The 54,587-nt window shown below is 42.3% G+C and carries 41 protein-coding genes and 2 tRNA genes; 21 read left to right on the top strand and 22 right to left on the bottom strand.

Going from position 1 to position 54,587, the window contains the following annotated elements; all coding sequences use genetic code 11:
* Positions 1-25 precede the first annotated feature (25 nt).
* Positions 26-445 (top strand): BlaI/MecI/CopY family transcriptional regulator, encoded by a 420-nt coding sequence (locus tag VF06_RS29150; RefSeq protein ID WP_099073228.1) that lies wholly within the window; start codon positions 26-28, stop codon positions 443-445.
* Positions 445-1,284: a M56 family metallopeptidase gene (locus VF06_RS29145; protein WP_099070303.1), complete on the top strand. Its 840-nt coding sequence runs from the start codon at positions 445-447 to the stop codon at positions 1,282-1,284. Before VF06_RS29150 ends, VF06_RS29145 begins: the two co-directional genes overlap by 1 nt.
* 57 nt (positions 1,285-1,341) lie before the next feature.
* Here the strand turns inward: VF06_RS29145 and VF06_RS29140 are convergent, their stop codons facing one another.
* The 3 genes from VF06_RS29140 to VF06_RS29125 form a co-directional block, all read right to left on the bottom strand.
* Positions 1,342-1,929: a Uma2 family endonuclease gene (locus VF06_RS29140; protein ID WP_099070304.1), complete on the bottom strand. Its 588-nt coding sequence runs from the start codon at positions 1,927-1,929 to the stop codon at positions 1,342-1,344.
* A 1,222-nt stretch (positions 1,930-3,151) separates the two neighbouring features.
* On the bottom strand, positions 3,152-5,605 hold the full coding sequence (locus VF06_RS29130) for an ATP-binding protein (RefSeq protein WP_099070306.1): 2,454 nt from the start codon (positions 5,603-5,605) through the stop codon (positions 3,152-3,154).
* A gap of 2 nt (positions 5,606-5,607) precedes the next feature.
* Positions 5,608-6,666 (bottom strand): ATP-binding protein, encoded by a 1,059-nt coding sequence (locus tag VF06_RS29125; RefSeq protein ID WP_099070307.1) that lies wholly within the window; start codon positions 6,664-6,666, stop codon positions 5,608-5,610.
* 537 nt (positions 6,667-7,203) lie between these two features.
* Between VF06_RS29125 and VF06_RS43005 the strand changes: the two genes are divergently transcribed.
* Positions 7,204-10,149, top strand: coding sequence for a lamin tail domain-containing protein (locus VF06_RS43005; protein ID WP_099070308.1), 2,946 nt, complete (start codon positions 7,204-7,206; stop codon positions 10,147-10,149).
* Here the strand turns inward: VF06_RS43005 and VF06_RS41410 are convergent.
* Positions 10,099-10,299 carry a hypothetical protein gene (locus VF06_RS41410; RefSeq protein WP_180267755.1) on the bottom strand — a complete coding sequence of 67 codons (201 nt, stop codon included), beginning with the start codon at positions 10,297-10,299 and terminating at the stop codon, positions 10,099-10,101. The two genes, VF06_RS43005 and VF06_RS41410, sit on opposite strands and share 51 nt — an antisense overlap.
* Before the next feature lie 37 nt (positions 10,300-10,336).
* Positions 10,337-10,597 carry a MoaD/ThiS family protein gene (locus VF06_RS29115; protein ID WP_099070309.1) on the bottom strand — a complete coding sequence of 87 codons (261 nt, stop codon included), beginning with the start codon at positions 10,595-10,597 and terminating at the stop codon, positions 10,337-10,339.
* A gap of 143 nt (positions 10,598-10,740) precedes the next feature.
* Here VF06_RS29115 and VF06_RS29110 point away from each other — a divergent pair, with 143 nt between their 5' ends.
* A complete protein-coding gene (locus VF06_RS29110) occupies positions 10,741-13,104 on the top strand; it encodes a bifunctional serine/threonine-protein kinase/ABC transporter substrate-binding protein (RefSeq protein WP_099070310.1) in 2,364 nt (787 codons plus the stop codon).
* Between the two features lie 65 nt (positions 13,105-13,169).
* Here VF06_RS29110 and ebsA read toward each other — a convergent pair whose 3' ends face one another.
* On the bottom strand, positions 13,170-13,544 hold the full coding sequence (ebsA, locus tag VF06_RS29105; RefSeq protein ID WP_099070311.1) for a type IV pilus biogenesis protein EbsA: 375 nt from the start codon (positions 13,542-13,544) through the stop codon (positions 13,170-13,172).
* 561 nt (positions 13,545-14,105) lie between these two features.
* Here ebsA and VF06_RS29100 point away from each other — a divergent pair.
* A complete protein-coding gene (locus VF06_RS29100) occupies positions 14,106-15,512 on the top strand; it encodes a glycosyltransferase family 2 protein (RefSeq protein WP_099070327.1) in 1,407 nt (468 codons plus the stop codon).
* Positions 15,513-15,646: 134 nt separating this feature from the next.
* Here VF06_RS29100 and dnaX read toward each other — a convergent pair whose 3' ends face one another.
* Entirely contained in the window at positions 15,647-18,601 is a 2,955-nt protein-coding gene (dnaX, locus tag VF06_RS29095; RefSeq protein WP_099070312.1) for a DNA polymerase III subunit gamma/tau, read from the bottom strand.
* A 23-nt stretch (positions 18,602-18,624) separates the two neighbouring features.
* Positions 18,625-18,771 (bottom strand): hypothetical protein, encoded by a 147-nt coding sequence (locus VF06_RS41405; RefSeq protein WP_180267424.1) that lies wholly within the window; start codon positions 18,769-18,771, stop codon positions 18,625-18,627.
* 384 nt (positions 18,772-19,155) lie between these two features.
* On the opposite strand from VF06_RS41405, the gene VF06_RS29090 reads away from it, so the two are divergent.
* Both VF06_RS29090 and VF06_RS29085 read left to right on the top strand, forming a co-directional pair.
* On the top strand, positions 19,156-19,842 hold the full coding sequence (locus tag VF06_RS29090) for a hypothetical protein (protein WP_099070328.1): 687 nt from the start codon (positions 19,156-19,158) through the stop codon (positions 19,840-19,842).
* Positions 19,843-20,198: 356 nt separating this feature from the next.
* Positions 20,199-24,068, top strand: a complete 3,870-nt coding sequence (locus VF06_RS29085) for a CHAT domain-containing protein (protein ID WP_099070313.1) — start codon at positions 20,199-20,201, stop codon at positions 24,066-24,068.
* Positions 24,069-24,340: 272 nt separating this feature from the next.
* Here VF06_RS29085 and VF06_RS29080 read toward each other — a convergent pair whose 3' ends face one another.
* The 6 genes from VF06_RS29080 to psbZ form a co-directional block, all read right to left on the bottom strand.
* A complete protein-coding gene (locus VF06_RS29080) occupies positions 24,341-25,903 on the bottom strand; it encodes an alkaline phosphatase D family protein (protein WP_423752224.1) in 1,563 nt (520 codons plus the stop codon).
* Between the two features lie 299 nt (positions 25,904-26,202).
* Positions 26,203-27,468 (bottom strand): glutamate-5-semialdehyde dehydrogenase, encoded by a 1,266-nt coding sequence (locus VF06_RS29075; protein ID WP_099070315.1) that lies wholly within the window; start codon positions 27,466-27,468, stop codon positions 26,203-26,205.
* 4 nt (positions 27,469-27,472) lie between these two features.
* Positions 27,473-27,880 (bottom strand): hypothetical protein, encoded by a 408-nt coding sequence (locus VF06_RS29070; protein ID WP_069072751.1) that lies wholly within the window; start codon positions 27,878-27,880, stop codon positions 27,473-27,475.
* A 645-nt stretch (positions 27,881-28,525) separates the two neighbouring features.
* Positions 28,526-28,597, bottom strand: a tRNA-Gly gene (locus tag VF06_RS29065).
* A gap of 137 nt (positions 28,598-28,734) precedes the next feature.
* The gene (gene ribH, locus VF06_RS29060) at positions 28,735-29,313 is read right to left on the bottom strand and encodes a 6,7-dimethyl-8-ribityllumazine synthase (RefSeq protein WP_099070316.1); all 579 of its coding nucleotides are present in this window, start codon (positions 29,311-29,313) and stop codon (positions 28,735-28,737) included.
* Positions 29,314-29,500: 187 nt separating this feature from the next.
* The gene (psbZ, locus tag VF06_RS29055) at positions 29,501-29,689 is read right to left on the bottom strand and encodes a photosystem II reaction center protein PsbZ (protein WP_073640643.1); all 189 of its coding nucleotides are present in this window, start codon (positions 29,687-29,689) and stop codon (positions 29,501-29,503) included.
* A 222-nt stretch (positions 29,690-29,911) separates the two neighbouring features.
* On the opposite strand from psbZ, the gene VF06_RS29050 reads away from it, so the two are divergent.
* Complete coding sequence (locus tag VF06_RS29050; RefSeq protein ID WP_099070329.1) at positions 29,912-32,617, top strand: CBS domain-containing protein; 2,706 nt, start codon at positions 29,912-29,914, stop codon at positions 32,615-32,617.
* Between the two features lie 449 nt (positions 32,618-33,066).
* Here VF06_RS29050 and VF06_RS29045 read toward each other — a convergent pair whose 3' ends face one another.
* Together VF06_RS29045 and pyrE are read right to left on the bottom strand one after the other, a co-directional pair.
* Positions 33,067-33,768 (bottom strand): Uma2 family endonuclease, encoded by a 702-nt coding sequence (locus tag VF06_RS29045; protein ID WP_099070317.1) that lies wholly within the window; start codon positions 33,766-33,768, stop codon positions 33,067-33,069.
* A gap of 302 nt (positions 33,769-34,070) precedes the next feature.
* Positions 34,071-34,694 (bottom strand): orotate phosphoribosyltransferase, encoded by a 624-nt coding sequence (gene pyrE / locus VF06_RS29040; RefSeq protein WP_099070318.1) that lies wholly within the window; start codon positions 34,692-34,694, stop codon positions 34,071-34,073.
* Positions 34,695-34,795: 101 nt separating this feature from the next.
* Between pyrE and VF06_RS29035 the strand changes: the two genes are divergently transcribed.
* Complete coding sequence (locus VF06_RS29035; RefSeq protein WP_099070319.1) at positions 34,796-35,212, top strand: hypothetical protein; 417 nt, start codon at positions 34,796-34,798, stop codon at positions 35,210-35,212.
* Positions 35,213-35,407: 195 nt separating this feature from the next.
* Here VF06_RS29035 and VF06_RS29030 read toward each other — a convergent pair.
* A tRNA-Ile gene (locus VF06_RS29030) sits at positions 35,408-35,480 on the bottom strand.
* Positions 35,481-35,777: 297 nt separating this feature from the next.
* Between VF06_RS29030 and VF06_RS29025 the strand changes: the two genes are divergently transcribed.
* On the top strand, positions 35,778-36,479 hold the full coding sequence (locus VF06_RS29025) for a hypothetical protein (protein WP_099070320.1): 702 nt from the start codon (positions 35,778-35,780) through the stop codon (positions 36,477-36,479).
* A gap of 5 nt (positions 36,480-36,484) precedes the next feature.
* On the opposite strand, the gene VF06_RS39675 is transcribed toward VF06_RS29025, so the two are convergent.
* Positions 36,485-36,637: a histidine kinase gene (locus VF06_RS39675; RefSeq protein WP_244918174.1), complete on the bottom strand. Its 153-nt coding sequence runs from the start codon at positions 36,635-36,637 to the stop codon at positions 36,485-36,487.
* 9 nt (positions 36,638-36,646) lie between these two features.
* On the opposite strand from VF06_RS39675, the gene VF06_RS29020 reads away from it, so the two are divergent.
* Positions 36,647-38,008: a hemolysin family protein gene (locus VF06_RS29020; RefSeq protein ID WP_180267425.1), complete on the top strand. Its 1,362-nt coding sequence runs from the start codon at positions 36,647-36,649 to the stop codon at positions 38,006-38,008.
* A gap of 124 nt (positions 38,009-38,132) precedes the next feature.
* Here VF06_RS29020 and queC read toward each other — a convergent pair whose 3' ends face one another.
* A complete protein-coding gene (queC, locus tag VF06_RS29015; RefSeq protein WP_099070321.1) occupies positions 38,133-38,810 on the bottom strand; it encodes a 7-cyano-7-deazaguanine synthase QueC in 678 nt (225 codons plus the stop codon).
* 652 nt (positions 38,811-39,462) lie between these two features.
* Here queC and VF06_RS29010 point away from each other — a divergent pair.
* From VF06_RS29010 to rdgB, 9 genes are all read left to right on the top strand, one after another.
* On the top strand, positions 39,463-40,545 hold the full coding sequence (locus VF06_RS29010; protein ID WP_099070322.1) for a Gfo/Idh/MocA family protein: 1,083 nt from the start codon (positions 39,463-39,465) through the stop codon (positions 40,543-40,545).
* 560 nt (positions 40,546-41,105) lie between these two features.
* Complete coding sequence (locus tag VF06_RS29005; protein WP_099070323.1) at positions 41,106-41,729, top strand: DedA family protein; 624 nt, start codon at positions 41,106-41,108, stop codon at positions 41,727-41,729.
* A gap of 217 nt (positions 41,730-41,946) precedes the next feature.
* Positions 41,947-43,107, top strand: coding sequence for a filament morphology actin-like protein FcmB (gene fcmB, locus VF06_RS29000; RefSeq protein WP_099070324.1), 1,161 nt, complete (start codon positions 41,947-41,949; stop codon positions 43,105-43,107).
* A gap of 5 nt (positions 43,108-43,112) precedes the next feature.
* Entirely contained in the window at positions 43,113-43,607 is a 495-nt protein-coding gene (gene fcmC / locus VF06_RS28995) for a filament morphology membrane protein FcmC (RefSeq protein WP_099070325.1), read from the top strand.
* 460 nt (positions 43,608-44,067) lie between these two features.
* Positions 44,068-45,126 carry a DnaJ domain-containing protein gene (locus VF06_RS28990; RefSeq protein WP_099070939.1) on the top strand — a complete coding sequence of 353 codons (1,059 nt, stop codon included), beginning with the start codon at positions 44,068-44,070 and terminating at the stop codon, positions 45,124-45,126.
* Between the two features lie 107 nt (positions 45,127-45,233).
* Positions 45,234-45,740 carry a DUF4365 domain-containing protein gene (locus VF06_RS28985; protein ID WP_099070938.1) on the top strand — a complete coding sequence of 169 codons (507 nt, stop codon included), beginning with the start codon at positions 45,234-45,236 and terminating at the stop codon, positions 45,738-45,740.
* Positions 45,737-46,288 (top strand): hypothetical protein, encoded by a 552-nt coding sequence (locus tag VF06_RS28980; protein WP_099070937.1) that lies wholly within the window; start codon positions 45,737-45,739, stop codon positions 46,286-46,288. Before VF06_RS28985 ends, VF06_RS28980 begins: the two co-directional genes overlap by 4 nt.
* A 175-nt stretch (positions 46,289-46,463) precedes the next feature.
* A complete protein-coding gene (locus VF06_RS28975; protein WP_099070936.1) occupies positions 46,464-47,900 on the top strand; it encodes a phosphoglucomutase/phosphomannomutase family protein in 1,437 nt (478 codons plus the stop codon).
* A gap of 78 nt (positions 47,901-47,978) precedes the next feature.
* Positions 47,979-48,557 carry an RdgB/HAM1 family non-canonical purine NTP pyrophosphatase gene (gene rdgB / locus VF06_RS28970; protein WP_099070935.1) on the top strand — a complete coding sequence of 193 codons (579 nt, stop codon included), beginning with the start codon at positions 47,979-47,981 and terminating at the stop codon, positions 48,555-48,557.
* 282 nt (positions 48,558-48,839) lie between these two features.
* On the opposite strand, the gene VF06_RS28965 is transcribed toward rdgB, so the two are convergent.
* The 3 genes from VF06_RS28965 to thiD all read right to left on the bottom strand — a co-directional run bounded on the left by VF06_RS28965 (position 48,840) and on the right by thiD (position 51,201).
* Complete coding sequence (locus tag VF06_RS28965; protein WP_012410794.1) at positions 48,840-49,178, bottom strand: P-II family nitrogen regulator; 339 nt, start codon at positions 49,176-49,178, stop codon at positions 48,840-48,842.
* A 341-nt stretch (positions 49,179-49,519) separates the two neighbouring features.
* Positions 49,520-50,104: a hypothetical protein gene (locus VF06_RS28960; RefSeq protein ID WP_099070934.1), complete on the bottom strand. Its 585-nt coding sequence runs from the start codon at positions 50,102-50,104 to the stop codon at positions 49,520-49,522.
* Positions 50,105-50,367: 263 nt separating this feature from the next.
* Positions 50,368-51,201, bottom strand: a complete 834-nt coding sequence (thiD, locus tag VF06_RS28955; RefSeq protein ID WP_099070933.1) for a bifunctional hydroxymethylpyrimidine kinase/phosphomethylpyrimidine kinase — start codon at positions 51,199-51,201, stop codon at positions 50,368-50,370.
* A 1,290-nt stretch (positions 51,202-52,491) separates the two neighbouring features.
* Here thiD and VF06_RS28950 point away from each other — a divergent pair.
* Positions 52,492-54,587, top strand: a 2,096-nt coding sequence (locus VF06_RS28950; protein WP_099084289.1) for a choice-of-anchor D domain-containing protein, incomplete at its 3' end; no start/stop codon positions are given.

Below are 54,587 nucleotides of genomic sequence, written 5' to 3'. Positions count from 1 at the left end.
ACCCCCCACACTCCCCTTCAAAACTATGGCACCTTTACCTGATTACCGCCCGAAACAACTATCTTTAGGCCCCTTAGAAGCAGAAATTTTAAATATCGTCTGGGAACTCGGTTCAGTCACAGTCAAAGATGTTCACGATCGCATTTTGGCCGATCCCAACCGAGAATTAGCTTATACTTCGGTAACAACTGTTCTGCGACGCCTCACTGACAAAGGTTGGCTAGCTTGTGATAAAAAAGGACGGGCATTTTATTGGCGGCCGTTGCTGAGTAAACAACAATCACAGGTAATCAAAGCCCACGAACAGTTACAACGATTTCTGGCGGTGGGTAACCCTGATGTAATTGCAGCCTTCGCCGATAGTCTCGATGAAGCAGCCAGCGAACAAATCGCAGCCATCGCCAAACGCATACAATCTGCACGCCAAGCCAGGGAGGAAAAATGATGCATCTAATGATGATTTTGATTACTTTGGCCGTTGCTTGGTGGTTGAGATCCTCCTGGAGAGAACCCCAAGGTAGTTGGAGTTTGCGGTGGCGGCGATCGCTATTTTTGTTTCTCTTCCCCCCTTTGCTAATTTTTATGACAGCGATCGCTGTTTTGTTCATGGGGCCTCAAGGCAGAATGGGCGGAATGTACGCAGGTTCAATCAGTTATTTCCTGGCATTAATTTATTTAGGAATTTTTGCCATTTTATGCATTAAACTTGCCTTTCAAGGTTGGCAGTCTGTGGAATCTGCCCGGAACTGTCCTAGCGTGAATTTGGGAGAAAAACGAGCCAGACTACTGCAAACAGAAGCGATGTTTGCAGGACAAATTGGTTTTTGGCATCCGGAATTAGTGGTAAGCGTTGGATTATTGGAAACTCTTTCACCAAATCATCTAGAAAGCGTCCTAGCACACGAACAAGGGCATTATCAGTACAGGGATACATTCTGGTTTTTCTGGCTGGGTTGGGTGCGTTCCTGTACTGCCTGGTTGCCAAATACAGAACCTTTATGGCAAGAACTGTTAGTTTTGCGCGAACTCCGCGCCGACAGTTACGCAGCATCGCAGGTAGATCCTTTAGTGTTAGCAGAATCACTGTTGTTGGTAGTTAGTAACAACCCTCTATCATCAGAAATTTGCTGTGCTGCATTGGGTTCTCCTAGTGCAGACCGTTTAGAACAAAGAGTAGAAGCTTTATTAGCACCACCAGAACCAACCCCAGAAGCTCAATTGCATTCCTGGTATGGATTTATGTTAGCTTTTTTACCTTTAGTAACTGTAATCTTTCATAGTTAAGTTAAATCTAAAAAGTTATGAATCCACATGTAGAGACGTTGCAATGCAACGTCTCTATTATTTGCGTCCTGTCAACACTTGTTCGGCATTCAAATCCAGCTGTGGAAAAGTAGAAGAAATAATGCGTTCTTGTCCTCGGAATGCAACGGCATCATAGAACCCTTCTACAAGAGTGCATACTGTTACCATCTCTTGAATGGGGTCAACAATCCAGTATTCAGGAATTTCGAGAACAGCATACTCAGAACGCTTGCTGCGGTAATCTGTGGTTTGTGTAGATTCGCTGACTACTTCTACTACTAATATGGGAGGAGTTTCGTTAAGTTCGATTACAGCTTCGCGATGAGAAAGTGCTTCCCATTGCTGTGTGAGTAATACTACCACATCTGGAATTCGTGAAGTATCCCAACGTCCTCCACGTGGCGAACGAACTCCCACAGAAAACTTTTGTGCTGTCCAATCCTTACCCATTTTGCCAATTTCGTCATCAAAGCTTCGTTCTAAAAACTTCGAGATGCCACCGTGCATGAGCGTGCCAACACTCATTGGGATTAATTCTCCATCTACCAATTCATATTGGGTATCCGTGCCATCTTTATATTTAAGATACTCTGCAAAAGTCAGTTTTTTAGTGGTTGCAGTCATAGCGATTCCTCAGCGATGACTTAATACAGTTATTTTAGGCGACAACCAAGGGTGATGAAGCAATATTGTTGACTGCGAAAAGTAGAATTTTTTTATTTGGAAGTTCCATTAAAAAGGTATTAAGTAGATGGACATAAATAAATATAATATGTTCTGTCATTGCGTTCGCGTAGCGTCTCGTAGAGAGCGAAGCGAAGCAATCGCAAAGTCTCTGGGATTGCTTCGCTTCGCTCGCAATGACATCTTAGATTTAATCATGACTATCTACTTACAACACGAAATTGCGACGGTAAGAGCTTCTGCTTTCCCTGTAAGAGCTTCTGCCTTCCCTGCAAGAGCTTCTGTCATGACATTTCCGTGTTTCGCGCACCCTGCAAGAGCTTCCGCCTTCCCTGCAAGAGCTTCCGCCTTCACGTTTCCGTGTTTCGCGCACCCTGTAAGAGCTTCCGCCTTCACGTTTCCGTGTTTCGCGCACCCTGTAAGAGCTTCTGTCATGTTTGTAGCAATATCAGTTCTGTCTATAGCGATGTCAGTTGCGACAATAACCCTACTATGTATACACAAGTCGAATTACCCCCCTTGTCAAGGCTACGGTGTACACACAAGTCGAAAAAACCCTATCTATAAAAGACAGGACTTACGCAAGTGTCACAAAAAATCAATTTTTTTTGCTTGTAGTAAGGACTTCAGTCCTTATTAGAGGACTAAAGTCCTTACTACAAACTTAAAATAATATGCCAGTTGCGTAAGTCCTAAAAGATTTGAAGAAAGGTAGTGGCGTGTCAAGCCTTAAATGTTGGAATAGATTTGATTGTGGGATGGGTGTCCTCACCCGTCCGGGCGGGCAAGATGCCCACCCCACAAGAGTTTAGTGATGCACTATTTTAGCTGTGTCAGTCCACTACAACACCCTTAGTAGCCTTGACAAGGGGGAGCCACTGCGTTGGGCGGCTCTGCCGACTTGTTCGCGCAGCGTCTCCCTTTGGGAGAAGCAAGTGGCGTTAGGGTTTGTTTGAAAAGTGTTTAACTGTGATTTTAATTACCCCCCTTAATCCCCCCTTGGTAAGGGGGGAAACAATAAAATCTAGTTCCCTCCCCTTTATAAGGGGAGGGTTAGGGTGGGGTAAAAATATTTGATACATCAATCATGACTTTTCAAACATCCTCTTAGGGTTAGGGTGGGGTAAAGAAAGGACTAGTAGTGATTCGATAACTTGTTAAATTACTCTTCTTCTAACACTTGTTCTACATATCTTCGTACCAAAGGCACTTGAAAAGCATCGCCTTCTACAGTCAAGATTTCTTTTCGCGCTAGTTTGCGGACAACACCTTTGTCTTGTGGTGTAGGAATTTCGCCTTGGATTAAACGCCGGAGTAAATTACGGTCATTCTCTGCTAAACTCCTCCATAATTCCCGAAAATACTGAACGCCTACCTCAAGCACTTGCGGAATAATCTCTTCGACATTTTGTGCAGTGGCTTTGACTGTATCTGCATTTCCCTGGTTTCTTCTAATATCGCCGTTTAGCGACTCCACCAACTCGTAACATACCAACTGAACCAGAAAAGGCTGACAGCGAGTCAGTTGAATAATTGCATCTACAGCACTTGGTTCATATATATTGGTGAAGTTCTCCACTGGATGTAAAATCAAATCGCGGGCTTCTGATTCTTGCAGGTAAGTCATTCGCAAAGCACGGGTGTTAATTAAATAGTCACTCCAGTAATCTTCAAGTTCAGATAACTCCTGCGAACCGCTAAAAAGTAAAATCCATTTTTGGTGGTGTTGCAGCAGGTTACGAATAAAATTGAGTGGCGCACGGCTGTTTGTTGCTTTGACTACTTCATCCAAGCGTTCGTATTCATCCAAACACAGAAGAAATCGCTGACTGCGGTTGCTGCGTTCTATTTCTGTTAACCAACTTTGCAGCGCCGGAAATGGATCTTCAGCTAGTTTTTTGGCATCTGGATAAGGCAAGAATACTTTGCGGGGTAATCGCCGTGCAGCTTCGATAATTTGTTGAGCTAAATTTTCAGCCAATCCTTTTAACGTTGTCGCTGATGCTGCACCCTGTAAATCTACCAGCAAAGGTACAATATCTGAGCCAATTCTATAAGGTAGATATTTCAACGCTGAGGTTTTCCCTGTCCTGCGTCCACCATAAAGTAATAATACTGGTGGTTGCTCAGAAAGCGCCAATGTTTCAATTTCTCGAAATATGTCAATTCGCCCTTTGAAACGATTCTTTGCTGTTTCGGGGTCTAGGGAATTACCAGCAATATAAACTTGGCGAATTTCTGTTGATTGCTGTGCTTGTTCCTCTAAAGTGCGCTGCGCCGTCTCTAGTATAGTCAGCCAACTTTGTGCAGCGTTGCCAAAAGAGACAGCAACGCGAGCATCTTTTGTCAAAGCTAGACTTTGCCCCAGTTGGCGTAATGCATTGATGGGAATATTCAGTAACTCATATTTACGATAAGGTGAAGTTGCTTCCTCTGAAGCCCGTACATTCTGACTAATATCCAAAAATTGGGGCAGGACAGCGCCAAGTTCCTTTGGTGGTGGTGAGGGAATCCAGGCTAGTTGGTTGGCAATGTCCAAAATATCGCTCAACCTCTGACAACGATTGAAAATATCTACAACAACACCATAAATTGCCTGTGCTGCTACTTTTTGCTGATTGGTGGATGTAATTAGATAATTAATAGTCTCACGGGCAGCAGCAGGGTTCTTTCGATAAGCCTGTACAATCATCAAATCCATGAAAGGCAGAGGCAAAATAATCAATTCATCAAAGCGAGGGGGCAGATATAGCAAACAATTTACTTGCTTGTCGTTGCGAGACAATAAGAACAAGGTGAGTATCCACAGTAATTCTGGCAACCAGAAGTAAATCCGCAAGATACCGAAAATCCCTGCTACGCCTAACGCGATGCCCAACGCCACTTCTCCCCCCATACCTCCCAGCCCACCGAGTACCGTACCAAAAGCTACGGCTGCCACCACGCTTACCAATACGTGCAACGCCACCTCTGCCACCACACTCAACGCTACGCCCACCGTCACACCTAGCGTCACGCCCAACGCCACGCCTCCCGCCACACCTAACAACGGCACACTCAAGCCCAAGCCTACACTTACTGAGACGTGTGACGCTATGTCGAGCGCTACGCCGAGCGCTAGGTTCAACACTAGAGCCGACCCCACGCTTAAGATCACACCTAACGCCACGTCCAACACTACGCCTGATAAAAATTGAACAGCCAAATACATACTAAAAAACATACTAAAAGCAGCAATTAGGAAATTAACTAGTTCATTTTTTTTACTGCCACCGTCTAGAACGGGAATTATAAAGCAACCCACCAAAAAACCACAGCTTATAAACCAGTTAAATGACTCACCACTCATCAGAGTGTAAACTGGTGCTACCAGCAACACAGCAACCACTGGAACTACAGCAGTTAGCCACCAAACTTGCCCAGCATAGCGACGCAGGCGGGGGTTAGAACGAAACTCAGCTCGTTTATGAAAGGGGTTATCTCTGGGTTTGAGTTCTGGATGAATATCGCGCAGCCAGCGTTTAAAGCTAAAAGGCTTGAAGTAAGCCCAATACAAAAGCCGCACGCATTCAGCCACATAATTCCAAAAGCCTGATGTTGGGGACTTGTTACTCATGGCTACTTTATCCCCAATTTGTCACGCACAAAATCCCAAAGTTCATTCCAGGGCACTACACCCACCAAAACCAAAACTGCTAAAAGCAGCATAACTAAGCCAGTAATCCAGTTGCCGATATCACCTACAGTTACACCAATGAATTGAGGTATCTTCCCTAGACGCACTGGCAAATCCCAAAATAACCAACGCAGCCATAATTGCCATTGCTGTCCCTTTGATGCCGATTTAGCTTTAGTAAGCTGTTGTTTAAACTGCTGTTTTGCCCACTTAATTGGCTTGCCTTGTTGACGTGCTTCCCACAAATAGTAACCAGCCAATTGCAACTTGTAAGGATGACGATCGCCCCATTGCTGCACACAATTCTGTTCGTCTACACTCAAAGCAGCACCATTAATAGAACGACTTGGTAAGCGCGACAGTTCAATCGCCTCATCTGTCGTTAGTTCTTGCAAATAAATAGTGTGACCAAGATTGAAAAAACTAGAGCCGAAGTGATGCTCGTTAGCATAAACATCCAATTGTTTACGGGAAGCCACCACTAACATCAAGGCGTTGCTATCCATCAGCGATCGCAAATTGTCATAAAATCCATTATCGAATTTATCGGGATATTTCAAAAGGCATTCAAAATCATCCAGACATAACACGGGTAGCTTCCCTTGCTGTTTCCATTCCCTAACCGCATCAGAAAAAGCTTGACGATTCAGCGGTCTACTCCTCCAAGGATTTCGCAGTTGTAGTTGCCATCCCTGAACCTGACTGAGTAAACCTTCTGCCACAGCCTCATAAAAACCCATTTCAGTTTGGCAATCTACGCCCCGTAACGCTAAGTAAATTACCACATAGCGACTGGTGTTTTGTAATACTCGCTGCTCCCAAGTGCGAAGGAAATAATACAGCAGTGAAGATTTACCAATGTGCTTGTCACCAACTATATTGATGCTTGTAGGCTGGTCGCCCTTCATCCGAGATGCGATCGCATTTAGTTCATCTTTACGCCCTACAAACAGCCTCAGATCTTCAATCATCCCCGCAGCCAAAAAAGGGTTATCAGCCATTATCTGTAAAGTTTAATTACATAAATTTATCCATTAATGATTACGATAATAAAACAAAAATCTGCCAGAGCAATTTATTGAGTGAATAAAAATAAGCTCTGCGATTATACTTTTAAAAAATAGAAATTACTTCAAAAATAAATTGCGATCGCTTCGCTCAACTTGAATCTTAAATTTGGCAAAACTCTGCGTTCCTTTGCGTTTACTCTGTGTCCCTTTGCGTTGAAAAAGATAGTGTTTTGAAACGCAGAGCGATCGCAAAGGAACGCAGAGGTTTAATCGACGGCAAACAGGTGCTTATAAACCGCATCTACACTGTTGAAGGGCTAGTTCTATCGATTTAAGAATTGGAGAGCGAATGCAAATCAAGATGGTAGATTTTCGTACAACTTGGGTAACCTAACAGCAGGCATCGCCTAAGTGCATTAGAGTTTTTATTCTTCTTTATAAGTGCTTTTTAAATTTTGCCCAGATACAGAGTGCCTTGTCGCAGACATCGTACTCATTCAATTAACATCAGGAGCTAGCAAAGCATAAATGAGTCTACTGTTAAAATGTCTTTTAGCGGTCAATAACAATCACCTCAACCGTTATAAAAAACTACTAACTGGCCTTGTTCTTTTACTGTGCTACCTGAATTTTGGTATCCAATCTGCTCGTGCTGAAGGTAGTCGCACCCTCTATCCCAGTAACGCCCCAGCCGGCAGTAGCAGAGCTAACCTAGAATGGCGTACTGATACTTATGGCGGTCTGGTACTGCGACGAACTTTACTAAAAGTCTATGCCAACCAAGGAGAGTATATTCTTTTGGGTTCCAGTGCAGTTGGAGTAGGTAGCGGTAATATCAGCGTTTACAACCCCAATCGTGTTAGTGACAGTATTGGCAGTGAAACTATTCCCAATACAGCAGATTTTGTGTGTACTTCCCAAGCTGGGCGGGGTGTTATCTCAAGTCGCCAACAAGAGTTAAGTGGCCCCCGTGCGATTTCTGGCCCAGGTAATCCCAACGGCTATATTCCCTGCTTCTACCAAGCTCCATCCACCGGAGTTTATGATATCGTTTTCTACGGGCCTGATGGGGGTGGTTCTTCAACTAATGGCGCTCCTACTGGTGAGATTAATTTGAGTAGTGGCAACAACTTTGGTACTCAACAAGGAACTAGTGTTGCAGTTTGGGATGTAACGGTACGCAGCAGCGACCAAACTTCCACAACTGACAAAGAGGGGCGGTTATTTAGCTATTATCTAGCATTATTTACTGGTAATAACGGTCTATATCTCAACTTTCCTGTTTATCCAATAACCACAGATGGCTTCCGATATAAAGTAGAACTCAGGGGTACAGATCCCAATGGATTTGTTCTCTATGGTAATCAAACTGGGTTTTTTGATAGTGACGGCATATCGCCTCTCTACCACGACATACTGGGAGCAGATAGTCAGCTGGCAAATCCCCAAGGCGGTGTTAGCTTGGCTCGTCCGCAATTCGCTACCTTTTTCAACTCCATCGATGACACCGTGCTTGGATTTGTTGACCGTTACAAACGAGATGGCACTTTAGAGGGGACTGGCATTCCTCTTAGCCCAATTATTCCTACTGTTAATAATTTACAATTTAACGGCACAGTTTCAGGAAATAACAGTTCTTACGGTACAGGCGGTACTTTTAACTTTAATAGCAACATTACAGGTACTTACGAACTGATTATCAGCCGAGACGGCAGCAATTTTGACCCCACCAACACCCAAAATCGCCTTTTGCGAGGAATTATGCCCACAACGGGACAGCAAGCAATTAATTGGGATGGAAAAGATAACAGTGGTAATTTTTTTCCGGTTGGCAGTAATTACAAAGTTAGTGTCAGAACTTACGGAGGTGAATATCACTTTCCCTTATTGGATGCGGAAAACAATTTTACTGGCGGCCCTACCATCACAATGCTGAATGCTACTAATCCCATAGGCAACACTAGAGGATTTTACGACGATCGCGGTTATAAAACCATCGCTGGTACTCAAATCGGTACTTCCGGTCAAGTACTTTGTGGTATTAATCCACCAAACCCAGCCTTTAGCGACCCAATTAACGGTTTTGACACCGCCAGCAATAACAGGAAATTTGGTCAGTCTGGTAACGCTGGTAATGCTGGGACATCATGTAACGGCTCTTTTGGAGATGCCAAAGGGTTGGATTTATGGACTTATTATCCTGGTACAACTCAACCAACTCCATTCAACATTATTGATAAAGTTTCATCTAACAACGTTGGCAAAGTGATAATTAATGAAGTTTTATATAACGAAACTGGCACAAATAGTAACACTAACGATGAATTTATTGAACTTTATAATCCATCTTCATCAGCTGTAGATTTGAGTGGTTTTAAGTTGGCTGATGGACACTTAACTGCTAATGATAATGATACTACTAACGGTTTTACTTATACATTTCCCAACGGCACAACTTTACAACCAGGACAATATGTAGTGATTTGGATTGGTAATAATAACGCCAATCATCAAGCCACAGGAGCAGCTTTTCAAGCTTGGTTAGGACAAACTCCCAAACTCAACAATTTGGGTGATGATATTTGGTTGTACGATAATCAAAATCAAATTATTGACTATATCGCCTATGGCAGTGCTAATGAAATTAATACGCCTCCCGCAAGTGCCCTCAATCTTTGGGACAACACATATCAATCTTCTTTAATTGGAGTTAACACTGGACAATCCATCAGCTTAACTCGCAATGGCTTGGATACCAATATCAGCGCTTGCTGGGAAGCAAGCACCAGCGGTAACGCTAGCACGCGCTGTCCAAATTATCTACCAACTAGAGACACTGATACCATAGGCACTCGCGTTACCAGCGTCGGCGAAAACAATAACGGTGTTACTGTTGCTAATGCCAAGCTTTTGTTAGTGAAACGCATCACCCGCATCAATAATCAAGACATAACCGACATTGTAGATGGTCGCAGCGACGTTGCCACCACTGCTGCCAACTATATACCAGAACCCTACGCCACTGAAGATAACGATACAAAATGGCCTGCTGGTTATTTGCGGGGAGTGATTAATGCTGGCGCTGTGAAGCCAGGAGATGAGTTGGAATATACAATTTACTTCCTTTCCAAGGGCCCCAATGATGCCACTAACGTTAAATTTTGCGACTTAGTTCCCAGCAGTGCTACTTTTATTCCCACAGCCTTTAATAGTAATGCACCGAGTGATGGCGGTTTATCAGCAGCAGATAGAGGTATTGCCCTTGCAGTTAGTTCCAGCAATCCTACAGTTTACCTTAGCAACATAGAAGATGGCGATCGCGGACGTTTCTATCCTGCAAACGAGTCAGTCCCCTCATCCTGCGGTAACAATACCAATGGCGCTGTAGTAGTGAATATCACCCGCACTCCAGATTTACCCAATTTAATCAAAGATGTTTACGGCTTCGTCCGCTTCCGGGCTAAGGTGAAATAAAGTGTTGACTGATGACTGGGCATGGGGCATGGGGCATGGGGCATTGGGCATGGGGCATTGGGCATTGGGCATTGGGCATTGGGCATTGGGTATGGAGACAAGGGGGACAAGGGGGACAAGGTAGCAATTTTTCTCCCCTATCTCCCCCATCTCCCCATCACCCCATCACCCCATCACCCCATCTCCCTCACCCGCCGCTAACTGGGGGAATTAACACCACTTCATCGCCATCTTGTAAGGGCGTATCTGGTTCGACAAATATGAGATTAATCCCAAAGCGGGTAACTTCACGCCATTGGGAGAGTTCGGGGTGTTCGGCTATGAGGCGATCGCATACTGCATTAACCGGAGTACCATGAGGAAATTCCAGTATCAGTTCTGAAACTTGAAAAGCTTCTTGATAAGCGGCGAACAATTTGACGGTAACGGTGATTGCAGATTTAGACATAAAACATGCTTTGGCAGGGCCGGCGAGTATTTTAACGCTTGACAAGCACCCTGAATTTTTGAAATTTATTATACATTACTAAGCAGGTGGGCACAAATCAACATCCGATAACACTGCCACACTCCAGTAATCCCCCTAGCTCTATGAGTTATTGCCTCAATCCCCAGTGTCCAAATCCTGCTGATTTAATGAATACTAACGGTAACATTTTTTGCCGCAATTGTGGAGCAAATTTATTACTACAAAACAAGTACCGAGTAATTAAGTTATTGGGGAGTGGTGGCTTTTCTCGGACTTTTGAAGTAGAAGATAATGGCACAAAAAAAGTCCTGAAGGTTTTGAATTTATCTGTATTTAGCGATTCAGAAAAAAAAACTAAGATAGTTAATTTGTTTAAGCGAGAAGCTGAGGTATTAATTCGCCTCCATAATTCTGGAATTCCTCAAGTTGAGGCGGATGGATATTTTGAATTGAACTTTCCCAATTGTCCAGAGCCATTATATTGCTTAGTAATGGAAAAAATTGAGGGTTTAAATTTACAACAATGGTTAAAAAATCGCGATAATCAACCCATCACACCAGAATTAGCCATCGCTTATTTAAAACAAATACTAGAAATTTTAGAGCAAGTCCACGCTCAAGGGTATTTTCATCGCGATATTAAACCAGCCAACATTATGGTTAAACCAAATGGAAAACTTGTGTTAATTGATTTTGGAGCAGTACGGGATTTAGCACAAACTTATGTCCAGCAAGAAAATGAAAATACCATAATTGGTACAGTGGGTTATTCATCACCAGAGCAAATGAAAGGCACAGTGGTAAAGCAATCAGATTTTTTTGCTTTAGGACGAACTTTTGTACATTTACTCACTGGAAAGCCACCATTAAATTTGCCAGAAGATGAGAAAACAGGAAAGTTAATTTGGCGCAACCAAGTTCCTTTGCACTCCCATTCTTGGAGAAGCTGGTTAGATAAAATGAAATGGCGATCGCTTTTCGATTTGCTCGATGAAATGATGGAGCCATACTGGAAAAATCGTCCAGAAAATACTCAAGTAATTTTCCGACGCTTGAATCATTCAATTACCTTACCACGTATTTCTCCTTGGGTAGCTGGTACGGCTATTTCCTTGGGAATTGGATTACCTGGCAGTTATTGGTATTTCAATGGTGTCAATGGATGTGACAAAATTTGGCTGAGGAGATTTCCTTTAGATGATAGCATCAGTTGTGGCGAAGAAATTCTGTTACCAAATATCAATATGAGAGTAACAGAAAAAGAACGAGGAGTAAAGGCGATCGCTGCTGGTAAATACCAAGATGCTATTATTTGGTTAGAGAAGGCATGGCAAAAAGAACGCGACCCCGAAACTTTGATTTATCTGAATAACAGCCGCTTAGAAGTTGAGAAAATCAAAGCTTATACCATCGCTGTTGTTGCACCTTTGAGTATTAATAATGATAATATCTACTCTAGCCAAGAAATATTGCGTGGTGTTGCTCAAGCGCAAAACGAATTTAATCAAAATTACAAAAGCAAAAACCTTGGTCTAAAAGTTTTGATTGCCAGCGATAATAATCAAATTCAAGATGCTAGAAAAATCGCCGAAAAATTGGGAAAACAGCAGGATATTTTAGCAGTTATTGGCCATTTTAGAAGCGACACAACTTTAGAAGCAATTAAAGTTTATCAACAACAACATCTATTATTAATTTCTGCTACAGCCACCTCAGAATCTTTATCTACATCCTGTCAATCAAATTATCCTAATTGTTTTTTTCGTGTAGTTCCGAGCAATCGCGTGATTGCTGAAACTTTAGCTAACTACCTAAAAAATCAAAATAAACTCAAAGCAGCAATCTTTTTTAATCCCAATAGTGCTTATAGTCAATCTTTGCAAGCACAAATGAAAGGTAGACTTTCGGAATCAGGCGGCAAAGTAGTAGCAGAAATACCTTTGTATGACAATATAGATACTAATCTCAATCGAGTAAAAGAACAAAAAGCAAATGTAATTATTTTATTTACAACTACCGATGGTTTAACTTCTGATTCCGCAGTTCGGGTAATTGAATACGCTATAAAAAATAAATATTTAGTAGTCGGTGGTGATAGTTTAGATAATAATAAACTACTCAAAGCATTGGTAAGCAATCAAGCAGATGCAGTAGTGGCTATACCTTGGCATTCTAGAAATAAATTAAATCGAGATTTCCCTGAAAAAGTGGAGAAAATGTGGCAAAAACCAGGGAATTGGCGCACAGCGTTATCTTACGATGCAACTCGTGTGTTGCTGGCAGCTTTAGAAAAAATACCATCACCCAGTCGTGAAAATATCGAGCAAGTAATAGCTGAAACTAACTTTCAAGCAACTGGCGCTACAGGCTTAATTTCTTTTAAACCAAATGGCGATCGCCAACAAGATAAGATTTATCTAGTGAAAGTTGTACAGAATCCCAATACAGGACAAATTGAATTTTTACCTTTGGATAAATCAAAGTAATTACCAGGAATAAGTTAAGATTCCCGATTTTTTGTAAAAACCGAGAATCCGCTTTTTTACAACCGTCACTCATCTATGCGTAGCAGCTTGCGATAAAATCCCTGGGAAAAATCAGTGGCACGATAACGTTTATAGTTTTCCATAAGTTCAATTAAATAATTAATAAACTCGAAACTCGCCATCATCAGTTCATAACTCAGTTCAGCATTGCCATCAAACTGCACTCGGCAACGTGTTAAATCTGAAGGTAGGGTAGCAACATTCCAGGAAGCGACAAAAGGAACATTTTCACTAGCTTCTATCTTTCGGTGTCCCTCCAAAACTCCTTTTTGATAAAGACTAATGGCAAAAGGTAAAAAATTCCTCTTAGCACCCTGGACGTAAGGTAAATAAACACTGGCTTGTTGTTGAGTTGCTGGCTGGAGTTGGTCGATAGACATTATTCAATATTCCTCAAGTTAATTAGCAACTGGCGATAGACTCTTAAGTAGTATTCCCAAAAAATGTGTATAAGGCACATACTGGGACATTCCCCATACTCAATAAATGAAGTTACTGCTAAGAAATATTAAAATTTCGGTTACAATAAGGCTGCGTTAACTTTTGTCAAAGTTGGGGGCAATACACTAAAAAATCCCTGCTCACAAGTGGTGGATACCGTTATTGCGTGTTTCTTCCCAGAACAAAGTGCTGCTGCCTTGCTATCACTTGGCCTAAACTAGAGTTTCCGTTGCTGAAGCTCTATAGTCTACAAGCTTCCTAGCCAAGGGGCTATCAAAGGAATCAAGCTTGTATCTAAGAGTGGCAAATGTGGTTAATGCAAGGCAATTAAACACAGTAGCAGCGAGAACAATGGTAGTCCCAGAAGCTCTTGGCTTAGGGATGCTGGGTACTATAGTTTGCCCATTTCGATTAATATCGGAAAAAGTAATTAGGGATATTTGTCCGTAAAATTACTAACTGTACACAAATAGTGGTTTTTGAATCAAGCAACCCAACCTATGCCAGCGAATTCCTGGCCCGAAGAAGATTCTTATCAAGAGCTCGATCCACTCAACTCTTTGTTGTCTGACCTCTCAGTAGATGAGGAGTCTGTGTTAGAGACAAAATCTATGTCTCTACCATCCCGGTTTCAAGGTCGTAGAGGTAAAGCAGCTCTGGTCTTGACTATTGTCTGGAGTGGCACGATCGCTCTGCATTTAGTTTCTTGGGCATCTATATTCATATTAGGATTGACCACCATTTTAAGTCTTCATGCTTTGGTGGTAGTGTTTACTAAACCTCGTCGCTCACCAAAAGAAATGCAGGGAGATTATCCCTATGTATCTGTGTTAGTGGCTGCGAAAAATGAGGAAGCGGTAATTGGTAAATTAGTCCAAAATCTTTGTAATCTGGATTATCCAGATGGCAAATACGAAGTATGGATAATTGACGATCGCAGTACTGATAATACGCCCCATTTATTAGCAGAACTACAGCACAAATATGACAAACTAAAAGTACTGACGCGCTCAGCAGACGCTAGTGGCGGAAAATCAGGGGCACTAAATCAAGTACTACCGCTTTCCAAGGGCGAAATCATCGCTGTATTTGATGCTGATGCCCAAGTAACACCAGACTTATTATCACAGGTAATACCTTTATTCCAAAGAGAAAATGTCGGGGCGGTGCAAGTGCGAAAAGCGATCGCCAACGCCAAAGATAATTTTTGGACTAAGGGTCAAATGGCCGAAATGGCACTCGATACCTGGTTTCAACAACAGCGCACAGCCCTTGGTGGAATTGGCGAATTGCGCGGTAATGGTCAATTTGTCAGACGTTCAGCCCTGTTAAGCTGCGGTGGCTGGAATGAAGAAACCATCACCGATGACTTGGATTTAACAATCCGCCTACATTTGGAACAATGGGATATTGAGTGTGTTTCCCATCCAGCAGTGCAAGAAGAAGGAGTGACAAAGGCAATTGCACTCTGGCATCAGCGCAACCGTTGGGCGGAAGGTGGATATCAGCGTTACCTGGATTATTGGGATTTAATTCTCAAAAATCGCATGGGAACCCGCAAAAGCTGGGATTTGCTGATGTTTATGCTGATTATGTATATTTTGCCCACAGCAGCAGTACCAGATTTATTAATGGCGATCGCTCGTCATCGTCCGCCAATATTAACCCCCATCACCAGCTTGTCCATCACCATGTCAACCATCGGCATGTTCACAGGCTTAAGACGAATACGTCAAGAACGGGAATTCTCGTTTTCTACGTACTTTACCTTATTGCTACAAACCATACGCGGCAATTTATACATGCTGCACTGGCTAATAGTCATGAGCAGCACAACCGCCCGTATGTCCATCAGACCAAAGCGCCTGAAATGGGTGAAAACCTTGCATACTGGGACTGGGGACTAGGGAGATGGGGAGATGGGGAGATGGGGAAAAGGTTAAAGGTTAAAGGGAAAAGGAATAAATTTAATCTTTCCCCTTTTCCCCTTACCCCTTTCCCTTTCCCCTGCTCCCTGTTTGCCCAATGCCCCACACCCAATTCATTCATCATCAACTTCCGATTCTTCTGCCCATTCAGGTGTAGCCATCGAATCAGAAAATTCTGGGGAATCATCTGTAAACCGGATAATTTGACCGTTGAAAAATTCTGCTAAACGTTGAGCTGCGATCGCCACTTCATCAGGTTCCCAATTAGGTGGAGGTGTTTGGGTTAGTGGTGGAGGCATGGATTTTACACCATTTCCATTCACGTGTCCATTGCCGTTCCTGGATGCGGACTCGGTTTTTACTGGTGGTGTTGGTGCTGGTTGTGGAGTAACTAGCTGTGGTACTGGTGCTGGAGGCGGAATTTGCCCATTGGAAATGGGAGTAGGTGGTTGCTGAGGGCGAGTAGAATCTTGCCGTGCAGGGGCTTTTTTTCCTGGGTTAGAGTTTAATGAAGTTGCTTTTTCCAGATTTACTTTAACTTCCCGTTGGAAAGTCTGCTGGAAAGCTACAACAATTATGGGTAGATCGGATTTAACTTTTTCAAACCATGCCTGTTTGATGGCAATATAAGCCACTGTGCCATCGAATTCGATGAGTTGACACATTTGACGTAGCAGTTCTCGCCTTGAGATTGGTTGAAAGTTAGCGAGTACCTGTTGCCAAACTTGAGTTAAGTCGTATTGCGGCGTCTCAACAACTTCTGAGGTGGCTGGTTGATTGTTTGTAGGTGCTGGGGTTTCTGGCGTTGGTAATGAAACCGAGTTAGTAGCAGAATTGTGATTTATTTGCCCATTATCTGGGGTAGATGATGTGACAGCCTGATTTGGGACAGTTGGTTGATGATGGTTTCCAGAATTGTGATTTATTTGCCCATTATCTGGGGTAGATGATGTGACAGCCTGATTTGGGACAGCTGGTTGATGATGGTTTACAGAATTGTGATTTATTTGCCCATTATTTGGGGTTGATGATGTGACAGCCTGATTTGGGACAGCTGGTTGATGATGGTTTCCAGAATTGTGATTTGTTTGCCCATTATTTGGGGTAGATGATGTGACAATTGCTGAAGGATACTTGTAAGATACAGCAGGTGCTACATTTGGGGCTTGTGGCTGAATATTCGTTGCACTTGGTAACAATCCTAATAATGTTACCTCCAACCACAAACGCGGCTGGGTACTGTTTTTGATTTGTACTTCAGCTTCTCGCAGGTGTTTTTGTCCTGTCAAAATCGTAGTTGTGTGCCAGTTTTGGGCAAACTCCACCAGCGCTTTCCAAGTTTGCTGAGTACAAGCAACTAAATCGTGGCGATTGGGTGCTGTTTTGGCAATTAGTAAATCGCGGTAAAAAGCAGCGAGATTTTGCAGAACAGTCAACGGTTCTCGACCGCGATCTAAAATGTGGTGCGTATAGTCGAGAACTGCTTCTGGTTTGTCCTGAGCAATGGCATTTAATAGCTTTAATAAGTCTTGTTCGCTTACCGTCCCCACCAAATCCCAAACTTTATCTGGTGTCACTTCACCTGGTAATAAAGCCAATTGGTCGAGCAAACTTTCAGCATCCCGTAACCCCCCTTGAGAAAGTTGGGCTACCAAAGTTACAGCATCCGGTGAAATATTAATGTTTTCTTTAGAGGCGATGTCACTTAAATGCTTAACCATCGCCTCTAGCTGAATACGTCTAAAATCGAACCGCTGACAACGTGAAATAATTGTCGGTAACACCCTTTGCGGGTCTGTTGTTGCTAAAACAAAAACTACGTGTTTTGGTGGTTCTTCAAGTGTTTTTAATAACGCGTTGAATGCCTGATTACTGAGCATGTGGCAATTATGCACCAAAAGTCCATTTGCCACAAAGTTATGATTATCTGCTACTTCAATGTCGTAAACTCGCTCAAACCCAGCGAGGCGAACAGATTCGACTGTTTCCAAACTTGTAATCCATTGATGGGATGGAATATTGTTTAAGGTCTGCGAGCCATTTTCTACTGGTGCTTGCACCCATGTGTATGTAGTAGTATGTTTTTGTTGTACTACTTCTGGTGTAAAACTTTGCTGCGGCTGAATATCCCATTGCTGTGAGCCAAGTGGCAATGAGTTGATTTTCCACCCCAGAGAATCCTTCTGTGTGCAATTGAATTTGTGGACAAAATGTAGGGATATCAAGTTTTTCGCCACATCCGCAGGCACACAAAGGCCGGAGTAATTCCGCTTGTTCAAGAATAGATTGTAGGTCGTATGATTTTTGCCCAAATGTGTTGCCTTTAAACTGATGCCCTCTAACGAATCTTCGGGTGCGTCCATCGATACCAAATTTATAAATGAGGATGCCACATCCACATTCACAGGGGATAGTATCTTTACTCCTTCTTTTACGTCCTTTGCTGGTATCCATCCCTGGTTTGTCCTGATTAAATGATTACCCGTACATCTAATTTCTCGATTAGTTGTCTTGATAACCAGCGTTTGCCGTTCTCCTTGGTCTAACCACCTGACAACTTTCTTAAATTCCCACTTACCTAATGAGTCGTTGTAACTCAGAACCTTCTTGCCTTTAATTTTGGGATCGTCAATTCTGTGAAGTCCCTCATCAGTCAAGACCAGAGAATCTCCGGTTAAGCATTCATCAATGACATAAACCTTATAGCGACACTCCACAGGAGCAAACTGAGCTTTTTCAATCAACTCGCGGATATTATCGACACCAGTGTTGCTAGCCGCGTCAATTTCAATTACATCTAAGGAATAGCCTTTGGTGATTCCCTGACATACATTACAGACACCGCAGGGGTCGGCGGTGGGCTTGTCACTTTTAAGACAATTGAGAGACTTAGCTAGAATTCGGGCACTGGAAGTTTTCCCCGTACCTCTAGGCCCAGTGAATAAATAGGCGGGGGCGATTTTGGATGTACCGATCGCATTTGTGAGAGTAGTGGCGATCGCCTCTTGGCCTACCAATTGAGCAAAACTCTTGGGGCGATACTTGTGGTGCAGGGGTTCGTAAGACATGGAAATATGGACTTCAATGCCTTTTAACGTTGATTAATAGCACCGAGTCGAATTTGGGATTCAATTATTTTAATCTCTGGTACCTGCTTTGTTTGTCGATGTACCCATACCAATTGCACTAAATTTAATCCGTAAACTTTTGCACCAAGAAAAGCAAGCCAAGAGAACATATTTTTTACTATGATTTCACCATCGATGCATCCGAATTATAGCATACCATTTAGTACATTTGTTCTAAATTAGTCATTGGTCATTGGTCATTGCTCAGGGGAAAAGGTTAATGGTTCGACCCTTCTCTACAAGAGGCTTCTCTACGAGAGGCTTCGCCAACGCCAACGACAAAGCTCAGGACAGGCAAGCTCACCAACCGAGAAAAGGGAAAAGGAATAAATTTAATCTTTCCCTTTTCCCCTTACCCCTTTCCCTTTCCCCTTGTCCTCTTAGTATGCCCCATACGCTGTTTGCCCAATCCCGAATTTTCTTGACGAACTAACGCCATAGCGCGATGCGATCGCTACAATCTTAAGGATAAACAACACTCAATGGTGCAACAGATGCTCAAGCGGCTAGTTCAATGGCTCAAAAAGCTTTTTCAGAGCTTATTTGGTAGAAAACAAACTGCCTCAAAAGCTAGGGGGAATGTGCAAAAACAACCAGCACCACCTCTAACTGATACGGATCTGGAATTTCTTTTCAACGAACTGTTGCAAGGAGTAAATCAAGCACGAGGTGAAGCTTGGGCACGCAAGTGGCTACATAATATTGAACATCGCGTTACAACTGAACGCTGGGTCGAGTGGTTGAAACGCTTTGGTGACAGGTTACTAGCATCACCAACACCTAATAATGAAATGGCTGCCCGGTTGGTGCAATTTGGTGATTTAGGCATCGGCGAAATCACAGATGTTGCCCATAATATCGGGATGCAGTTATTAAAACGCAATCAAGGCGAACCAGTTTGGGAATATGAAGGGCCGGACGCTGCGATTACTACTTTGCCATCTCAACCAATCACCCCAGCATCCCAGGAATTAAATGAAGAAGAAAATTTGCCAGAGGGAGAATATCAAACTGTCACCCTAGAAGAACTATTTGTGATGTTGCAGCATGATGAAAATTTACGCCATCAGATTGCCCAGCAGCTGGCTGTTGAAACCGATGACCCACAAGTCCTAGTACAGGCATTAATCAGTCAATTATATTCTGATGGTCAATCGACTACAGAGCAAACAGAAAATTAATCGCTAAGCCCTTTGGGTAGGCAATAGGGAATAGGCAATGGGCAAAGGTAATCAATCCCGTCCTTTCTGGTGTTAGGGATTGCTTTTAAGGCAGGGGGCAAGAAGGTAGTTAAATTTTTGGGATTTTTCCGGCCACCAGTGACAGGGCATTTAGTTTGCTTCTGTGTAGGAGTATTGAAACGATCTCAAATCTCAAATTGCTGGCCTTATAATGCTGTCATCTTGACCTTTTGTGTATTTTTTGCTAGCCTGCCACAGAAACACTGTACGGATATAATGGGTTTTCACGTAATTCATGACTTTTTTAACACAACGATGGCTACAATCTAGAAAAACAAAATCCAAGAGTGTGGCAGATGCTCAGGCGGATATCCCAATCGCTTAAAAGGTTTTTAAAACGCCTCATTGCAACTAAGCAGACTCGTTCTATCAAAGGTGCAAGGGGACACAATCTGGTGGAGATTCTACCAGAACTAACCGATGCGGATTTAGAACAATTGTTTATCCAATTGCTAGAAGGCGTACATCAAGGACGAGGACGCCAATGGGCATTGAGGTATCTGCAACGAATCGAAAATCGTATTCCGCCTGAACGCTGGGTAAATTGGTTGGTGACGTTTGGCGAAAGCTTAGTAGCCTCACCCACACCAAATCCGCAGTTAGCAATACAGATGGTGCAGCTGCGAGAACTTGGTATCGGCAGAATTGGAGATGTTGCCTATGAAATTGGCATACGTTTGATGCAAAACTTACCCACAGAAATAGAAACACAAATAGAGGATGAAGACAATCAGGCAGAAAATCTAGTGGAATTGACTCCAGGCCAAGAACTGATCCGCGACTTAGGGGAACAGTTATGGGAGTATGATGAGCCAGATGTCGCACAAACTACCCCAGGACAAGAACTGATCCGCGACTTAGGGGAACAGTTATGGGAGTATGACGAGCCAGATGTCACAGAAACTACAAACGATGAAGAAATTCTCGTAACTTCGCCAGGACATGACTTAATTCGTAATTTAGGCGAAGAGTTATGGGAGTATGATGAACCGGATACGCAAACAGTCACGCCAGTACCCGAAAATGCCTTTATTGAAGAACAAGCAATTGAGGATTTCGAGGAAGTGATATTGGAGTATCCAGCAGGAGATACCCAAAGCACAATCTCTGAAAATCTTCCTCTCCCGCCAGCGAAAGATTCGATCGCCACATTAACCGAGCTGAGATGGGACTATGAAGAGGAAGAAACTCAAATTCAAACAAAAGCCAATTTGCTTCCTGCAAGGCAAAGGACTGAATTAGCGACAACTGGCTCAGAACAAAACTGGGATAGCAATTTAGCGAATTTAGAGCCAAATGTAGCTAACACTTTAGATGAATTGTGGGTGCGGTTGGATCAAAGTAGCAATTTAGTACAGCAACTCGCTTCTAATTTGGCAGTTCAAACTAGCAATTCTTCCAGTATTATTGAGCGCTATGGCAACGATCCTGTTAACCAAGCTCAAGCTTGGTTTTATCAAGGTCTTAGCCAAGCGAAAACAGGGGATTTGTTAGGTGCGATCGCATCTTATGACCAAGCCATTGAACTACAACCGGAATTTTGGGAATATTGGTTTAATCGTGGTTTAACGCTGTTTCACCTAGAACGTTTTGAAGAAGCGATCGCTGCCTATGAAACAGCCATTCAACTCAAACCCGACTTTTACAAAGCTTGGTATTACCGGGGTGGAACTCTGGGAGAATTGGGATACTTTGAAGAAGCCATCGCTTCCTTTGATAAAGCTTTAGAAATTAGGCCAGACTACCAAGAGGCTTGGTCTAGTAAAGGTTTAGCGCTGCTGAAGTTAGGCTGGCTACGGGAAGCAATTTCTAGTTATGACCAAGCCCTAGATTTGGAACCACAAGACCAAGAAAATTGGTATCACCGAGGCATAGCACTAGCTGTAGGCGAACAATTTGCAGAAGCCATTGCATCTTACGATAAGGCGCTAGAAATTGACCCAGACTATCACGAAGTGTGGATAGACAGGGGTGTAGTGTTGTTTAACTTAGGACGATGGTCAGATGCCATTGCTTCTTGGGACAAAGCACTTTCAGTTCAAGCCGACTTTTATTTAGCTTGGTACAACCGGGGTGTAGCCTTAGATAACTTAGGACGCCGCCAAGAAGCCATCACTTCCTACCGCCGAGCGATCGCCATTAAACCAGACTTCCACTTAGCCTGGTATAATCAAGCAGTGGCATTGTTTTATTTAGAACAATTTACCGAAGCGATCGTTTGTTATGACAACGCTTTGCAAATCAAACAAGATTACTGGGAAGCTTGGATTGGTAGGGGAACCGCCGTCGGTAGTTTAACGGATGCCGATTTATTGCGGAATTTGTCGAGTAGTATCACCGCAACCAACCCCGCCTTACAACAGGTAGGCTACGAAGGTAAATTAGCCACCTACGAAGAAGGATTAAAGCATCTACGTACAGATACTCATCCAGAAGGTTGGGGTAGATTGCATGTAGCCATCGGTAATACTTATTACGACCACGGTAAAAAACAGCCCAATCCCCGTGATTATTGGCGCAAAGCTGCATTTGAGTACCATCAAGCGCTGTTGACTCTCACCTTAGAATATTTTCCCCTGTTGCATTTAGAAGTTTTGCAATCTCTAAGCAAAGTGCTGATGGGTTTGGGACAAACAACACAACTTCAAGAATTACTGCAACGAGGCAGAGATTTATTACAACAATTACTCAATGAAGAAACTCGTTCAGAAGAAAGTAAAAAGCAGTTGGCTTTGAAATTTGTCGGCTTCGAGCAATTGGCAGTGGATTTAGCTGTAGATTACGGTGATGTAGTAGAAGCCTGGGAAATTGCCGAGCAGGGCAAAAATGCTTGTTTAAATTGGTTGCTTTTCAACTGGAATGATAATATTTATTCGCCTTATTATGGTGCAATTCAAGAACTATTTAATCCCACAACAGCAATTATTTACTGGCATATTAGTCCAGTAGCCTTACAAACTTTCATTCTCAAAGACCAAGCGCCATCACCCATTCTACTGTTTACACCAATTCAAGATATCGGGGCGATCGCTTCAGGAGAAGAAACCATTCGTCTCAATGAATTGCCTCTACCCGAAGCAGTGCGACGCTTGATTGAATTTGAAAATTGGCTTGAAGATTGGCATCAACAATACCAACAATATCGCACCACAGCCCAAGATAAAGAAAGTAAAACTCAGCATCCTTGGCGGGTGGATATGGAACAAAAGCTGTTGCAGCTTTATGAAATCTTGAATATTTCCACAATCGCTCAAGAACTGGAAGGCATCACCCAACTGATTTTAATTCCTCACCGCGATTTATATAGATTGCCCATTCATACCCTTTTTCATATTTCTTCTCCATCTGAGGAAAATTTACCAAATATCGAGCCAAATTTCACCGTCACTTATTTGCCTAGTGCCCAAATAGGTTTATCAATTAAAAATCAAGATATCTTGCCTTGGCAAAATCAGCTATTACTCAGTGTCGAATATCCTGAAAGTACAGGTTATCCCGGACTAAAATTTGCCAAATTGGAATCTGAAATTATCAACGAAATATTTGTTAACAACCAGCGAATTCAGGGCGCACAAGCCACCAAAGATATTGTGGAAAATGCATTATTTGATAACTACAATATTTTTCATTTTACTGGTTATGCCACGAATAATTTAAGCGAACCAAAAAAATCAGAATTAGCATTAGCAGGTGAAGATAAACTGACATTAGAAGAAATTTTTCAACACAATCTCGCAAGTTATAACCTTGTGACTCTCTCTGCCTGTGAAAATGCCACCACCAGCATCTTCATTACCACCAGCGAATATGTGAGTTTGGTCAACGGTTTTTTGAATCAGGGCGTTCCTCACGTAGTAAGTACTCTTTGGACTGTAGAATCTTCAGCGAGTGCCTTAGCGATCATAGAATTTTACCGAAGATTACAGCCAGATAAATCAGCAGTTGTAGCCTTAGCTGAAGCAACACTGTGGCTCAAAGAACTAACAGCTGGAGAACTAACAAAATGGTATGAAGATATACTCAACAACTTGCATCCAGAAGAAGTAAGAATTAGAGCTTATTTAGCAACACAATTATATAGAAACAGCAAAATGGCATCAGATAAAAAACTGTATAATCATCCTTACTATTGGGCAGCATTCACAATTACAGGAAAGCCAAATTGAAGAAGAATTCAGAACTCAGAATTCAGAATTCAGAATGAATTAGAGTTACCTTAGGGAATGAATATTAGTTTCAAAGAAAGCCGAATTGTGGTTGCATCAAAATTCAAATATTCTTCCTTGTTAAAACTCTATTGCTTCATCATTGGAGTATTCTGATTCCTGAATTCTGAATTCTGACTCCTGATTCCAGAATTCTGAATTCTGAATTCTGGATTCTGAATTCTGAATTCTGACTCCTGATTCCTGAATTCTGACTCCTGAATTCTGTTTTATTAACTTGAATGCGCTCCTGGTTGTCCGTTTTGGACGACAAAGGAAGCTAGGGTTTTGACGGAGGCATTCAAATCAACAATGCTGGATACAACTCTGTAGTCACTTTGCCAAGTTTGTGGGGTAAGCTGACACCGGACATATCCCCGGAAAGCACCATCAAAGAACTTAGTATGAGGATTATTCGGTAGGGAAGCTTTAACTGGAGCGATGAAGCTGGTGGGAAAGTCAGAGGTAACTGAGGTTCCGACGAACTCAGTGCCTACCGTTGGTGATTTTGGGTTACTAAAATCAAGCTTTAGGTCGTGTACCCAACTAGAATGGATATCCCCAGTAATTACCACTGGATTAGAGGGTCTGCGCTGGTTAAGAAAATTTAAAAGTCGATTACGTGCAGCTACGTAGCCGTCCCACTGGTCTACATTGAACACACCGGGGCCGGGATTACTATTAAAATTGTACTCAGCTAACATGGTTTGTTGAGCGATCGCATTCCAACGCGATCGCGATTTGTCTAAGCCTTTGAATAACCACTGTTCTTGTTCTGAGCCAGTCATCGTCGCATTGGTATCAAAAGCTTGGGGACAACGTGGCTTGAGTCCATCATCACAAGGTTGGTCAGTGCGATACTGTCTGGTGTCTAAAACGTTGAACTCCACTAAATTACCGAAGGTAAACCGCCTATAAAGCAGCAAATTTGCCTTCTTGGGTAGAGAAGATTCACGTAGCGGCATGTGTTCGTAATAAGCCTGGTAAGCATTCGCTCGCCGTTTCCCAAAAGCCTCTTGGGTTTGGTTATCCTCAGGAATTAAATTGGCGTAGTTGTTATCAACTTCATGGTCATCCCAAGTAACAATCCAGGGAAAAGCAGCATGAGCAGCTTGGAGATTCGGGTCTGTTTTATACAACGCGTGGCGATTGCGATAGTCTTCAAGAGTGACGATTTCCGGGCTATTATGCTGCCGCGGCCCCCCTGGTTGTGGCCCATATTCGTAAATATAATCACCGAGATGAACCACAAGGTCGAGGTTTTCCTCAGCCAAATACCGATAAGCTGTATAGTAGCCATTTTGCCAGTCTTGGCAAGACACAAAAGCAAAATTTAGTTTTGAGATATAGCTGTAAGATGCTGCTGCTGTGCGAGTCCGCCCAACGGGGCTAACTTCTCTACCCGCTTGAAATTGATACCAGTACCAACGGTCAGGGTCTAGTCCACGGACATCAACGCGTACTGAGTGTGCTAACTCTGGTGTAGCTAGCACTGTTCCTCTACGCACCACCTTTGTCATCTTTTCATCAAGGGCAACTTGCCACCGTATTGGAACATTTACGAGTGGCATTCCACCTCCATTGAGAGGATCGGGAGCTAGTCTCGTCCAGATTACAACCCCATCCGGTAAAGGATCGCCAGAAGCCACACCAAGACTGAACGGATAGCCAGAAAACCTGGAATTAGCGAGTACCGGATGCCATTGGCTAGCTACTGTCAACCCCGTTAATAATCCTGCACCCAGCAAAAAACTCCGCCGCCTGCACCGATTTGCCAGCAGGGCATTACAATCCATAAAATCCATATCCACCTTTACCCAGATCTAGATACAGTTGGCGAACTTAGTGGAGTCGATGTGCCAAAAATGCATCTCTGCCACTAATTCCTCAACCAAACACAAGAAACCTACCAACCCAGGATCAAGTGGAAATTAAGATTATGTTAAGTTTAAAATTCGATTGGGGCATCGGGCATCGGGCATTGGGCTTTCTAGGGAAAGGGGTAAGGGGGAAAGGTTAAATTTATCCCTTTACCCTTTCCCCTTTGCCCTTTCCCCTTTGCCCTTTACCCTTTACCCTTTCCCCTTTCCCTTTTTCAAAACCTGCCATTCCCCTGAACAATATGCTTAACGGTGGTTAAGGTTTCTAGGCTGATAAATCCCCGACGATGACCTTTTTGGTTAGACATGCCGAGAAATACTGAATCTCCTCGTGAGGGGTTGCGAGAAAAACGTGGCGAAGTGTTGATGTAGGTGGAGGCGCTGTTAACTCCTAAGGCAAACTGCCGACTTTCCTGGTAGGATTCAGTCACGATGCAGTCGGCATGACCGCTGCTGTATTGATTAATCCAAGCGATGGCAGCTTCTAAGCTATCCACCAGTTTAAAAGCTACTGTTCTAGTTAAATAAGGGTTTGCCCATTCGCTTTCCTTGACTAATTGCAACTGGGGAAAGGCTTCTACTAGTTCTGCATCGCCTTTAATTTCAAAGCCTTTTTCAATTAAGCTGTTCCATAGAACTGCTAAGGATGATGGCAAGGCTTGACGATGAATCAGCACTTTTTCAATGGCATTGACTGGATCTGGTTCGCTCTGATGGCTATCAAGAATCATCCAGCGCACCATTTCTAAGCTGGCATTTAGCGACCAGTAGAGATAGGAATTGCCCATTGCTGATTTTAAGACTGGGCAAGTTGACTGTCGTACTACTTGCTGCACCAAGCTAGAACGTCCGTAAGGAATCACTAAATTGACGTACTCGTCTTGGGTGATTAAATCCCGAATTGAAGCGCCATGTTCGGCTGTGATCAATTCTAGGCAACCTAGTGGTAAACCAACTTCGGCGATCGCAGTTTGCAATACTGAAGCAATGGCCGCGTTAGAATGGCTGGCTTCAGTACTGCCTTTGAGAATGATGCTATTGCCTGTTTTAATACAAAAACCGGCTGCGATGGCTCCTAAATCAGGAAATGCTTCATAAATAAACCCAATTACTCCTAATGGCATTAACTGGGAATAGCTTTGGGAATCTTCCAATTGGTAATCAGCATTCCTGACGCGCCTCAGCGGATCTGATAGTTCGCCCAACCGTTGTAAAATATCCACGGTGGTCTCTAGTCTTGTGGGAGTCAGCTTCAGCCAGTCTAATATCAACTCTGGTACTGCCATTTCCCGACTGGCTTCTAAATCCAAGGTATTGGCTTCCAGAATGTCATCAAATGAGCGCTCAAGCGCCCGTGCCATAGCCAATACCGCGCGGCTGCGGTCTGCTCCCTTGGTGATTCCCAATTTTAGGGAAGCTTGGTACGCTCGTTGAGCAATACTAATGGGTTCGGGGCGTTCGTCTAAAACTTCAACAGTCATTGAGTTAACGTCTGTAAGTAAGCCAGACCATTAGTGCTGGCAGGATAGCCAACAGCACCGCCACCATTGCCCAAGCAATAATGCTGGAACTATTTGCCAATCGCAGTGCTAATGGCAGCCATATAATCACTAGCACGAAAATAATGCCAAGTGCTATAGGCAGATAGCTTTCTCCCAAACGAGGATGGACAACATGCCAACTATTTCCCATCCAACGCCAAGCTCGCTTGTAAGGATAGGTGGTAGAAAGCTGTTCTAGGACATGGCCATTATCTTCCACTACAAAGATTTGCTGACAGCGATCGCAACCAAATGCTTCTGTCAACGTAATCGGAATTAACTGACCCCGCCGACGACAGGGACAGGGGTATTCGGTATTGAAGTCTATTTTTTCTGGTTTTTGAGATTGCACAAGCGTTCTAATAACTTGAGCGTGTTTTTCATAAATGCTGGGAATTATTATCCCGTGGTAAATGCCTTGAGGGCTTCTCTCTTTATACTTTATATAAGTTGGCAAGCAAAACAAACGTTGCCATAATCCCATTGTGCTGACACACCTGGTACGATTTTAAGCCTACGTAGCTACCACTCCTAAAACAAATCGTTTGGCAAGGCTACGCTGATAAACAACATCCTAACAATTAACCCTTATTTTCCTTGGGGTTATTGTATATTAGTATGCAGTTATCAAGTTCAGATTGCGATCGCTCCCAATTTTTACTCCTTGCAATTAACAAGGGTTTCCAGAGGGGCAATTGCAAAAACACCAATCATTGTAGGCAGGGGAGCAGGGAGCAGGGGAGAGAAAAAACTATATACCTAGATAAATTGGTTAATTTATTCTTTGAAAGTCCCTTTTTGTTTTCCGCTTTGACAAGTTTACTGACTATGGCTACTCTAGTCCGCCAAATAGCGGTTTGCACTATTACTACACTACCACGGAGATGGTTAAAACTCAACTGCATTGCTCGTCTATCAACCATGTACAATGAAAGGTTGCTAATAACGAGTCAAGACAAACAACTTTGACATTGAGTTTCTTTGATATGTTTTACTAAGCGGGTAACGCGATTCGAACGCGCGACATTCACCTTGGCAAGGTGACGCTCTACCACTGAGCTATACCCGCAATCATTAGTCATTTATTAATATGCCAGATTTATTCTGAATTGTCAAGCCTTGAATTTGAATTATTGGGCATTGTTGATTGTTGACGGTTGAGGGTTGACGGTTAACAGTCATCAGTCAACAGTGCCCCATAAAGCACTAACTTAGTTCTTCTGACTCTACTGTTAAATTAGTGACGCTGGCATTTGGAAAAGACGGTGGCAAAGACTGACTATTACGAGGATATGGTTCTGTTAAGTTAGAACGTAGTTGTCGCATCAAACTAGCCATTTCTAGGGCATTTAAGGCGTAATCCCAACCATGATTGCCTTTAATGCCTGCCCGTTCTAAGGCTTGCTGCATTGTATCTACGGTCAAAATTCCAAAAATCACCGGCACTCCAGTTTGAAAACTAGCAGCGGCAATACCTTTAGAAACTTCCGCAGATACGTAATCGAAATGGGGTGTTTGCCCGCGAATCACTGCCCCCAGACAAATTACAGCATCATAACGGTGGGAAAGTGCTAGTTGGCGAGCTACTAAAGGCACTTCAAAACTTCCCGGTACCCAAACATAGTCTACTTGATTTCCTTGGGGGTTGGGGTCTACACCGTGGCGCTTCAAGCAATCTTGACATCCTTCCAGCAGCTTTCCGGTAACCAGGTCATTGAATCGACCAATCACCACTGCAAAACGCAAAGGTTCTGTTTGAGTAAAAGTTCCCTCAAAAACTGCCATGACTGCCTCTTAATCACTATACTTCTGGCCAATATACATTTCTTATTTAAATCTAGAGGAGCAGGAAAACACAGTCAAAAATCAGGAAGCTAGAAAAAATTTCTGCTTTTTTCCTTAACTTTTGACCTTGGCTTTTCTGCTCCTCTAATTTTTATATTAGGTGTCTGCGCCAGAGCTAAGCCGTTGCCTAGACGACAAAAAAGTTTAATAAACCAACCAAAAGTACCAAAGCAATCCAGACGCCAGAACCAAGCCAGAGAAGCTTTTTAGATTCAACCCAATTTTGGGGAGTGGCGTAAGCAACAGGAACGCCAACAACTAACACAAAAGACAATAAAACTAGGCCAATCAAAGCAAATTGGAATATTATGGTCATTTTTTCTTCTCCCAATACAGCGAAATACTAAAGATAGAATATCCTAAAGGGCGACACCGACACTTTCTTACTTATTTTTAAGCTACCAGAAATTACAACACTTTAGTCATTGGTCATTAGTCATTGGTCATTAGTCATTGGTCATTTGTTATGACTCTTAATGCCCGATGCCTGATACCCGATGCCCCATGCCCGATGCCCAATGCCCCATACCCCTTAACTATGGATTTAATTCTTTGCCACACAACAGCTGATTTTGACGCACTAGGAGCAGCGGTAGGATTAACGCGCTTACTACCGGGAAGCAAGATTGTGCTGACTGGCGGCTCTCACCCTCCGGTACGGGATTTTTTGGCGTTGCATCGGGATGAATATCCGCTGATTGAACGCCGTTCGGTAAATTCAGAAAAAATTCGGTCTTTGACTGTAGTGGATACACAACAGCGCGATCGCCTGGGTAAAGCTGCTGAATGGTTAGATTTACCTAATATCAAAAAAATTATACTTTACGACCATCACTTAGGACAAGAATCAGATATTCCCGCCACGCGATCGCATATTTCTTCGGTGGGGGCTACGACTACTCTGATTGTGGAGCAATTGCAACAACAGCAAATCTCCTTAACTTCTGCTGAAGCTACAGTCATGGCTTTGGGTATTCATGTTGACACTGGGTCGTTGACCTTTGAGCAGTCTACACCAAGGGATGCTTTAGCTTTAGCCTGGTTGATGCAACAAGGTGCTAGTTTATCAGTAATTTCCACATATCGCGATCCAGGATTGTCTTTGCAATTGCAGCAGCTATTAACTAAAGCACTGGAAAATTTAGAATATCTCTGTGTACGCGGATATACAATTGGCTGGGTAACTTTAAACACAGATGCTTTTGTCCCTGGTTTATCGAGTCTGGCTACAGAATTAGTGGAATTAACTGAAATTGATGCTATTTTGTTGGCTAATGAATATCCTTTGGGTGATGGTGATTCAAGGTTAACAGTAATTGGGCGATCGCAAATTCCCAAAACAAATCTCAATCTCTTATTCCAAATTTTCGGCGGTGGCGGTCACTCCCAAGCTGCATCGCTGAACTTAAGAGGAGTAGATTCACAAGCAACACTACAACAAATCCTCAACGGCTTAAAAGCCCAAATTCCTCACCCTCCCACTGCCAGAGACTTGATGTCTTCTCCTGTCCGCACCATTCTGCCTGAAACCACAATTGCCGAAGCCCAGCGTATTCTATTGCGCTATGGACACTCTGGTTTATCCGTAGTCGATAACCAAAAACAATTAGTAGGTATTATTTCGCGGCGCGACCTCGATATTGCCCTACATCATGGATTTAGCCATGCCCCTGTTAAAGGCTACATGACCACGAATCTGAAAACCATTGCACCGGATACCACACTGCCACAAATCGAGGCATTAATGGTAACCTACGACATCGGACGCTTGCCAGTATTAGAAAACGGACAATTAGTTGGTATCGTTACCCGTACTGATGTGTTGCGCGAATTACATGAAGAGGGCGCAGGAACGCAGGAATACGGAAATGTGAATACTGGTTTACGGTTTCCATCAGAGCGTCTTAACCTCTCTGTTTCATCTTTTCTAGCTCCCCAACTGTGGAAATTACTGACTACAGCATCCCAAGAGGCAGAAAAACGGGGTTGGCATCTTTATCTTGTCGGGGGTGCGGTGCGGGACTTGCTATTAGCTAATACAGCAGGTAACTTGATGATTAAGGATATCGACCTTGTAGTTGATGGCTTTCATAAATCAGCAGATGTTGGTGCTGGTGTGGAATTAGCAAAAGCACTGCAACAACTTTACCCAACGGCTCGTTTGGAAATCCACGGGGCTTTTCAAACTGCGGCTTTGTTATGGCACAAAGACCCACAATTAGATTCTTTGTGGGTGGATATTGCCACCGCCAGAACAGAATTTTATCCTTATCCAGCAGCAAATCCAGAAGTGGAAGCGAGTTCGATTCGTCAAGATTTATATCGTCGAGACTTTACTATTAACGCCCTAGCTTTGCGGCTGACTTCTCCCCGTGCTGGTGAATTGCTCGATTTTTTTGGTGGTTTACTAGATTTACAAGCTAAACAAATTCGGGTTTTACACGCCAACAGCTTTATCGAAGACCCTACCCGCATTTATCGCGGTGTCCGCTTTGCTGTGCGCTTCAGCTTTGAAATTGAATCACAAACAGAAGAATTTATCCGCTATGCCATCAACAGTGGCGTTTACGATCGCACTGCTCAAGAGAATAGCAAAACTCCAGCTCTGCAAACTCGACTAAAAACAGAATTAAAACACATCTTAGAAGCCCCTTACTGGAAATCAGCTTTACAGTTACTCGATAACTTGGGGGCATTACAGTGTATCCATCCTACCCTGAAGTTAGATGCATTACTTCTGCGACAATTACGCTTGCTAGAACGTTGTTTACGGCGATTTGACCCCCAACAAAGCTTAATTCACTGGGAAATGCGATTAGAGACAATAATCGCCCACTTAGAACCACAATATCGGGTAAAAGTGGCAAAAAATCTCCAATTACAAGAGGATGGCATTAAACGCCTGCAAAATTTAGCTAAAGCTGAAGCTGAAGTTTTAGAATCTCTACCAGCTTGTCAACGTCCTAGTCAAGTAGTTCAATTTCTACGACAGTATGACTTACCAATGTTAGTTTTAATCGCTTTACAAACCCAGCGAATAATCAGGCAACAGATATGGTATTACTTGACAGTTTTAGCTCATATTAACCCGATTTTAAATGGTAATGATTTAAAAAAATTAGGTTATAAACCAGGTGTGCAATATCGACAAATGTTAGATGATTTACTGGCTGCAACTTTAGATGGAAATATCAAAAATAAAGCAGAAGCAGAGGAGTTTTTAGCCAGGTCTTATCCTAGTTAATAAATATTGTATGAGTGGACTATTATGCAAACTGAAACATCAAAAAAATACTAGAATACCCAAGAATATTTACAACAAGAGGAGACATCATAATTCAAAAATGGTACTTACTAAAACTTTATTAAACTATGACGCCGATAAATTGCACAATCACTCATCAGATTTGTTGAATGTTAACGGTCAAATAAGTAGGTCAACTTAATTAAACATAAAACAATGGTAGTGGCGTGACAAGTCTTAAATGTTGTAATAGATTTTATTGTGGGATGGGTGTCCTCACCCGTCCAGGCGGGCAGGATGCCCACCCCACAAGAGTTTTCTAATGCACTATTTGAGCCTTGACACGCCACTACATTTATTGACATCTACGTATGACGTTTTTTTAGGTTGAGCTACTTATCAACCGTCAACATTACCTCAAAAGACGTATAGGTTAAATGAGTGACATCTTAAATTGTATCTGGGTCGATATTTAATTTTCGTAATTTAGCTGCCAAACGTTCTACTTTCTCTTGGGCTTGAGCCGCAGCTTCTTGAGCTTGTGCAGCAGCTTCTTCAGGTATCGGTACTAACTGTCCATCCGCTGTGAATAAACGTAAGAATTGCTGATGAATGCCTAAATATAAACCTAATTGTTCGCTCCATAAATATCCTTGTTCGTTTGCTTGTAGAGGTTGATATTTTGCATCTACTAAATTAAATCCCGCAAATTCCAATGTATATGGGTCAAACCAAAAATAATTCGGTGTGCGAAAAGTATCTTGATAAATTTCTTTCTTTAAACCTTTGTCGGTTTTCACTGTTGATTCTGACAAAATTTCTAAGATAACATTCGGATATTTGCCATATTCTTCCCACACTACCCAACTTTTCCGGGCTTTACGTTCTGTTCCTAGCACTACAAATAAGTCTGGGCCGCGAAAGTATTCTGATTTTTTTTGGTGTGGACTGTAGTAAATAGTTAGATTTCCCGCTGCATAAAAATCATTTCTGTCTTGCCACAACCATTCAAGGGATTGTAAAAGTAAGATAATTTGTCGTAAATGCAGGTCGCTTTCCAAGGGAGGCTCATCACTCCATAAATCACTGGGAGGAAATATTACATCTTTCGAGATGTCTGCTTGAGATTCTAATTCTTGAGCAATGGTCATAGAATCAATCTGGCATCAATTAGTTCTAAGTTTATTTTAACAGTGTTGTAAATCGGTAAGTAGAACAGTGTAAATAATTAAAAGTTTGTAGTAAGGACTTCAGTCCTTATTACGAACTATTTAGAAAAATTTTGAGGCTGACTAACTTATAGCAATCTCGAATAATTTCAGGACTTACGCAAGTGTCACAAGTAGGACTTACGCAAAAACTCTCTTAAACTCTCATTCCTCCGTAAACTCTGGGTTCTCTGTGGTTAATTTCCCGTTGACTGTGCGTAAGTCCTAAGTAGAATTAATGTTATTTAGGAATTTGCCAATTGTCGGAAGCGTTCTTGAATTTCTTGAATCGAAAATAAAGCCTCAAATTTCAACCCAGCCGATTGGTACAATTCCCCTCCACCTTGGTGTCTGTCTACCAGTGCAATTACTTGATTAACCGTATAACCTGCTGCTTGAAGACGTTCGACAGCTTTGAGAGCAGATTGCCCAGTTGTGACGACATCCTCCAAAATCACTATCTTTGAGCCTTCTGGTAAAGTCGGGCCTTCTATATAAGCTCTCGTTCCATAACCCTTGGCTTCCTTACGAATAATCAGTGCTGGTATCGGTCGATTTTCATAAACAGAAACCACGCTTACTGCGGTGACAAGCGGATCGGCCCCCATTGTTAAACCTGCTACAGCCTGCGTATCTTCAGGTAGTAAGGGAAATAGCAAGCGCCCAACTGCCAAAGCTCCTTGGGGGTGGAGTGTTACCTGCATTTTGTTCACGTAATAAGAACTACGTAGCCCAGAAGCAAGAACGAAATCACCCTCTTGATAAGCCACTTGAGCAAATAAATCTAATAGTTTCTGGCGCAAGTGAGTCAAATCAGGGATGGTTGCCCAAATATTGGAGTCAGTACGAGTTTCAGTAGGATACGTCATTACAAAACATTAAAAGTTGTGCTACACCAAAGGTTGAACTGATAACAGTTCTGAAATTAAGCATAAATTAAGATTCGCCACAAATTTGAGGAGTAAGGAACGTGGGTATCAAATTAAAAACCTTTGGTGGTTTATTAATATTGCTGGCTGCTGGTATTGCTTTTCCCTCTGTTGTAACAGCTCAAACACAAACACCCAAAAGTGAAACCACAAGTGATGTGTTTGAACGGGCATTTTTTCGGCACGATCGCAATTTTTATGAAAATGGTACCCTCAAGCGTCAACTAGACTCATTGTTTGGTGCTGGCGCTAGTTTTGGCGGTTCCTTCCCAGAAAATGAAATTGCTCGTGATGCTCAATTGGTTAATGCTCTATATCACGATGTCCTGACTCAGCAAGCAGGCAACGATCCCTATATTCGCACTCCTGATTTACCAAATCCCTATGATACATCCCTAATCATGTCTCCTCGCTTGAATGCCAACAAGCTCAGAGTCGGAACTGAATTCAGATTTTAAACACGATCGCCCCGTTAGGAGAGGCAGGGTGAGGTAGAGGGAGATAAGGGAGACAAGGGAGATGGGGAGGTAGGGAGCAGGGGAGAAGAGTTTTTCCCTTCTGCACCCTCCCCCTCTGCCGCTCTGCCTCTTGTGTCCAATGCCCAATGCCCAATGCCCAATGCCCAATGCCCTATTTCTTTTTTGATAATTTAGTGCGCCCTGCTGGAATCGAACCAGCCTGAAGACGAATTATGAGTTCGTTGCCTCCCCAATCGGCCAAAGGCGCTTATTTTTTTGGGTTTATGATTGCTATAAAACAATTAGTTAAACCCTTGAGTTAATTTTATCTGCTAATTTTAAAGTTAGGTACATTACCATACGTATTTAATTTTAGCAAACTCCCCTATTTTAGCACAAATTTAGTGTCTGTGAATACTCGACAATAGTTTCCCAGATTTTTATACTACATAATCTAATCATGAAATAGTGCAAACTAATATTGATTAAGTTCCTTTAAGGATTGAGGCATTAGGCTTCATTATTCTTAATAAAACTAGCATTATTGTGCATTAGCTTATCAACAATGAAAATAAATTCTACTGTACTTCTTACTTTGATTTTGTTAATCCTGATGTTGGGAGCAGGTTCTGTGAGCGCGTTTTTGGGGTTTGAACTAGGAAGTTCGGCACTCAAAGGCGTTAGTACACCAGATGGACGCCCTACAACTAAATTTGCCAGCAGTAAAGGAAATAACTCCCAACAGGGAGGAGTGGTGTTATTAAAAGAGGATGAAATTCTAAAAATTGTCAAAGCGCGAATTGAGGGTAAGACCAAGGCTGCAAAATCGGAAAAGCTAGAGGAAGATGATGAAGAAACCAATACCAGCAAGCAGAAGCCAGAGGAAAAACCCAAAGAAGTAGTGGAAGAAAAACCGCAGCCAGGTTTTCCAGTGGTTGCTGAGAGTGAAGGTGTAACTATGTCCGTGCAATCTGCTCGCTACTCTGGTGGTGATTTACTCTTAAAAGTAAAAATGCAGAACAAAGGCAAAGATTCTGTGCGCTTCTTGTATAGTTTTTTAGATGTTACCGATGATAAAGGGCGAACTCTGAGCGCTAGTACAGAAGGTTTACCAACAGAATTACCTGCTAATGGGCCGACATTTTCTGGTACAGTGAGCATTCCCACAGCTTTACTTGATGATGTTAAAAAAATATCACTGGCTTTGACTGATTATCCTGCTCAAGAATTAAAGCTAGAGGCATTGAATATTCCTGTAGAAAGGTAAAAGAGTTATGGGGACTGGGGCATTGGGCATTGGGCATGGGGCATTGGGCATTGGGCAGAGTTAGTTATTATTTCTACCTTGTCTTCCTTGTCTCCCTCTGCCTCCCGTGCCTCCCCATCTCCCCAGTTTCCGAAGTGGATGGCGTGAATTTTACACAAGCTTTGGCAGTGAGTGGTTTTCCTAATTTAATTTGGACGGAGGCAGGGCTGCGATTGTTGTCAGTTTTACTGCTGATTGCCATAAATGCCTTTTTTGTGACGGCAGAATTTTCGATGGTGAGCGTGCGGCGATCGCGTATTCACCAGCTAGTTAAAGCTGGGGATGTTCCAGCAAGAGCTGTGGAGATACTGCAACGCAGTATCGATCGACTGCTATCTACCACCCAGTTGGGTATCACTCTCTCTAGTTTGGCCCTGGGATGGATTGGAGAAAGTACGATTGTCGTCCTGGTAAATTCATGGGTAAAATCCTGGCCTCTGCCCAGTGAAATGACCACCTTCATTGCCCATTCTTTATCGATTCCCATCGCCTTTTTCTTAATTGCTTATTTGCAAATTGTTTTAGGCGAATTATGTCCTAAATCATTGGCGATGCTGTATTCAGAACAGCTAGCCCGGTTTTTGGGGCCTTCGGTAAAAGCGATCGTCCGTTTTTTTGGCCCCTTCATTTGGATTCTCAACCAATCAACTCGTTGGTTGTTAAGAATTTTCGGCATTGAATACACTGGTCAAGGCTGGAGACCACCTGTAACTCCTGAAGAATTGCAAGTGATTATCTCTACAGAATGGGGTTCTACAGGCTTACAACGTAAAGAACGAGAACTGCTCAATAATATTTTTGAGTTTGGGGACGTGATGGCTCAAGCTGTCATGATCCCCCGCACTAGTATTGTAGCGTTGCCAAAAGATGCAACTTTTGAGGCGTTACTCCAGGAAATGGCTGCTACTGGTTACTCCCGCTATCCCTTAATTGGTGAATCTTTAGATGATGTTCGCGGCATTGTTTATTTTAAAGATTTGGCAGAACCTTTAGCTGTAGGCAAGCTAACTTTAGAGACACAAATCCAACCTTGGATGCGTCCCGTTAGGTTTGTTCCAGAACACACGCCCTTGAGCGAACTTTTGCCAATGATGCAGCAAGAAAAACCAGCTATGGTAATGGTGGTCAACGAGTTTGGCGGTACTGTGGGATTGGTGACCATCAAAGATGTCATTGCCGAAATCATTGGTGACACCAGCGAACCTGAAGACAACGATGATTTACTAATTCAGATGTTAGACGAGGATAAATTTCTGGTGCAGGCACAAATCAACCTCGAAGACCTAAATGAAGTTTTACATCTCGATTTACCCTTGACAAGAGAATATCAAACACTGGGAGGCTTTTTGCTGTATCAGTTACAAAAAATTCCCTCTAAAGGTGAAACTTTCCATTATCAAAATCTCGAATTCACTGTGGTGTCAGTGATTGGGCCGCGGCTACATCAAATTCAACTGCAACGCTTAGAAGGGTTAGGAGTTGAGAGTTAGGAGTTGAGAGTTAGGAGTTGAGAATTAGGAGTTGAGAGTTAGGAGTTAAGAGTTAGGAGTTGAGAGTTAAGAGTTTTTTTACTCCTCACTCCTCACTCCTCACTCCTCACTCCTCACTTGTAACTTAAATACTATAAGCGAGTGGATCGACCAGTCCCAATTCGGCAAAGGCCGCTAGCCGCAAACGACAAGAATCACACATACCACAAGCGACATCGCCACCAGCATAGCAAGACCAAGTTAACTCCCAAGGAACTCCTAATTGGTTACCTAGTTCAATGATTTCGGTTTTTTTCAGGTTAATCAGGGGTGTAACGATGTTAATTGCTTCTCCCTCACGTCCTTGTTTAGTTCCCAGGCGAAAAACTTCTTGCATGGCTTGGATATAGTCGGGGCGACAATCAGGATATCCTGAATAATCTAGGGCATTGACTCCGATATAAACGCGTTGGGCAGCGATCGCTTCAGCATAACTCAAAGCAAAGCTTAAAAAGATGGTATTACGAGCCGGAACATAGGTAACAGGGATATTTTGAGCCATTTCATCCAGAGAACGCTCCTGCGGTAAATCAATAGCGTCATCGGTAAGTGCCGAACCACCCCATTGTCGTAAGTCAAAACTAACCACTTGATGTTTCACTACGCCAGCTTTTTGAGCCACAAGCACAGCTGAGTGTAACTCTCGTCGGTGTCGCTGCTGGTAATCAAAAGAAATGGCATAACATTCACAGCCATCCTTTTTAGCTTTGTACAAAATTGTGGAAGAGTCCAATCCCCCAGATAGCAAAACTACAGCTTTCATCTCGGTTGCAAATTTTGGATTTCAAATCGCCAAATCACGCTTCAACAAGATACCAATAAGCAACGCCAAAGATACTCCTGAATTTCCATCAACTGTTTCAACTAATCCCTAGCGGTAATTTTCCATACCATTTTTTGGAAAAAAAGCATAGTCTTACTAGTTTATTATTTTGTAAGCTGTTCCACATAAAAATTGCATATTGACTGGCGATCGCCTTTTGACCTTGACGGTCAATAGTCAACAGTCAAAGGCTACCACGAGTAGTTATGCTTTGTTAGCGTGCATGAGCTTCATTTTAATACTGTCGATTGGATGGTAATTAATTCCACAACTCTAGCCTCAAGGAAAATCCAACCACAAAAAAAGACCCTTAGAATTTTAGAGAATTTATACTTAAGCCTTACCTTATATTCTAAAGTTAATAAAAAGACACATATTTTTTTGTGGAAAATGCAAAATACCAACCAAGCCCGAACTATCTATACAAAACATAGCCGGATTGCGGGAACCGATCGCAAACTTTGAAATTCTTCATAAACATAGCCTCTATGTTACCATCTGGATGGTTTTAGACGGATCGTAACTGGCTTTCTTTGTATAAACGCCAACGGCCGTAGCGTCTCTTAAATTGGTGGTTGAGGAGAGAATAATAGTGCAAAATAGCATGTCACTGGCAGAACCGAATCCATATACACAGCGCAACCAGCCACGACCAATCCGCATAGGTGTGATTGGGGTGGGTAACATGGGACAACACCACGCTCGCGTCTTGAGTTCAATGAAAGACGTTGAATTAGTTGGTGTAGCAGATATTAACGTCGAACGAGGGTTAGAAACTGCCAGCAAGTACAAAGTGCGTTTTTTTGAAGACTATTGTGACTTGCTACCCCTGGTGGAAGCAGTTTGTATTGCTGTTCCCACCAGGCTGCATTATGCCGTGGGTATCAGCTGTTTGTTAGCGGGAATTCATGTTTTGATTGAAAAACCCATCGCAGCTAGTATTTCTGAGGCAGAATCCCTAGTAAATGCTGCTGCTGAGTCTCAATGTATCCTGCAAGTAGGTCACATTGAGCGTTTCAATCCAGCATTTAGGGAGTTGAGCCAAGTCCTGAAAACCGAAGAATTACTGGCATTAGAAGCACACCGTATGAGTCCTTACTCAGATCGAGCAAACGATGTTTCAGTTGTTCTCGATTTAATGATTCATGACATTGACCTACTTTTAGAATTAGCAGCTTCTCCAGTGACTAAATTGACCGCTAGCGGTACTCGTGCCCTAGATTCCGGTTATTTAGATTATGTAACTGCCACCCTGGGCTTTGCTAATGGTATAGTCGCTACTTTGACTGCTAGTAAAGTCACTCACCGTAAAATTCGCAGGATTGTTGCCCACTGCAAAAACTCATTCACTGAGGCAGATTTTCTCAAGAATGAAATTTTGATTCACCGACAAACAAATCCTAACTCTCTTGCCGACCATCGACAAGTACTTTACAGGCAGGATGGCGTGATTGAAAAAGTCTACACCAGCAATATTCAACCCCTGAGTGCAGAATTAGAACATTTTGTCAATTGCGTACACGGTGGCAATCAACCCTCAGTAGGTGGCGAACAAGCTCTTAAAGCTCTAAGATTAGCCAGTTTAATTGAACAGATGGCTCTCGAAGACAGAGTTTGGAATCCCTTAGACTGGCAATCGGAACCAAGAGTACAATCATTGACCCCGACAGTCTAGAACAAAAGGGGCAGAGGAGCAGAGGAGCATAGGAGCAGAGAAGCAGGATAATAACTGTTAGGTTCTCACTCATTACTCATAACTCTTAACTCCTCACTCCTGAGTTAGTATCGGCTAGACGACCGCCTTTTATTAACGGTACTCAGCACTATCAATGCCTAATGTCCAATGAACCAAAACCCCAAAGTATTTTTTGCCAATTTGCCATTAAATTTTTAGATCCTCCATAGTCATGAAAAAAGCGGGCTAAGGGGGATCTAATTATTTAGAAAACAACCTCTATTGGAAAATCAGGAGTGGGGAAATGGAGAGATAGGAGATGAACAGACAAGGGAGATGACAGTTATCAGTTGACTGTTGACTGGAAAATCAGGATTTATTCTCCTTGTCTCCCTTGTCTCCATTGTCTCCCTTGTCTGTTCATCTCCCCTGCTCCCTACCCCATAACGCCACTTGCTCCACTTGGGGAGACCCCAAGACCGCAGTGGCTCCCCCATACCCCATGCCCAATGCCCTATCGAAATAAAAAACTAGTACAGTAATTTTTAGGAATTAGCTTGATGCTTGAATGGATAACCAACACTATCAATTCTTTGGGATATTTGGGAATCGGCCTACTGATGTTTGTGGAGAACCTCTTTCCTCCCATTCCTTCAGAATTAATTATGCCATTGGCTGGATTCACAGCAAGTCCATATCAACCAGGAGGAGCGAAACTTAATATTATTGGGGTGTTTTTTGCAGGACTTTTGGGTTCTGTATTAGGCGCGCTTGTTTGGTACTATCCAGGTAAGTTTTTGGGCGAAAATCGCTTGAAAGCTTGGGCTGACAAATATGGTAAATGGTTGGCTATATCCAGTAAAGATATTACTAAGGCTAAAGGCTGGTTTGACCGACAAGGTAACAGAGCAGTATTCATTGGTCGCCTTGTACCAGGAATCCGTACTTTGATTTCTGTTCCCGCAGGGATCGCTAATATGCACTTGCTACCATTTCTGATTTACAGCACCTTAGGTAGCGCAGCTTGGGTGGGTTTGCTAACATACTCAGGATATATATTAGGTAGTCAGTATGAACTTGTGGATGAATACCTTGCTCCTGTGTCCAAAATTGTGCTTGGGGGTTTGGTTTTAGCATTTGTTTTCTGGATCTTGAAGCGTCGGCAAAGACGCACTAGACGGTAAACAGGGGCGCTTTTGGTTTGAAAGCAGTGAAAGCAGGGGTTACATCTGGCCAAAATTCGCCTACACTATGCCAAATAATACTAGATGTGCAATTGCCAGAATTAATTTTTGGCGTATTTCTAGCTACACTTGACGCAACTTAGAATTTCTGGTTGCTCGCATTTTTGTAAGATGAGCATGACAACTTTTTACATTTAAGTTAGAACTAGGAGCTTTCATGACAGACCAACCTTCCGCCGCCACCCCCATTAATGCCGCTGCTATACCGATGAATAGGCAGCCATTAGCATCGACGACTCCCATCAATACTTCTGGTAATATTCCTCCAAAGGCAGTCGGTGGTTCCGGGAAAACTATTCTCAGTGTTGATTTAGGCAGAACTTCCACAAAGACTTGTGTCAGTCGCGAACCTGGTAGCGTTGTGTTTGTACCTGCCAACGTGAAGCAGATGTCCATAGAACAGGTACGCGGTGGCGTTTTTGAAGCGCGGGCTACCGACCCTTTAATGGATTTGTGGCTGGAATATCAAGGTAATGGGTATGCTGTAGGTCAACTAGCGGCAGATTTTGGAGCGAATTTAGGAGTAGGACAATCCAAGGTAGAGGCTGCACTGATTAAGGTGCTAGCATGTGCCGGCTATTTCAAACTTAAAGACGAAATTTCAGTTGTACTAGGTCTGCCTTTTCTTTCTTTAGAGCAATTTGAGAAAGAAAAAGCGCAGTTAATCAGCCAAGTAGGTGGCCCTCATGTGTTAAACTTCCGGGGTGAATCTGTGTCGCTGAACGTAAATAAGGTTTGGGTGATGCCAGAAGGCTACGGCAGCTTGCTGTGGTGTGAAGCTCAACCAAAGAAAAGCCCTGGTAGCCCTGATTTTACAAAAATATCGGTGGCGATCGTTGATATCGGACATCAAACTGTCGATCTTTTGATGGTAGATAACTTCCGCTTTGCCAGAGGTGCTTCTAAGAGCGAAGACTTCGGGATGAATAAGTTTTATGAACTAGTAGCTGCTGAAATTGAGGGAGCAGATAGTCAATCTCTGGCGCTAATTTCAGCTGTTAACAAACCCAAAGGCGAACGCTTTTACCGTCCCAAAGGCGCTAGCAAGCCTGCCAACCTAGATGATTTTCTGCCGAATCTCATAGAGATGTTTTCGCGGGAAATTTGCAGCCGTGTGCTAGCCTGGTTGCCAGAACGTGTTACTGATGTGATTCTGACTGGCGGAGGCGGTGAGTTTTTCTGGGAAGACGTTCAACGTTTGCTCAAGGAAGCAAAGATTAATGCTCATTTATCTGCACCTTCTCGGCAGGCGAATGCTTTAGGGCAGTATATTTATGGAGAGGCGCAATTGTCTGCCGTTCGCGCTGCTAGGGCTTAAAACTAATGTTCCAATGGTCAAAAAAGGTAGTTAAATCCGTCACGTTCAACCCAGGGCTTGCTGATGAAAGCTTGTTAGCACAAGTGGAAAGTTATTTGGAGAAACAACCCGAAAAAACTTTCAGCGACTTATGTAAAGAAGCCCTGTGGCAATCCTTATGCGTACCGGAATCTGTACGACCTGCTCCAAAAACAGCAGCCACAACACCGATTGAACAACAACCGATTGAACAACAACTCGGTGAGCTGCAACGTCAAGTAGCTGGCCTTGAGGAACGTTTTTTTGCCAAGGGATCTAATCGTTTGGAGGCGTTGGAACACCACGTACTGCAACTTTCTCAACAAGTTGCACAACTGGCACTCATAGTTAATGAGCGATCGCTTATTCAGTCTCCAAGTCAAGTAGAAGTAGTAAATAATACTTCTTATACTGTTCCGGCCCCTCCTCAAGAGGTTGACCCTGTAATCAGTCGCCTTAGTCAGTTTCTCGATGATTTTTAAGAAAAAATCAAGTTTTTGAGCGGTTTTTGCTCTTGTCATCAATCCTTAATAGTTGAGACTATTAAGGATTATTAATATTTATTAATATTTTTTAAAATAGGATTTCTGGCGGTAAGCTCCTTTGCAACTACTTAAGTATGCTAAAAAGCGATCGCGCATAGAGATTTCGTGCTGATTTACATTATTACAGCTGGGGCGATCGCTCTTATTAGGGAACTCCAAGAAACAAATTATTCAATTTTGTAGGGTGGGCATCTTGCCCGCGCTATTTACTGGGCGGGCGAGACGCCCACCCTACAATAGTTAATTGGATATTTTTGTATCTGCAAGTCCCTTAGCAAGCAGATTTTACTCAATACTAACTGTGAGTAATAACCTCAAAATAACTTACATTCCTTACATCATGTATGATTTTCTCAGAACTAGGGACAGTATGTTTAATGAGTAAGAGGGTTTATCTGTGGATAATCTAGAGCAGTGTTATCAGGTTTTAGGTGTTTCATCTGATGCTTCTGTTGATGAGATTAAGCAAGCTTACAAAGATTTAGTTCAAGTTTGGCATCCAGATCGTTATGCTCATAATCCTCGCTTACAAAGAAAAACGGAAGCTGAGTTGAAAGCAATTAATTCAGCATACGAAATAATAATGGAGTCTTTAGCTTCTGGTCATAATGTCAGAAAAACAACTAATGTTTACAAAAAAGAGTCTTCTAGTACACAGGTTTCTGAACCGGAACCAGTGGTAGAAGTTAAAACAAACTTACAATCAAAAGTTAAATCTTGGATAAATAAAAATAAATGGATTTTGATAACTGGTACTGGTGCTAGTATCTTAATATCTCTTCAAATATATGCATACACTAAATATAAAGATTTTCCATTTTCCAATCCGATACTGCTTATTCAGCGAATTTCTAGTAGCTTTTTTCTCGAGAGGAATATATTAGGAGATGAGGAACTTGGTTATAGTTCAATAAAGTTTAGTAGTAATGGAGCTATTTTTAGTTCTTATTATCCCTCTTCATATATTAAAACTTGGGATTTCCATAATGGAAAAAAACTTAAATCTTCGGATCTGAACCTCTGGCCAATTGACACAGGTCAATTAATTAATGTTAAACATCTAAACTGCAAGATAAGCAACTCACCTGTATTAACGTCATATAAAATAAGTCCAGATAGTAAATTACTTGTTAACCTTCTGAAGAGTAGTGATAGTGACGATTTTACTATTGAAGTATGCGACCTAACTAATGGCGAACGTGTTCATACTTTAGATAAAATAGCTAAGTATCTAGAAGTAGAATTCAGTCCTGATAGCAAAATTCTTGCTATTGGCAATAGGAATAATTGGAATAAGACGATTGAGCTATATAATTTGGAAACAGGAAAAATTGACCAGTCTTTTATTGATGTTACGAACGATATTGCATTGATTCAAACTCTTACTTTCACTCCTGATGGTCGATTTTTACTCACTGGAAGTAATAATGGTGTGAGGATTTGGCGGATACGTTAGGTACTCAAATCCAGAAATTCGCTAAAGCTGCGCTTTGAGTTTCAGTAACAGCTTTCTTTTTTATTGGCTTTGGTAGCAAAGCTTTTGGTTGAATAAATTTTAGTTGAATGTACATCACTACCCAGAAAGAGGAATTTAGCTATGCTTACATCAATGCCGTCGCGTCTGCTGCGGGTTATTCATTCCAGATAGCACCCAGACCATTAGATTTAGTAGGGGTTGATGTAACCATTACAGGAATTGCAACACCTGGTTCTAGACGGCGAACTCGGATTGATTTGCAAGTCAAATGCACTTCTCAACAATTACTAGATCGGGACTTTGTTAAATTCCCGCTTTTAATAAAAAATTATGATGAATTAAGAAACGACAATCCCGACGATGACCCCCTATTGTTAGTCGTGGTCTTAATTCCTGATTTACAAGAAGATTGGTTACAACAATCGGAAACTGAACTTTGCTTGAAACGTTGTGCTTATTGGGTGTCTATATGCGGTCAACCACCAACTGAAAATCAAAGCACTGTCACTGTTTATTTACCTCGTCAAAATATTTTCAGTGTTGAAGTTTTGCAAGCCCTAATGCAACGAATTGCTAGAGGAGAACCAATATGATAGTTACCGTGCGCGACCCAGATATTCTCTCTAATTTAGACCCTCAGATATTAACATCTTATCTTCAAGCAAAAGGTTGGTATCAAGAAAATCAGGTTGAGAAGAAAGAATCAGTTTGGATTAAAACAACTGATTCTGGTGAGGAATTTGATATTACTTTGCCTCTCAATCCTGGAATCAGGTCTTATGCGCTACGGATGGCTGAGATTTTGGCAATTCTAGAAACTGTTGAAATTCGCTCTCAGTTAGATATTTTGAGCGATTTGATTACAAAAATCCCAAATACTGAAATTCAGGGGTTGGTGATTAGACTAGCAGAACGAAATCATCCAGGTAATGTCACAATTATTGGCTTTGTTGTCGGCAAGCCTCGTCAAATTAAGCTTTCTCTGAGTGAATCTGAATACAATCAGGCTTGGACTGCTTATCACCAGAGGCTACCAGTTGTTTGTACTGGAGATTTAGTTAAGGAGAATGATGTTTTTGTGCTGAAAAAAACTACAAGTTTCTCTTTATATGATACTTTGACCGAGCAAGCAGCAGTTTAAAGAAGTCGGAAGTACATGAGTGTTGATATTAAATGTCAACCGTTAACAGTCAACAACTAACACGAAAAGATGTACTGCATACCTTATCACTAGTACATGTTAATACTATATGCTTTTTTTACTTTAGATACTGTATAAATGCTAGAATCCTCAGGTAGACAGTTAGGATACCTAGATGGCAGTTGTAGCTAACTCAATCAAGTTTGGTACAGACGGCTGGCGGGGCGTAATTGGAGATGAGTTCACCTTTGAACGCCTAGCCCTAGTCGCGCCAGTCGCTGCAAAAGTACTATATGATACATATTATTCTACGGTGGGTAGCCGGACGATAATTGTCGGTTACGATCGCCGCTTTATGGCGGAAGACTTTGCTCGTGCTGTGGCCGATGCTGTCACCGCTGTCGGATTTGATGTTTTACTCAGTGAAACCTACGCCCCTACCCCAGCTTTTAGTTGGGCCGCAAAACAACTCAATGCCTTAGGGGCACTAGTAATTACAGCCAGTCATAATCCAGGATCATATTTAGGTTTAAAAGTCAAGGGTTATTTTGGTGGGTCGGTGTCGCCAGAAGTTACGAAAGATATAGAAGCACTGTTGTCCGAAGGAGTAGCACCAGCAGCTACTCCAGGTAAGCAAGAAAGCTTCAATCCTTGGCCGAGTTACACCCAAGCACTAGAACAGAAAGTTGATATTGCCAAAATTAGAGAAGCGATCGCCTCTGGTAAACTGACGGTGTTTGCCGATGTCATGCATGGCGCTGCGGCTGGCGGACTGGCAAAACTACTAGGGGATAAGGTAAAAGAAATCAACAGCGAACGCGACCCCTTATTTGGTGGTGGTGCGCCGGAACCTTTGCCAAAATACCTTTCCCAGCTATTTGAAGTTATTAAAACTCACCGAGAAACAAATCAATCGAGTTTATCTGTAGGATTAGTATTTGATGGAGATTGCGATCGCATTGCCGCTGTAGATGGGGAAGCCAACTTCTTGAGTTCTCAAGTATTGATTCCGATATTAATCGACCACTTAACCCTACGGCGCGGCTTTCAAGGCGAAATAGTCAAAACTGTTAGTGGTTCCGACTTAATACCCCTTGTGGCAGCACTACATAACTTGTCAGTATTTGAAACACCAGTTGGTTATAAATACATCGCTGACAGAATGTTAGCAGCAGAAGTTTTATTGGGTGGCGAAGAGTCAGGAGGAATTGGCTATGGTAGCCATATTCCCGAACGCGATGCACTGCTATCAGCATTGTACGTCCTAGAAGCCATCGTAGAATCTGGTTTAGACTTGGGTGAGTATTATCGCCACTTACAGCAACAAACAGGATTTAACTCAGCATACGATCGCATTGATCTACCCTTAGCCAGTATGGAAGTGCGATCGCGTCTTTTGCAACAGCTACAAACCGAACCTTTAAAAGAAATCGCCGACAAACCAGTAATTGATTGTCAAACAATCGACGGCTACAAATACCGCCTCGCCGATAAAAGCTGGTTAATGATTCGCTTTAGCGGAACTGAACCAGTTTTACGCCTTTACTGCGAAGCCCCAACACTCGAACAAGTCCATCAAACTCTTGCTTGGGCGAAACAGTGGGCAGAGTAAAATATTATTCATTGGTCATTAGTCATTAGTCATTAGTGAATAAATGCTCAATGCCCTATGCCCCATGCCCTATGCCCCATGCCCAAATTATTAGTAGTAGCCACAGGAAATCCAGGTAAATTGCGGGAAATGCAAGCTTACCTGGTAAATTCTGGTTGGGAATTAATCCTCAAACCTGAAGAATTAGAAATTGAAGAGACAGGAGAAACCTTTGCTGCTAATGCCTGTTTGAAAGCATCACAAATTGCTAAAGCCACAGGAAACTGGGCGATAGCAGATGATTCTGGTTTAGAAGTAGACGCTTTGAATGGCGTACCGGGTGTGTATTCAGCACGCTACGCTAAAACCGACTCAGAACGCATTGCGAGATTACTCAAGGAATTAGGTAACGAAGTAAATCGCCAAGCTCAATTTGTGTGTGTAGTGGCGATCGCTAGTCCGGATGGTGCGATCGCATTACAATCTGAAGGTATTTGTCGTGGCGAAATTCTTCATGCACCTCGTGGTGATGGTGGATTTGGTTATGACCCAATTTTTTACGTACCAGACAAGCAATTGACCTTTGCCGAAATGACACCAGAGTTAAAAAGGTCAATTAGCCATCGAGGTAAGGCTTTTACAGCTTTACTTGGGGAACTGGAGAGAATTAAGAGTTAGGAGTTGGGAGTTAGGAGTTGGGAGTTAGGAGTGGGAGTTGGGAGTTAGGAGTTGGGAGTTAGGAGTTAGGAGTTAGGAGTTGTAGTTTAAAAATCATGAATGAAGATTTAGCATAATTCGTAACTCTTCCCTCCCAACTCTTCCCTCCCAACTCTTCCCTCCGAACTTTTTACTCCGAACTTTTTACTCCGAACTTTTTACTCCCAACTTTTTACTCCCAATTCTTCACTCCTAACTCTTCACTCCTAACTCTTCACTCCTAACTCCTAACTCCTAACTTTTTTAAACTGCTTCTGTGTTCTTTTCGCCAGTACGAATCCGAATTACTTGCTCAACAGGCGAGATGAAAATTTTACCATCACCGATTTCACCAGTGCGGGCGGCGGCGATGATTTTGTCAACCACCATATCAACTTGATTATCATCAACTACGATTTCCACTTTGAGTTTTTGCAGAAACTCAACGGTGTACTCAGAACCCCGATATCGTTCAGTTTGACCTTTCTGGCGTCCGAACCCCCGGACTTCAGAAACCGTCATCCCAACAATTCCAGCGTTAACTAAGGCAATTTTCACTTCATCAAGCTTAAATGGGCGGATAATAGCTTCTACTTTTTTCATTTCTTTGACTTGTAACTTTTACTAGCTTCGTTTATATATCTAACCAGATCTCTTGTCTGAAACTGTAACTAGTAGCGCCTTTGCTAAAACATATGTAATAATTGCCACTTTTTTCAAATTGTAAATGTTTGGTGTGAGTGCTTTGAAGCCAGAAACAGCCTCAATGAACTTGTGATGTGAGGAAGTTGCTATCAAATAGCATTCTTTGAAATATCTGGTGTTTGTGACCTAAAAATAGATAAATTCTGCTATTGAGTAGATCCGACGAGATGTTTAAAACATTGATGAAAGAGAAATTTGACAATAGCGACAAAGGTTGCTGCTGACTGTGGGAGTGTCAACTAAGGTTTTTGATGTTCAAACAAGGGACGTACAATTAAATATCCAGCAGTAAACGCAGTAAGCATAATTAACAAGATGGTAATAATTAACCACCAGCCGTTCAGCTCCTTGGCGTCTGGCTGGGCAGTAGAATAATAACTTACTTCTTGTTCTTCTATAAAAACTGGTTCTGGTCTAGGGAAATTGATTTCCATCACAGGTGTAGAAAACTCCTGGCGGCTTTTTTGAGAGGGACGCGGACGAGAAATTTGTTGAGGCGGACGTGCTTGTGTGACTTGCTGCTTGCGGGCAGTTTTAACATTGCCAGAAGTTTGAGAAGCTTTTTGTTCCTTAAACATCCCATAGGAATTTACAAAATGTTGTAAGTGTGAAAAAGACTCAACAACTTTGGCGATTTCTTGGCGTAGTAGTTGATTTTCTTGTGTTAATTGCTGGTTTTTCGTCGTCAGTGCATCTAGCTTTGCTTGAGTTGCTTGCAACTCCATTGACAATTCCCGGTATACAGATAATGGTACAGAGGGAGGATAGGGTTGAGTAGTCCGTGTTGACGAATTCCTGTGAACAGAACCTGTGGTTGTTCGCATGGGGCTTGGTATTAAAAATAAAAGTGATTAGATCGTACAGAGATGCTAACAGAGAAAGTTAGCCCTGAAACTATGCCCAAGAATAATAGAAAAATGACCAGACGGCAAAGATTTTTTATTGGGCATGGGGTATAGGGAAAGGGAAAGGGTAAGGGGGAAAGGAGAAACATTAAATTTATTCCTTTTCCCTTTTCCCGGTTGGTGAGCTTGTCGAACCATTAACCTTTTCCCCTGCTCCTTGTCTCCCTTGTCTCCCTTGTCTCCTATTCTTCAATCCCCAGTTCCAACAATGGAAAAAAGTGTCCTACGGGGCCTTGTCCTTCGCCAATATCTAAGGCAAAGGTCAGTGCGGTAGTGACATATTCTTTTGCTTGTTGAACTGCTGACCACAAGTTTTTTCCCTTGGCTAAATTAGCAGCGATCGCAGCTGATAAAGTACAACCAGTACCGTGGGTATTTGTTGTCTCTACTTGCTTTGTGGTCAAAATTTCTAATTTTTCTCCATCAAACCAGATATCAACGCCACGCAAATTTCCTTGCATACCTCCACCCTTAACTAAAACAGCGTTTGTCCGCAGAGTTTTGTGAATAATTTCTGCGGCGGCTTGCATATCTTCTAAGGAATATATTTCTAAACCACTCAAAATTTGGGCTTCATAGCGATTGGGCGTGATAATAGCTGCTTTGGGAATAAGTGTATGCCGTAGAGTCTTCACAGCCTCATCATCAATCAATTGTGCCCCTGTACGTGACACCATTACCGGATCGACTACCAGGTTATGAATTTGTAAAGTTTCCACTTGCTGGGCAACAGCAAATATAATTTCTTGATTGAGCAACATTCCCGTTTTGGCAGCTTGTACGCCAATATCTTGAACTACTGCCTGAATTTGGGCTACAACAGCTTCTGGTGGTATGGCGTCAACCCTGTTCACTCCCAGAGTATTTTGTGCTGTGACGCAGGTTATGGCGCTAGTACCGTGGACACAGTGAAAAGCAAAGGTACGTAAGTCAGCTTGAATTCCTGCACCGCCGCCGCTATCAGAACCGGCAATGGTTAAAGCTACAGGTACTCTGGGTTTTTTTTGGGCGTTCATAATTATGAAGATTACTGCTGAGATGTTATGGCAGTTACCAGGTAGGTTAGGACATCAACCGAGCATCAAACATCGATACCAAAAGATTTCCAGCCTATTAAGCTGTCATGGATTTAACTTGCACGTCTTTTGATGTTCACTGTTGACGGTTGACAGTTAACCGTCAATACTCAACGAACTTAACAGGCAAAACATTGCAATTTAAAAGCCCAATAGCTTACCTGCTATAGTTGCTTGGCGATCGATCGCTTCCAATTGATTTTAGCGTCCGGTGCAACTTCACCATAGATAGGGAAACTCCAAAAATCAATTATTTCGGTTAAAGCACCGTTCACAGTTAACACTCAACTGTCTTCCATGAAATCTTTTTTTACTTGGAAGTTCCTAATTCCTTGTGAACCAAATTGATTCCATTGTCAGAAACTTTATCAAATCGTTGTATAGAGCCGTCTTGACTCGCATATCTGGCTACAAATGAACGGAAATTATCATGAAGCTTCCATATATTTTTTCGGTTTTGTTGTAAAAAATCTAACTAAAATCTGAGTATTCACTGATATCAATCACTGTTTGTGAAGGTTAGTCTAAACTGAGTTAACAAAATTCGCTTACACAGATTAAAACAGGTTTGACTAAGTTGTTAGATTAGTCGCTTTAAGGGACTTCCAAGTCAAAAAATATTCCATTGCAATTGTTGACTGTTGACGGTTCACAGTTAACAGTCAATGCTTTAACCAGAATAATTTATTTTTTGGAATTCCCTAACTTAAAGGGTCAACCTACTCAAGTTTGAAATAATTCAGCTTTGACCACTGTAACTTTAAGTCCCCAGTTATCAGCCAGGGGTGCGTTTACCCATGCCAAATTGGCAACTTCTGACCTCAGACAACGGATAAAGTTCACAGGATTTAGATAACACATATGAAGACCGTACCAAATTATAGTACCAGCGATGCCTACGGCGGGCTGCGCCCACGCAGTAGAGATGGAATTTGATTCGACTCTTAGGCGATCGAGCAGATAAATGCACTAATCGTCCGATTTTCCTCAACAACAGCTTGACGATTGACAGTATTTATATCCTTGGCTCAACCATCAGCGGTTGACAAGAGAAAAAATTTCCAATTTGACAACAGCATTTTTACAACCGATGCAATTTGAAGTTGCCATCGGACAACTATCGCTGTTGCAAAAAGTCTCAAAAGACATCGATTCAGATAACTACATAGCAATGAACTGAGTTGCTAAGAGTTTCATACCAATTTACTTACACATTCTTGGACTACAACTATGGCTGGCAACATATACTACGTTTCTGGAACAGGTAACGATAAGAATGATGGTTTGAAAGAAGGAGCAGCGTTTCGTACTCTGCAAAAAGCCGCAGACGTAGTGAAAGCAGGCGATACGGTGTACGTTATGAACGGTACTTACGAACAAAGTAAATACCCTAACACCCCGGTTCTAAATATTAATCAAAAACACGGTACTGAAGACGCACCAATTACATTCAAAGCCTTACCCGGCCATAATCCTCTAATCAAATCAACTAATTTCCAAGCCATTAATATTGCAGGTTCATCCTACATCGTGATTGAGGGTATCACGATGGTTGGTGCCAACGACCAAATTACATTAGAGTATGCAAAGTCTCAACAAAATAATTTAAACAATCCACTCACTAATGGAGCGGGAATTTACATTCAACCAGATAAATCAAATAATAGTTCTCACCACATTACAATTCGTGGCAATACTATTACTAAATTTCCTGCTGGTGGAATTTCAACTAAAGAAGCTGACTATATCATCATTGAAAACAATACTGTTTCTGAAACATGCTGGTATAGTCCTTGGGGGTCAAATGCTATCACCACTCTCAATAATCGAAATTTAGACAATAACACCACAGATTACAAAATTATTATCCGTAATAATGTAAGTTTCAATAATTATACTTACATTCCTTGGTGGGAAGCACAAAGAATTACTGAAGGACATGGCATCATGATTGATGCTGCCAACAGTCTAGGTTTAGATAATCAGCCATACAAAGGCAAAATTTTAATTGCCAATAACATTTCTTATAATAATGGTGGCGCTGGTATCCAAGTATTTAAAAGTTCCAATGTTGATGTAGTAAACAACACGACTTATCAGAATTCACAACATCCTGAGTTGAAAGGCTCCGGTGAGATTTTAATTAGCGGTACATCAGACAATGTGAATGTTGTAAACAACATTATGTATGCGGGTAATAATGGCAATTCATATGTTGTTGGTGGCTCAGCTACAAATATCAAAGCTGACTACAATTTGATTTACAACACTAGCAATTACAACAAAAAAGGAACTAATTTTATTCTGGGTAAAGATCCTGGATTTGTGAATGCTGCGGCTCGTAATTTTGCACTCAAACCTGGAAGTGTTGCCATTGATGCTGGTTCTAATGCCTTTAATAATGTAACTGGTAGAACTCCTCACGATGGGGATGGCAATGGCACGGCAGTGGTTGATATTGGTGCCTATGAAGCCCCAAATATTAAAAGCCCTACTCCAGAAATCCAAGTTCTCAACGGCACAGTTAATATTGCAGATGGAACTACAACAGCCATCAGCTTTGGTGATGCCATCGTTGGTAACACTCTCACCAAAACCTTTACCATTAAAAACACTGGTACGGCTGCACTAAATCTGAGTAACCTCAAACTACCAAATGGCTTTAGTTTAGTGGGAACTTTACCCACTAGTGTGGCTGCCAATGCTTCCACCAACATCACTGTGGCACTCAACACCACCACACCTGGGACTTATGGTGGTACTTTGATTCTCAGCAACAACGATATTGACGAAGGCACCTTTGACTTTGCCATCAGTGGCACAGTCAAACCTGTTCCCACTCCAGAAATCCAAGTTCTCAACGGCACAGTTGATATTGCAGATGGAACTACAACAGCCATCAGCTTTGGTGATGCCATCGTTGGTAACACTCTYACCAAAACCTTTACCATTAAAAATACTGGTACGGCTGCACTAAATCTGAGTAACCTCAAACTACCAAATGGCTTTAGTTTAGTGGGAACTTTACCCACTAGTGTGGCTGCCAATGCTTCCACCAMCATCACTGTGGCACTCAACACCACCACACCTGGGACTTATGGTGGTACTTTGATTCTCAGCAACAACGATATTGACGAAGGCACCTTTGACTTTGCCATCAGTGGCACAGTCAAACCTGTTCCCACTCCAGAAATCCAAGTTCTCAACGGCACAGTTGATATTGCAGATGGAACTACAACAGCCATCAGCTTTGGTGATGCCATCGTTGGTAACACTCTTACCAAAACCTTTACCATTAAAAAYACTGGTACGGCTGCACTAAATCT

It is taken from the genome of Nostoc linckia z4 (assembly GCF_002608075.1).
Lineage (GTDB): Bacteria > Cyanobacteriota > Cyanobacteriia > Cyanobacteriales > Nostocaceae > Nostoc > Nostoc linckia.
The sequence above is the reverse complement of the archived record's forward strand: the minus strand, read 5'-3'. Positions and strand labels throughout refer to the sequence as shown.

Bases quoted from the DNA above. Each gene is read 5' to 3' on its own strand.
- VF06_RS29150 (WP_099073228.1), top strand. From the start codon at position 26: ATGGCACCTTTACCTGATTACCGCCCGAAACAACTATCTTTAGGCCCC.
- VF06_RS29145 (WP_099070303.1), top strand. From the start codon at position 445: ATGCATCTAATGATGATTTTGATTACTTTGGCCGTTGCTTGGTGGTTG.
- VF06_RS29140 (WP_099070304.1), bottom strand. From the start codon at position 1,929: ATGACTGCAACCACTAAAAAACTGACTTTTGCAGAGTATCTTAAATAT.
- VF06_RS29130 (WP_099070306.1), bottom strand. From the start codon at position 5,605: ATGAGTAACAAGTCCCCAACATCAGGCTTTTGGAATTATGTGGCTGAA.
- VF06_RS29125 (WP_099070307.1), bottom strand. From the start codon at position 6,666: ATGGCTGATAACCCTTTTTTGGCTGCGGGGATGATTGAAGATCTGAGG.
- VF06_RS43005 (WP_099070308.1), top strand. From the start codon at position 7,204: ATGAGTCTACTGTTAAAATGTCTTTTAGCGGTCAATAACAATCACCTC.
- VF06_RS41410 (WP_180267755.1), bottom strand. From the start codon at position 10,299: ATGGGGGAGATAGGGGAGAAAAATTGCTACCTTGTCCCCCTTGTCCCC.
- VF06_RS29115 (WP_099070309.1), bottom strand. From the start codon at position 10,597: ATGTCTAAATCTGCAATCACCGTTACCGTCAAATTGTTCGCCGCTTAT.
- VF06_RS29110 (WP_099070310.1), top strand. From the start codon at position 10,741: ATGAGTTATTGCCTCAATCCCCAGTGTCCAAATCCTGCTGATTTAATG.
- ebsA (WP_099070311.1), bottom strand. From the start codon at position 13,544: ATGTCTATCGACCAACTCCAGCCAGCAACTCAACAACAAGCCAGTGTT.
- VF06_RS29100 (WP_099070327.1), top strand. From the start codon at position 14,106: ATGCCAGCGAATTCCTGGCCCGAAGAAGATTCTTATCAAGAGCTCGAT.
- dnaX (WP_099070312.1), bottom strand. From the start codon at position 18,601: ATGTCTTACGAACCCCTGCACCACAAGTATCGCCCCAAGAGTTTTGCT.
- VF06_RS41405 (WP_180267424.1), bottom strand. From the start codon at position 18,771: ATGTTCTCTTGGCTTGCTTTTCTTGGTGCAAAAGTTTACGGATTAAAT.
- VF06_RS29090 (WP_099070328.1), top strand. From the start codon at position 19,156: ATGCTCAAGCGGCTAGTTCAATGGCTCAAAAAGCTTTTTCAGAGCTTA.
- VF06_RS29085 (WP_099070313.1), top strand. From the start codon at position 20,199: ATGCTCAGGCGGATATCCCAATCGCTTAAAAGGTTTTTAAAACGCCTC.
- VF06_RS29080 (WP_423752224.1), bottom strand. From the start codon at position 25,903: ATGGATTGTAATGCCCTGCTGGCAAATCGGTGCAGGCGGCGGAGTTTT.
- VF06_RS29075 (WP_099070315.1), bottom strand. From the start codon at position 27,468: ATGACTGTTGAAGTTTTAGACGAACGCCCCGAACCCATTAGTATTGCT.
- ribH (WP_099070316.1), bottom strand. From the start codon at position 29,313: ATGGCAGTTTTTGAGGGAACTTTTACTCAAACAGAACCTTTGCGTTTT.
- psbZ (WP_073640643.1), bottom strand. From the start codon at position 29,689: ATGACCATAATATTCCAATTTGCTTTGATTGGCCTAGTTTTATTGTCT.
- VF06_RS29050 (WP_099070329.1), top strand. From the start codon at position 29,912: ATGGATTTAATTCTTTGCCACACAACAGCTGATTTTGACGCACTAGGA.
- VF06_RS29045 (WP_099070317.1), bottom strand. From the start codon at position 33,768: ATGACCATTGCTCAAGAATTAGAATCTCAAGCAGACATCTCGAAAGAT.
- pyrE (WP_099070318.1), bottom strand. From the start codon at position 34,694: ATGACGTATCCTACTGAAACTCGTACTGACTCCAATATTTGGGCAACC.
- VF06_RS29025 (WP_099070320.1), top strand. From the start codon at position 35,778: ATGAAAATAAATTCTACTGTACTTCTTACTTTGATTTTGTTAATCCTG.
- queC (WP_099070321.1), bottom strand. From the start codon at position 38,810: ATGAAAGCTGTAGTTTTGCTATCTGGGGGATTGGACTCTTCCACAATT.
- VF06_RS29005 (WP_099070323.1), top strand. From the start codon at position 41,106: ATGCTTGAATGGATAACCAACACTATCAATTCTTTGGGATATTTGGGA.
- fcmB (WP_099070324.1), top strand. From the start codon at position 41,947: ATGACAGACCAACCTTCCGCCGCCACCCCCATTAATGCCGCTGCTATA.
- fcmC (WP_099070325.1), top strand. From the start codon at position 43,113: ATGTTCCAATGGTCAAAAAAGGTAGTTAAATCCGTCACGTTCAACCCA.
- VF06_RS28985 (WP_099070938.1), top strand. From the start codon at position 45,234: ATGTACATCACTACCCAGAAAGAGGAATTTAGCTATGCTTACATCAAT.
- VF06_RS28980 (WP_099070937.1), top strand. From the start codon at position 45,737: ATGATAGTTACCGTGCGCGACCCAGATATTCTCTCTAATTTAGACCCT.
- VF06_RS28975 (WP_099070936.1), top strand. From the start codon at position 46,464: ATGGCAGTTGTAGCTAACTCAATCAAGTTTGGTACAGACGGCTGGCGG.
- rdgB (WP_099070935.1), top strand. From the start codon at position 47,979: ATGCCCAAATTATTAGTAGTAGCCACAGGAAATCCAGGTAAATTGCGG.
- VF06_RS28965 (WP_012410794.1), bottom strand. From the start codon at position 49,178: ATGAAAAAAGTAGAAGCTATTATCCGCCCATTTAAGCTTGATGAAGTG.
- VF06_RS28960 (WP_099070934.1), bottom strand. From the start codon at position 50,104: ATGCGAACAACCACAGGTTCTGTTCACAGGAATTCGTCAACACGGACT.
- thiD (WP_099070933.1), bottom strand. From the start codon at position 51,201: ATGAACGCCCAAAAAAAACCCAGAGTACCTGTAGCTTTAACCATTGCC.